Origin of the sequence: Sphaerotilus sp., assembly GCF_013299175.1 — a bacterium.
GTDB lineage: Bacteria > Pseudomonadota > Gammaproteobacteria > Burkholderiales > Burkholderiaceae_C > Sphaerotilus.
In genome coordinates, this window is the sequence record NZ_JAAFKF010000024.1 from 1 (window position 1) to 42397 (window position 42397).

Genomic DNA, 42397 nt, shown 5'->3' on the forward strand with positions numbered 1-42397 from the left:
CGCACGGGCTGGCCCAGGCGCAAGGTGAAGGTGCGCTCGGCCAGCGCCAGCACATGGCCCGGCTCGCTGCCCCGCGGCAACAGGCAGACGGCCTGCACCGCTTCGGATCCTTCGTCCAGCAGCAGGTAGACGCTGCGCGCCGCCCCACCACCGATGCGCGGCGCCCGCCCTTGCCGCGACAGCGCGTGCGCAACGGCGCCGCGGGCCACCGCCACATCCGGGTTGTCGCTGTGCAGCAGCCTCGGGGCTTCACCGCCGCGCCAATCGGCCAGCGTCTGCAACAACCGCTCCGCCAGTGCGTCGGCGCGGAACACGCCGCCGTTGAGCAACACGGCGTCCGGCAGCGGCTCGCCAGGGGCCAGATGCTGCTGCAGAAAACTGGCGAGCTGGCGCGTGATGGCCGCGTCGCTCGCATACGGCAGGCCGAATTCCACCAGCCCGCCCCGCGCCCGCCGCGCCGTCTCGTGCAGCCCGGCGCGCGGAAAGAAGCCATCGACCAGCAGCGCCCGCACCTCGTCGCGCCCCAGCACCACCGATTGCGCCTGCCCGATCAGCCGGGAACCGCCGCCCAGCAGCGTCACCGTCACCTGCTCGGGCGCGTCGGCAGCGAGCAACTGCTCCTTGGCGGCCCGGCAGCGACCGAGGAGCTGTGACAGCCGGCCGCTCGACAGTGGCGCCCCGTTCAAGCGGCGCTCGACGAGGTGCGCGAGCGCCAGATCCATGTTGTCGCCGCCTAGCATCAAGTGCTGGCCGACGGCCGTGCGGCGCAGGGTCGGCGCGTCGATGAGCGAAAAGTCGGTCGTCCCGCCGCCCACGTCGCACACCAGCACGCACCGCACGCCGCCCAGCGCCGTGGCCAGCGTCTCGCGGTGGCGGAACAGCCAGTCGTGGAACGCGGCTTGCGGCTCCTCCACCAGCGTCAGCGTGGGCAGACCGGCCAGCCGCGCCGCCTGCAGCGTGAGCGCCCGCGCCGCCTCGTCGAAGGACGCGGGCACGGTGAGCACGACGGTCTGGGCTTCGAGCGGGGCGTCGGGGTGGGCGTGGTTCCAGGCGGCGCGGACGTGGGCGAGGTAGGACGCGCTGGCCTCGACGGGCGACACCTTGCCGACGCTGTCGTCCGCGCCCCAGGGGAGGATGGGCGCGAGGCGGTCGGCGCCGGGGTGCGAGAGCCAGCTCTTGGCGCTGCTGACGAGGCGGCCGGGCACCTGCGCGCCGAGCTGGCGGGCGTGGTGGCCGACGAAGGGGTCGGCGTCGTCAGGGTGGTAGCGGACCGAGGGCAGCAGCGGGCGGGCGGACCACTCGCCGGGGCCGGTCCACTGGGGGATGTCGAACAGGGTGATCTCGCCAGCCCCTGCGCCGCCGCCCGCGCGGGCGCTGGCGACCACGGTGTGGGTGGTGCCGAGGTCGATGCCGACGAGGAACGGCCCGGCGCCCGCCATCACGCGGCCGAAGACTGGCCGCGCATGTCGAATTCGACCTTCCACCGCTCGGTGCCGCCGAGGGGGACGGCGGCGAGTTCGAGCGTGCCGGCTTCGGTGACGCCCGCGTGCAGGGTCACGGCGACGACCTCGCCCGGCGTGCGGCCCTGGGCGGGGAGCGTGGCCTGGATGTCGCCGATGTCGTGGAGTTCGTCGGGGGACCAGAGGTCGAGCAGCGTGCCGGCCACGTCCTGTCGGCGCACCGACGAGCCGAGGAAGCGGAATTGCACCGGCGCACCGACCACCAGCCCGAACGGCTGCGCGTCGAGCGCGACATCGCTGCCCTCCTCCATGCCGAAGGGCGCCACGCACAGCGCCTGCATCGGGGCGTCGAATCCGGGCACTGCCGGCATCGACGACTCGATCGCGACGTAGTACGCCTGCGCCGTTCCGCCCCGGATCCGCACGCCGCGTCCGCGCCGCACATGGCCGTAATACGCTGCGCCTCGGGCCACCGCCAGATCCAGGTCGGCGCCGTCGAGCGGGCGCGCTGCGGGAGCACCGGCTTCGGCGAGCCAGGCGTTGAGCGTGTCCAGCGTGCGCTGCGCCAGCGGCCCGGCGCGGAAGACGCCGCCGTTGAACAGCACGGCGGTCGGGTGCAGGAAGGTGGCGTCCTCGGGCTGGCGGGCGGCGAGTCCGTCCACATCGGCCAGCGCGCCGACCTGCCGGGCGAGGAAGGCGGCGAGGTGGCGGGTGATGGCGGCGTCCTGCGCATACGGCAGGCCAAGCTGCGTCAGGCCGATGCGCGGTTTCTGCACCGGGCGCGCCGACGACGGCACCTGCGGGAAGAAGCCTTCGAGGATGAGCGCGCTGACCTCGGCGCGGGTCAGCTCGGTGCGGATCGAGCCACCGATCAGCTTCGAGCCGCGGCTGGGCACGACCAGCGGCTGCGTCGGGGCGTCCAGGTCCGACAGCAGCACTTCCTTGGCCGCGCGGCAGGCGTGGGTCAGTGCCCGCATCTGCCACGGATCGAGCGTCTTGCCGTCGGCCGCCAGCTTGCGCGCCACGGTGTGCGCCAGCGCGAGGTCCATGTTGTCGCCGCCGAGCAGGATGTGGTCGCCGACGGCGATGCGGGTGAGTTCGAGGTTGCCCTCGCGCTCCAGCACGGCCATCAGCGAGAAGTCGCTCGTGCCGCCGCCGACATCCACCACCAGGATCACGTCGCCCGGCTTCACCGCCTTGCGCCATGCCCCCTGGCTGGTCTGGAGCCAGCTATAGAGTGCCGACTGCGGCTCCTCCAGCAGCGTGACGGCGCCGTACCCCGCGGCGCGCGCAGCCTCGGCGGTCAGCTCGCGGGCGGCAGGGTCGAAGGACGCGGGGATCGTCACCGTGACGGCCTGCTGGTCGAAGGGCGCGTCGGGATGGGCGTGGTCCCAGGCGTCGCGCAGGTGGGCAAGGTAGCGCCGCGAGGCGTCCAGCGGCGACACGCGGGCGATTTCGGCCGGCGCGTCGTGGGGCAGGATGGCGCCGCGGCGGTCCACGCCGGGGTGGCACAACCAGCTTTTCGCGCTGGAGACGAGGCGGATCGGCGTCGTCGCGCCGCGCTGGCGGGCCATCGTGCCGACCGAGCCGCCCTGCTCTTCGCCCCACGGCAGGCTCAGGTCGCCGGCTGCCAGCTCGTCCGGGTGCGGCAGGTAGAGGAAGGACGGCAGCAGCCCGCGGGACTCGACCATGCCCGGCGCCGTCACCTGCGGGATGGACAGGATGCCGTGCGTGGTGTGGTCGGCGTCGCCGCTGTCATGGTCGCGGTCGCTGGCGTGCAGATCGACCCAGGCGAGCGCGCAGTGGGTCGTGCCCAGGTCGATGCCCAGGCTGTAGCGGGGACCGGCGCTCACAGCTCGACCTCGGCCTGCGCGACGATGGCGGCATCGTGGTGTTCGGCGAGCTGCGGCAGGCGCACCTCGGTGACGCGCCAGCCGCGGTGGCTGAGCGTGCCGGTGAACGGGGCCTGGCCGACGACGTTGCCAGTCAGGCGCACGGCGGCGGCATCGAAGCCGGCGGGCAGCGTGAGGCGGCGGCCTTCTTCTTCAGTGCGGACAGGGGCGAGGGTGAAATGCGCTTGCAACACCTTGCGGCAGCCTTCGTGGACGAGACGGGCAGCGGCGCCGACATCCGCGTCGGCGTGGCCAGCGAGGTCTTCCTGCACGAAGTCGATCAGGCGGGCCTCGCGCTGGAGCAGGCCGAGCAGTTGCAACGCGGCGTCGGGGGTGGCTTCCTTCAGGGTGATGGTCTGAGGAGCTTGCACGGGAGCTGGAGCTGGAGCCGGTGCGGAGGCGGTCTGGTCCGGGGCGCGGTCAGCGGCCAGATAACGCTGCGCCAGCTCGCGACTGAACAGCACGCCGAATGCCATCGACAGACGCTGGAAGAACGCGGGCGGCGGGCGGGAAGAAGAACGGGGAGTGGGCATCGGGCAACTCGGGATAGACAACGGCGTCGCGGCCGATTCTATCGAGGCGGGTTCCCGGAGCGGTCTTCAACGCCCCTCAGCGACCGTTGGCGCGCCGCTCCGCACCGAGGCACGACGGCGCACACACCAGCGTCTGCCGACCCAGGATGGCCTTGCTGTGCAGCAGATCGCGCGCACGGACCTTGCCACACACCGAGCAGGTCCACAGCGTCGGATCGAACTCCGCCGAGGCGGCACCAGCGACCGCGGGCGGGTCTCGGCGCTGCAAGGCGTCTTTCCAGGCTAGATTTGGCATGTGCATCTCCCTCAGCGGCAGATTGTTAGTGATTTATTTCACTGTTTATACATTCTTGTGCCCAAATGTACCACCGGGCACCTATCGGTACCATTCCAACAACATCAGGCAACATCAAACAACATCCATCATGTCCAGCCAGCCAATGCGGCCCTGGGTGGCGTCACCGAGCCGGGCGATGCAGCGGGCCGCGTCGGTGTCGGGGATGCGGAAGGCCAGCGTGACCAGGCTGGCGTGACCGACCTCGCCCAGCACCGCGCCCAGCGTGACCAGCTCGCGCCGCACCAGCCCCTCCAGCGCATACGGCACGGTGCAGCACAGCACGCTGGAGCGCCGCAGCGGCACCTTCTGCGCACCCAGCAGCGCCTGGGCCACCGTGTCCGTGTACGCCCGCACCAGGCCCCCGGCACCCAGCTTCACACCACCGAAATAGCGCACCACCGTCGCCAGCACGCCCTCCAGATCCTGGTGGCGCAGCACCTCCAGCATCGGCCGCCCGGCGGTGCCTCCTGGCTCGCCGTCATCGACCGCCGCCGACTGCCCGCCCGCCATCAGCGCCCAGCAGACGTGACGTGCCCCGGGGTGCGCCTGCCACAGGGCCGCGACCACCGCCTGTGCAGCCGCACGGTCGGCCACCGGCTGCACGCAGCCAATGAAACGGCTCTTCTTGAGGATGCATTCACTGTGGACAGGGGCGGCGAGCGTGCTGGGCATGGGTAGCGATCGATGAAACTGCGAAACTGACTGACTCGTTAGCATCCTGCCCGGTTCAGACGGGTTCCACTGATGCCAGAATTTTCTTCTTTGCCACCCCTCACCTGCCTGACCACCCCGCACTCCGCGCACCTGCTGGCGGAACAACTCACCATCGGGCCGGCCGGGATGCGCGACTGGCACAGCATCAGCGTGCTGGTGGCCCGCAACTTCCCCCTGGTGCGCGAGGCGAGCCTGGGCCACTGGCTGTGCCACCAGTTGCCGTATTTCCGGGTGGCGCGGCTGGGTGGTCACCAGGTCGTCGGCATCTTGCATGCACAACCCCGGCAGGACACCGGCACGCTGTGGATCAACCTGCTGGCGGTCGAGGAACATCTGCGCCACCACGGCATCGCGCACCACCTGGTGGCACACGCCGAGTCCGTCTGCCGCGACTGGCAGTGCCAGCGGATCGGACTGCAGTGCGCGACCACGAACGTCGCGGCGCTGCACCTGTACGCCTGCCACGGCTACGGCCTGCTGTCCGAATCGACGACCGAGCTGGGCGTGCGCGTCGTCGGCCACGTCAAGATCCTCCCCGCCACGGATGCCCCGCACAGTTGCCCACGCCCCACCGTCCGCCTCGACGCCCGCCCGCTGCGGCGGCTCTATCGGCTGTGCTACGTGCTGGGCTACCGGCACCGTTCCCCCGTGCCGCGCTGACCGATACCGCAGGGCCGGGCGGTGGCCCGAGGGCTTTGTTGTGTAATCTTTCCCTTGACGGGCCGGATGGCGAACAAAGGCAGGGGGTCTTGGATGTCGGGTGTGCAGGGGCAAGGACAAGGGCAGGACACGGGGCGAAGGCGGCGCATCGCCGAAGTGATCGGCGCAGCACTGGAGGCGATCACCCGGTTCAAGGCCGCGGACCTCAAGGAGCTGCTCCCCGATCAGGCGTCGGCGGCCGAGCTGGTCGTGACCACCCGCCAGCGCATCGAGCTGGACATCGACACCGTGGCGCACCCCGGTCGCTTGCCCCCCGGCACCCTCGTCCTGACCGACGCTGCGGCCGTCGTGTCCGAACTGCAGCAGCGTCTGGCCACGGCCGAAGCCCTCACCGCCACCCGCATCCAGCAATGGGCCACCGAGGAGCCCGGCCGCTACCGGCGCCTGCTGCCCGCGGGCCGCGGGCTCAGTGCCGGGCTGGAGGGGCTGGAGGAGATGGTCGGCGCCGAGTGGGCCTGCACCCTCTGCGCCCAGCGTGGCCGCCTCGCGTGTACCGGCTGCGCGGGCCGGGGCGCACAGGTTTGCCCGGACTGCCAGGGCCAGCGGCGCGGCGCCTGTCGGCAATGCCGGGGACTCGGGCGTCTGGCGTGTGGTGCATGCGGCGGCCGTGGGCAGGACCAGGCCACGCAGGCGCCCTGTGCCGCCTGTAGCCAGGGGTGGCTGGGCTGCACGGCCTGCGACGGCCAGGGCGAACAGGACTGCGCCCGCTGCGCGGCCACTGGACAAGTGACGTGCCCGGACTGCGCAGGCCAGCAATGGCACGCCTGCCCCGAGTGCGCCGCCACCGGCTGGCGCCACCAGCGGGGTTGCGTCCGCGAACGTCTGGAAATCGAGGACCGGCTGGACATCCACCACCCCGACGCCGCCATCGCCGAGGCCATCGCGTCACGGCTGACCGAGGTGACCACACTGCTGGACACCTGCACGCTCGAACAGGTCCGCTACACCACTGCACCGCTCGCCGTGCAGGCGGTGCAGCGCCTGAAGCTGCCGGTGTGGCAGGCCCAGTTGCTCGTGGCGGGCCAGCCGATGCGCTTCACCGCGCTGGGCCCTGCACTGGAGATCCTCGACCACCAGCACGTCGCCGCGCTCCTGCTCGCACACGACCTCAGCACCCTGGAGAAGAACGCCGCGGGCAGCGGGCGTCACCTGGGCGACGCGCTGCAACGCTTCCTGCAATCGCCGCTGAACCGCGAGATCGCCGCCCGCACCCCGCCGGCCGAGATCGACCGCCGCCATCCCGGCATGGCCGACACGGCTTACCAGGCGCGTGCGCTGGCCGCGGCGCAGCGGGCGATCGAGCGGCTGTGGCTGCAACGCGCCTGGCGTCCGCGCTTGTTGTGCCTGGCCGGGATCGGTGGGGTGGCGGCCCTGGCGGTGGCGGTGGGCAGTCCTCGGATCGGGCTGTGGACGGGTGCGGCGCTGGCACTGGCGCTGGGCGTGGTTGCCTGGGTCGTGGCCGACTGGCAGATGCGGCGCCAACTGGCCAACGCCCTGCGGATCCCCGACGGCGACCGCCTGCTGCGCCCGCTGCGGCACGCGGCAGCGGTGCGGCGCTGGCAGGCGGTGTCGCTGGCCGCCGCCGCGGTGGTGGCGCTGACCAGTGCGGGGGCCATGACCCGGCTGCCGCATGTCCGCCAGCACACGGCCCAAGCCCAGGCCACCGCGGTCCTGGCGCCGCAACTCGATGCCTGGCTGGTCAGCGAAGGCAAGGACTTCCGCCTGCGCCGCTACCCCGATGCCGCCGCCCTGGCGCAAGCCGCCGGGCAAGCCAGCGCCGACCCGCGCGCCCGGCTGGTGCGCGCGTGGCAGGTGCTGCTGGGCACGGACGGCGTGGCCGCTGATCCACGGGCGGCCGAGCCGTTGCTGGAGGGACTGCCGGCGCAACTGGAGCGGCTGGAGCGCGGATCGGCACTGCACAGTGCGGCCGTGATCGGCCAGGCGCGGGCCACGCTGGAGCTGCACGGCCGCTCGGCCGCAGCACTCCAGACGGCCGCCACGGCGCTCGACGCGCTGCCCGCCCCGCCGATGCCCGAGGCGCTCTACACGCTCGCGCTGGTCCAGCTCACGCCGGTGTTCGCCGCGCGCGTGGGCGGGTTGCAGACGGGATTGACCACCTTGCAGCAGGCGGCAGACCTCGGCCACGCCAGCGCCTGCTACGCGCTGGGCCGGCGGTTGGCCAGCGGGACGGGGCTGCGCCGGGATCTGGCGGGCGCGCGCCGCTACCTGGGCTATGCCGAGGCCAAGGGGGTGCCGGGTGCGGCGCAAGCCTTGGCGGCGCTGCGCTGAACACGCGGAGCCGGTCTGCGTTCAGAGACGCCGCGCACTGGCCCGCGCCAGATAGAACCACTCCTGCCCGACCTGCGCCCGCGGATTGGGGAACACGATCCAGCCATCGGTCTCGGCCACCACCGGGCGCCCGCCGTCGCGGTAGCCCAGCACCTCGCCCGCACGGACCGGGTCGAAGCTCGCCCACTCGCGGCTGAAATGGTCCCCCGCGTGCGCGCAGTCGATCACGTCGAACAGGCACATCACCGTGTGCAACACAGGCGCCACCGCCCCTGCGCCCGCGGCCTCTGTGTCCGCTGCCTCCTGCGGCACCTCCGCGACCATGCCCAGCAACCGCAAGGTCCGCAGCACCGCCCGCCGCGCCACCGCGGGCGCCTGCGGGTCGTCGTGCTGTCCACATTCGAGCGTGACGCCGTAGCCACCGCAGGCCCGCATGTACTCGGTCGTCCCGACGCCGAACTGCGGATCGGGTGCGGCCTGTGCCGTGGTGACAGGATGCGCCCGGCGCCGGGCAACCCCGTGGGCATAGGTTTCAAGCCAGCCTTCGACCACCAGCCGCGGCCCGAGTGCGGCCGCCAGCGCCGTCTCGGCCTCGGCGTGGGCGAAGGGTTCGAGCGCGCCCTGGTTGTCGTGTGGCCCGACCATCACGAACGGGGCGCCGGCGGTGTGGAAGGAGTGCAGGTCCAGCAGCACCTCGTGCGCCTGCAGCAACGGACAGAGCACGCGGGCGATCCGGTCCTCGAAGTCCTGCGGAATGGCGGGCGGCACGAGCTTGCGGTTGAGGTTGCGCTCGCCTTCGCGGGCGTGGCGGGCGTAGGCCAGCGGATTGGCGATCGGCACCAGGGTGAGCTGGCCACGCAGCAAGGTCAGCCGGCCCTGGTCCAGGGCCTCGATCAAGCCCTGCAGGGCCTGTGTGCCGCAAGTCTCGTTGCCATGCACAGCCCCCAGCACGATCAGCCGCGGGCCAGGATTCAAGCCCAGGTACTGGTGGACGCGCAGATGGGTCGGGTGGGCAAAGGCAGTGGAGCGGACCATGGCTGGAGCATAGCTGCGGCACCCCTGCGCAGCAGCTCCACGTCTTCCCGGAGAAACCCCCACCTGCCCGGCATCCGGGACCGACGGCGGTTATATTGCCTGCCGGTTCAATCATCACACCAAAGCCTCCGACAGCGTTGCAGGCGAAGGCAAAGGAGTTCACCGTGCATCCACCCATTCCCCTCCCCGCGACCGACACGACCGACACGACCGACACGACCGACGCGATTGGCGTGATCGGCCTGGGCGCCATGGGCCGCGGCATGGCCAGCTCGCTGCGCCGTGCGGGCTACCGCGTCCACGTCTGCGATGTCCGGCCCGAGGCGGCGCAAGCCTTCGCCGAGGAAGGCGGCGTGGCCTGCGCGCATCCGGCCGAAGTCGCGGCGCACTGCGGGGTCATCGTCAGCGTGGTCGTCAACGCCGCGCAGACCGAGGCGGTGCTGTTCGGCGAACACGGCGCTGCGGCGGCGATGGCGCCAGGCAGTGTCTTCGTCATGTGCTCGACCGTGGACCCGAACTGGTCCGTCGCGCTGGAGTCGCGGCTGGCGGCGCTGGGCGTGGGGTACCTGGACGCGCCGATCTCCGGTGGCGCCGCCAAGGCGGCATCGGGCCAGATGACGATGATGACCGCCGGCTCGCCCGACGCCTATGCCAAGGTGGGCGGTGCGCTCGACGCGATGGCGGCCAAGGTCTACAAGCTCGGCGACCGGGCGGGCAACGGCAGCAAGGTGAAGATCATCAACCAGTTGCTCGCCGGGGTTCACATCGCGGCGGCGGCGGAGGCGATGGCGCTCGGCCTGCGCGAAGGGGTGGACGCGGCGGCGCTGTACGAGGTGATCACGCACAGCGCGGGCAACTCCTGGATGTTCGAGAACCGGATGGCGCATGTGCTCGCCGCCGACTACACGCCGCTGTCGGCGGTGGACATCTTCGTGAAGGATCTCGGCCTCGTGCTCGACACGGCGCGGGCGACCAAGTTCCCGCTGCCGCTGTCGGCGACGGCGCACCAGATGTTCATGCAGGCGTCCACGGCCGGGTTCGGGCGCGAGGACGACTCGGCCGTGATCAAGATCTTCCCCGGCATCACGCTGCCGCAAGCCGAGCCGACGCCATGACCACGTCCATGCACCGCCGCCCCCTGCTCGGTTGCATCGCCGACGACTTCACCGGCGCCACCGACCTCGCCAACAACCTCGTGCGCAGCGGCATGCGCACGGTGCAGACCATCGGCGTGCCGGCGGATGCCGACGCGCTGGTGAACGCCGACGCGATCGTGGTCGCGCTGAAATCGCGCACCATTCCCGCGGACGAGGCGGTCGTGCAGTCGCTGGCCGCACTGCGCTGGCTGCAGGCGCAGGGGGTGGCGCAGGTGTATTTCAAATACTGCTCCACCTTCGACTCGACGCCGGCGGGCAACATCGGCCCGGTGACGGACGCCCTGCTCGACGCGCTGCACGGCCCCGGCCAGGGCTTCACCATCGCCTGCCCCGCCTTCCCGGACAACCAGCGCACGGTGTTCAAGGGCCACCTGTTCGTCGGCGACGTGCTGCTGTCGGACAGCGGCATGCGCCACCACCCGCTGACGCCGATGACCGATGCCAACCTCGTGCGCGTGCTGCAGGCGCAGACGCGGCGGCGGGTCGGGCTGGTCGAGCAGGCGGTCGTGGCACGAGGTGCCGAGGCCATCGCGCAGCGGTTCCGTGACTTGCAGGCCGAGGGCGTGGGCATCGCGGTGGTGGACGCGGTGGGCAATGCCGACCTGCTGCGCATCGGGTTGGCGCTGGCCGGGATGCCGCTGGTGACGGCGGGTTCGGGCATCGCCATCGGCCTGCCGCAGAACTGGCAGACCCCGGGCGAGGCCGCGGACCAACTGCCGCCCGCCACCGGGCGCCAGGCGGTGGTGTCCGGCAGTTGCTCGGTGGCGACGAATGCGCAGGTGCAGCATTTCCGGGCGCAAGGCGGGCCGGCGTTCGCGGTGAACCCGCTCGACATCGCCGCCGGGGTCGATGTGGTCGGGCAGGCGCTGGACTGGGCCGCGCCGCTGCTGGCGCAAGGGTCAGGGCCGGTGCTGGTCCATGCCACAGCGCAAGCGGAGTCCGTCCGCGCGGTGCAGGCGCAGCTCGGGGTGGCCGAAGCTGGCGCGCTGGTGGAACACACGCTGTCGCGCATCGCGGCGGGCCTCGTGCAAGCCGGCGTGCGGCAACTGGTCGTCGCGGGCGGGGAAACATCCGGCGCGGTCGTGCAGGCGCTGGGGGTCACGCAGATGGCGATCGGGCCGCAGATCGATCCGGGGGTGCCGTGGACGGCGGTGCAGTCGCCGCTGTGTCCGGGGGAGGCGGTGCATGTGGCGCTGAAGTCGGGGAACTTCGGGAGCACGGATTTTTTCGCCAAGGCATTTGCGCGGCTTTGTGCGGTTGCAGGTTCGGAGAAGCAGCCGACCTGATGCACCGTCGGCCGTGCAACAGCCGCACAGGGTCGCGCAGAACAAGACAAGATGAAGTCGCGGCGCAATCCCTATACGTCCAAGCGGCTGTCAACTACACTTCCGATCATTCGGAGGAATTGAAATGTCGCTGACAGCTTCCTATGTACCGACGGCCGAAGCCGCCTTCATCGCCGGGTTGAACGACCGGCAGATGCACCGGGTCATGGACGAGCATCTGGTGCCGTCCGCACTGCTTGGACAGGACGGCTCGACGCGGCTGTTCGCCCGGCTGGGAGCGGCATTCGCCCGCTTCTACTACGACACCGAGGGTGTGCTGGTCGCCAGTGCGCGGCGACAGGTGCTGGAAGAACTGACGCTGCGGGTGGCGCATCTGCCCGATCCCGCCGAGGTGATGGCGTTGCACAGTCTGCCCCGTGACGTGAGCTGGCGCGTGTTCCGCACGGGGGTGGACATTGATGTCGGGCCGTTCGTCGCTCAGGCGTTCGTGCGGGCGCGGGAGGTGGACGACGCCGATGCGCTGGTATCGGTCGATCCGGAGGTCATGGGTGGGGCGCCCTGCTTCACCGGGACGCGGGTGCCGATCGACACCGTGCTGGCGTCGCTGGACCGCGGCGTCGACAAGGCGGAGTTGCGCGAGTCGTTCCGGTTCCTGACTGACACGCATCTGAGCGCGGCGCGGGTCTATGCCGCCGTGCATCCGCGTCGGGGTCGGCCGCGTCCGTTGGGTGAAATGAATCCGCAGATGAAGCCGCTGTCTTCTCGGGTCGTGAGGCCAGCGCAGACATGACTTGCAAGCTGTTGATCGACGAGTGTCTGTCGCCAGCACTCGTCGGACTTGCTGTGGCTGCGGGACATGTCGAATCGAGTTGCGTCCGCGATCTGGGGTGGTCAGGCACCAAGGATTGGAAACTGGTGCGGCTGGTGGTCGAACATGACTACACGCTGGTGACGCACAACTCGGTCGATTTCCGGGGTGGAGGCCCTGGCAAGCTGGGCGGGCATCACGCGCAGCAGCCGATCCACGCGGGGCTGGTCTGCCTGAATTCGGTCCATGTCATGGATCTGGCGCGACAGCGGGATCTGTTCGGGATTGCGCTGGAGGAACTGGCGGTGCGGACGGATCTGGTCAATCAGGCGCTGGAAGTCTTCGAGGAGGAAGATGGGGCGGTCGTGGTTGAACGCTACGAAATTCCATGAGACCGATTCGCAAAATCGTGAATTTATTCACATACAAAGCCAAAGTGCAAAACCATCCTTTGTCGCCTTGGGTCTGCGCTAATGAACAAGCTGGGCTCGGCAGCGACTCAAACCGTAGCAAGTCAGGGAAAGACACCCGAATTCCGTCTTCCCAATATTTCTTCAATCTGGCTCTAGCAGGATCAATCCATGGGATTTTTTGATTTTATTAGTGACGCAGTGAGTGGCGCCCTCGACATAGTTGGCGATGTTGCAAACGGCGCGGCTGATATTGCCGGTGACGTTGTCGGCTTCGCTGGCGACGCAGTAGGAGGCGCATTCAACATTGCTAGCGATGCCGCAGTTGGTGCCGTAGATATAGTTTCTGACGTTGCAAGCGGTGCAGCAGGCATTGCTGGAGGCGTTGCCAGTTTTACTGGCGAACTCGTGGGTGATGTCGCGAGTGGCGCAATCGATTTGATGAGTGATGCCGTAGATGCTGTTGTAGAAAATCCAGGAAAGACGCTGCTTATAGCAGCGGGAACGGTCGCTACCGGCGGATTGGCATTGGCAACGGCACCAACAATTGCCGCTGTGGCTGGCAGTGCAGGGCTGCTTGGGGCAGCCAGCACAGGAACAGCAATCAGCACTTTGTCAGGTGCAGCCCTTGCAAACGCATCCTTGGCTGCGCTAGGGGGCGGGGCAGTGGCGGCCGGTGGCGGCGGCATGGCCGTCGGAACGGTTGTTGTAACAAGTGCTGGTGCCATCGTTGGTGCCGGGGTTTCGGGCGGCATCGCCAAAGCGACAAGTTAAGCAGATAAATATTGAAGCCGAATTACCATTAGTGATCGGTCTTTTTACATCAAAAATACAGCAGTCGCTAACTCAACAACCACCAGCTAAAGCTGGTGGGATGAGGCTCAGGCCCGCCGACTGAAAGTCAGCGAATCCAGGGCCTGAGCCAAACACAGCACAAACAAAATTCAAAAATCAGTCTCACAGCTAAAGCTGACCGGCTAAAGCCGGTGGTTTAAACATTGTGATTGAAAATAAAAATCACCCGCCCTTATTCAACCCCATCCGCTCCACCACCCGCTTCTCCCCCGCAAACCCCTCCTTGAGACTGCGCCCATAGTCCTCGGCATCGAGATACGCCAGCTCCTGGTCGTATTTCGCCAGCTCCGCCACATGCGCCGGATCGTTCATCGCCACCTTGAACGCCTCGTGCAGCACCGCCACCACCCCCGCCGGCATCCCCCGCGGCCCGACCAGCCCGTAAGGCGACGTGGCGACGATCCCGTGCCCGAGTTCCTTCAGCGTCGGCACCGCCGGCCAGCGTTTCGTGCGCTGCTCGCCGAACGTCACCAGCAGCCGCAGCCGCCCCGAATCCACGAACGGCGCGAACCCGTTGGAGTTGATGCCCACCATCACCTGCCCCGACGACACCGCCAGCATCTGCTCGGACGTGCCCTTGTACGGCACATGCACATAGCTCAACCCCCGCTTGGCGCACAGCTCGTCGAACACCACATGCGGCGTCGTGCCCACCCCGTTGGTCGAGACCGTCAGCTCGCCCGGATGCGCCTTCGCCCACGCGAACACATCGTCCAGCGACTTCAGCGCACTGCCGCCGGGCACCACCACGCCGAAGGTCACGCCCGAAATCTGCAGGATCGGCGTCGTATCACGGATCGGATCCCACAGCACCTTCTGCAGATGCGGCGCCCGGAGCACGGGCTGGGGCAACTGGGCAATGGTGTAGCCGTCGGGCGCGGCCTGCTGCAGGATCGGCATCACCAGCGTGCCGCCCGCCCCGGCGCGGTTGTCCACGATCACCCGCTGCCCCAGTTGCCGCCCCGCCAGCTCGGCCAATAAGCGCATCGTCACGTCGGTGGCGCCCCCCGCCGGCCACGGCACCCACAGCGTGATCGGCCGCGCCGGAAACCGCTCGGCCGCCTGCGCCATCACCGGCGCAGCCAGCGCCCCGCACACGCCAGCCGCCAGCGTCCCGAGGGCGTGGCGGCGGTTCATCAATGCCATGACATCAGTTCCATCTTCATCGTTCCGCCCATCAGAAAGGTCGAATTGGCCGGCTCGCTGCGCTCCACGCGGACGAGGCCGACCCCAGGGCAATACCACTCCAGCGTCGTCAGCGGCATGTCCTGCCAGCCCTTGACAGGATCGGAAAACAGTTTCAGCTTCGCCTCGCCTTGCACCTTGACGCAGCCGTCGAACGCGCCTGCGGGCGTCTCGACCTTCTGGTTCAGCGCCACGACCGTGTACACCATCGGCACCGAGGGATGGCTGTGGCGGATCTCGGGCGGGAAGTCGGCGCGGCGGCGCAGCAGGTAGGTCGTGGTCGAGGCCGGCCAGCCCGTGCCGACGGCGATCGGCGCCTTGAGCACGTAGCGCGGCTTCGGATCGAGGTTCGGCGCGTCCTCCACGTCCATCTTGGTGGCGACGCGGTAGATGCCGGTCGCGTCGGCGCGCAGCCAGTAGTCGATGCCCGAGTCGCTGCGCCGCCGGAAGGCTGCGCCGGAGTCGAGCGTGCTGTCGCGGCCAACGTTGGTCAGGACCACCGTCTCGCGCTCGCTGGTGTTGTTCTCCCACTCGCTGGTGAGGCGGTAGGTCCAGCTTCGGCCCTGGTCGAGCGGGAACAGCGACGTGCCGGGCGGCTCGCTGCACGCGGTCAACAGCGACACCACCGCCAGACCGAGTGGGGCAAGAACAAAGGCGGCGCGCATCACGTTGGCCACGTCACTTCTCCGGCAACTGCGGCGCGGGCAGGTCGCGGATCTTCACGTTCTGCTCGTCCGAACCTGGCCGCAGCCAGTTCAGCCCGCGCTTGCCGGCCTTCGGCTCGGCGGTGCCCATCTGGGTCACCCCTTGGCGGGCTTTCTTGATGCCTTCGCTCAGCAGGGCGTGCAAGTCCTTCGCATAGGGAAGCTGGTAGGCCCGCGGCGCCTTGCCCGGCTTGCCGTTTTCCAGCGCCTGCACCCAGACGTAGAGCGCCCCGGCCGATTTGGTCGTCGGCTCCTCGAACACCGCCGCCAGCAGCACGAACCGCTCCGGCAGCGGATCGGTGCTCGGCCAGCCCCACATCTGATGCACCGCCTCGTCGGCCCAGAAATAGAACACGCACACGCCCGCCACCAGCAGCCCCTTGAGCCACACCGGCCAGCGTGACCACAGCAGCGCCAGCACCGCCAGCATCGCCAGCACCACACAGCCCAATACCACCGCGAGTGTCATGTCTCGTCGCTCCTGTCTTACATCCGCTGCACCAGCGTGCGCGGCAAGGTGTTGACGCTGCCCACGCTGCCATCGGGCAACAGCGTGAAGCGCACCAGCGTCGCCTCGTCGCCCTTGCGCGCGATCGTGGCCTGTCCGTAATAGGCGATCTCAGCCCGCGGATTCACCTTCAGCACCGACACCGTGACGTTCACCGGCTGCCCGTCCTTGGTGTCGTAGTAGTGCGCGTTCACCGTGTACTCGCCGGGGGCGATGCCGCGCAGCGTCACGACTTCCTGGTTGATCGGGTTGATGATCTTCTGGCCGTTGACGACGATGGTGTCGTTCGACAGGCCCCGGTCGTCGCGGTCGAGGTGCATCATCCCGGCCTCGCGGGCGCGGAACCAGACGAGGTTGCCGCCGGGGTCTTGCACCCAGGTGTCGATGTCGTTGGGGTTCATGTCCGGCCACGACACGGTGATGATGTACTCGGCCTTGGCGGGGATGTCGCCGGTCTTGAGCGCCTTCGGGTTCATCGCCAGCAGCGCGATGATGAAACAGAAGACAAACGCGATCAGCATGTTGAACAGCATGTCGTAGAACGGATCGACCTCGGCCTCCCGTCCCCCCGACCGCCCCCGACCGCTGCGCGTGGCCATGCGTCAGTCCCTGCGGCCGGCGTCGCGGCCGATGGTCAGGCCGGCCCGCTGGCAGTCGCTGACCAGCGCGTCGGCGTAGCGGTCCAGCCGCGTCAGTTGCAGCCCCAGCACGATGTTGCCCACCAAACCCACCATCGTCGTCAGCAGCGCCACGCCCAGCCCCGAGGTCAGGCTGCGCAGCAAGTCCTGCGACTGCGCGGCGTCGAAGCTCTGCATCTGGCCGATCTGGATCGCCAGGATCGAGAAGCCGATCACCTTGCCCAGCAGCCCGAGCTTGAGCTGGATGCCGTTGACCCACCACGCGGTGTGGTGCGGGCCTTGCGCCTGGTCCATCAGCAGGTCGAGCGGTGCGCCCGCATCACGCGGCGCGGCGGCCAGCGCGGACCAGTAGTCGGCCGCCCAGCCCTCGACGCCCACCAGACCTTCGTGGCGCGTGGACATGGCCTGCACCATCAGCCGCCGCTGGCGCTCCAGCTCCCGCGAGCGACCGCCGCACCACAGCGTCGAGACGACGAACACCGCGATGATCACCAGCGTCAGGCCGGTCGGGTCGGAACTCAGCAGCAGGTGCCAGACCCCGCGCGTGCCGAGCAACCACGTCGCGAAGACCAGCAGACCGCCGAGCGTGAGCCATTCGAGCAGCAGCGGCTCGTTGACCTCGCCCTGCCCGCCCGCGCTGCGCCACAGCCGCGTCAATGCCTTCATGCCGGACCTCCACCGCCACCGCCGCCCCGTTTGGTCAAGGCGCCAAACCCCCGCTGCGGGTCATAGCCCCAGCTCGCCAGCGCGAAACACAGCGCCAGCGTCCCCAGCACGATCCACGGCGACATCCCCGCGTCCTTGCCGTACATCGCGAAACGCATCCACTCGACCGCGTGCGTGAACGGGTTGAAGCGGGCGATCTGGTAGACCCAGCCGGCGCCGGACTCCTCCAGCTTCCACAGCGGGTACAGCGCCGTGGACATGAAGTACATCGGGAAGATCACGAAGTTCATCGTGCCGGCGAAGTTTTCGAGCTGCTTGATGTGGACGCTCAGCAGCAGCCCCAGCGCCCCCAGCATCAGCGACGCGCACACCGCCGCGAACAGCAGGTGCGGCGTCTGCGGCCCGATCAGCGGCAGCTCGGTGCCGATCGCCCAGGCGATCACGACGAAGGCCAGCGCCTGCGCCAGCGACAGCACGGCGGTGGCGGTGAGCTTCGAGAACAAGATCCACGGGCGCGGCAGCGGCGCCGTCAGCAGCAGGCGCATCAAGCCCATCTCGCGGTCGTAGACCATCGCCAAGCTGGACTGCATGCCGTTGAACAGCAGCACCATGCCGATCAGGCCGGGCGCGATGTACACGTCATACGGGATGTAGGTGTCATACGGCTCGGCGATCGCCAGCCCGAACACGTTGCGGAACCCGGCCGCGAACACCGCCAGCCACAGCAGCGGCCGCACCAGCGCCGACACCAGCCGCCCGGTCTGGCGCGAGAACTTGGCGATCTCGCGCCAGACGATGGCGCGCATCGCTTGCAGGGCGTGGCCGAGGTTCATGGACGGGCCGCCTTGCAGAGTTTTTCAGGGGCATCGCTGCCGAGGGTGTCGAGGTTGTTCTTGGGATGCAGCACGCCTTCGACCGGCGCCATCGCCACGACGCCCTGCCCGTCCGTCAACAGCATCGGCTGGCGCAACTGGCCGTCCCACGCCCGGAAGCCCATCGGCGTGCCCTTGGAGCCGTCGAAGTCGAGTTCGGTCAGCGCCTTGGCGAACGCCGAGGCCGGGCCTTTGGGGACTTCGGTGGCCGCGGTGACGAGGGCCTTGCCCGCCATCCACGCGGCCCAGTCGTGCGCGGTCATCGGGCGGCCGGTCGCCTTGGTGAAACGCCGCGAGACCTGCGGTGCGCCGAAGCGTTCGAACTGCGCTGACCACGCCAGCGCCGTCAATCCCGCATCGCCGACCACCGGGCGCGGCAGGCTGGTCCGGTACGGCAGCGTGCGGGCGAACTCGCCGTCGCTGTCCACCACCCACACCACGTCGTAAGCCGCATTGCCCGCCGTGCCCGTCAGCAGCTTCAGGTTCGCCAGATCGCGCTCGCGCGGATCGGCCGAGAGCTTGAACGGCTTGGCGGCGACGAGCTTCAGGCCGTAACGCTTGATCGACGCCTGGGCGGTCGCGCTGCGCTGCGCGTCGAGCGGCGTCGGGCCGGTCAGCAGCAGCACTTGCCCCCAGCGCGTCGCCGCCAAGGTCTGCGCCAAGGCGTCGGTGCGCATCCGCTCGCTGGGCAGCAGGTGCAGCAGGCGCGGGCGGCAATCCTGTTCCCGCAGCCGGTCGCTGGCATCGCCGAGGTTGAGCACCGGCAGCTTGATGGCATCCGCCGCCGCCAGCATCCAGTCGCCGGGCAAGTCGGACAGCACCACCGCCGCCCCGCCTTTCTCTGCCTTCAGCGCCGCGTCCTTCGCCGCCGCCGCGTTCGCCACCGGCACCGTCTCCAGCGTCAACGCCGCGCCGGCCGCTTCCAGCTCGAACTTCGCCTCCTTCAGCGCGACCTGCAGGCCATCCGCCGCCGGGCCACCCGGATGGCCGAGGTAGGCGCGTTCGGTGCGGCTGCGCTCCAGGCGGGGGTCGTCGGCGGGGACGAGCAGGGTCAGCTTGAATGTCGCCGCCTGCGCCACGCCGACAGCAACACCGGCCAGCAGCACGGCGAAGACCGAGCGTTGCATGCCAGACCTCATTCCACGATCACCGCGCCATACGGCACGCGGCCCACCGGCAGGCTCTTGATCGGCTTGGCGCTCGCCACGTCGATCAGCGTCACGTCGTCCGACAGCCCGTTGACCGCGAGCAACTGCGTTTCCGCCTTGTTCAGCGTCACGTTCCAGGCGCGCTTGCCGACCAGCGCCAGCGCGGTCGTCTTGCGGCTGGCGACATCGACGAACGCGACGTGGTTGGCGCGGCCCAGCGCCACGAACGCCTGCTTGCCGTCCTTGGTCATGGTGATGCCGACGGGGGTGATGTCGGTCGAACGGGCGCCCTTGACCTCGAACTTCACCGTGTCCACCACCGACCAGTCCTTGGTCGAGATGACGCTGACACTGGCCGACATCTCGTTCGTCACCCAGAGCTGGCTGCCGTCCGGCGTGAGGGCGAGGCGGCGCGGGCGCTTGCCGACCTTGACGTTCTTGAGCACCTTGCCGGTGGCGGTGTCGATGACGTGGACCATGTTCGCCACTTCGGAGGTGACCCAGACCAGCTTGCCGTCCGGCGAGACCTTGACGCCCTCGGGTTCCTTGCCGACCTCGACGGTGCGGGTGAACTTGCCGCTGGCGATGTCGAAGAAGCCCAACGCGGCGTCGTCCTCCTGCGAGATGTAGAGCGTCTTGCCGTCCGGCGACAGGTCGAACGCCTCGGGGTCTTCGCCGATGGCCAGCCGGCCGACCGACTTGCGCGTGGCCAGGTCGATCACGTCAGCGGCGTTCGATTCGCCACACGCGACCATCAGCTTCTTGCCGTCGGGTGTCACCTGGAGGTGGCGCGGGCGCTTGCAGGTCGGCACGGTGCCTGTCACCGCCTGCGTCTTCAGGTCGATCACGGTCAGCGTGTGGTCCTTTTCGCTGGACACGTAGGCGGTCTGGGCTTGCACCTGCGCCAGCGGCGACAACAGCGCAGCGGCCACGGCCAGCGTGGTCAGGCAGGGAAGCAGGCGGGGAACGGTCTTCATGCAGTTTTCCTCGGAGCGGTGGAAGGGGGCGGTGTGTCGGTGGCACGGATGAACGCCGCTTCGAGCCGGTCGCCACCGAGCGCGGCGGTCACGTCGGCGGGCGTGCCATCGGCCAGCAGCTTGCCGCGGTGCAGGACCACCACGCGGTCAGCGGCTTCGGCTTCCTCGACGAGGTGCGTCGCCCACAGCACCGTCGTCCCCCGTGCGGCCACGTCAGCCCGGATCGCCGCGAGCAGGTCGTGGCGCGATTTCGGATCAAGCCCGACGGTCGGCTCGTCCATCAGCACCACCTTCGGCCGGTGCAGCAGCGCCCGCACCAGCTCCACCTTGCGCCGGTTGCCGCCCGACAGCTCGCGCACCGGGCGGGCCAGATCCCCCGCCAGCCCGAGTGCGCGGCAGCCTTCGACCAGCCGCTCGGCGGCGACGGCGCGTGGCAGGCCGTGCAGGTCGGCGTGGAAACGCAGGTTGCGCTCCACCGACAGGTCGAGGTCGAGCGACATCTGCTGGAACACCACGCCGATGTCGCGCAGCGCCCGCACCGCCGAATGCCGCAGCGACTGGCCCGCGACCACCACCTCGCCCTCGTCGGCGACGAACAGGCCGGTGAGCACCTGGAACAGCGTGGACTTGCCGGCGCCATTCGGGCCGAGCAGCGCAACGAACTGCCCCGCCGGCAGCGCCAGCGTCAGGCCGGCCAGCGCCGTGCGGTCGCCGTAACGCTTGGTCAGACCTTGGAGGCGCAGCATGGCAGAGGGAGAAACACAGTGAAAAAGGCAGTGGAAAACATCACGACCACGGTTGTACAGGGGCCAGGTCCAGGCGTCGCGCCCGGACTTACACCAAGACACGCCGCCGGACTGCTCCATTCAGGAGTCGATCCACGGCCGTTCAGAGGCCGTTCAGAGACCGCTCAAAGGTTGATTTCCATCCGATCGGCAGCCAGCTCGACACCGTGCCGCGCCAGATCACCCGCTGGCCGACCCGCACCAGCATCCCACTCGGGCATGGCCATCAACACCTTGCGGCGCGCGCCCACGCGGTCGAGCTGCGCCAACATGCCGATGGCCGCAGCGCCCGGATCGGTCCCCGCAGGCCAGCCATCGACGCGGTCATCGCCCAGCAACAGGCAGTCGGCCTGCTGCATCCACGCCACCGCCTCGAAGCCGGCCGCCGCCAGACTGCGGGCGCAGAAAAACCGCTGCCCCGTCACCAGATCGCGCACCGCCAGCGCGATGGTCTCGCCCACCTCGGCCGATGCGGGCTGCGCAGCGTGGCGCGGCAGCGGGCCGTCGGTGGCCACCGCGGTGAACTCCAGCGTGGGCTGGCCCTCGATGTGGAACACCGCCTCGCGCGACTCGCCCGCCACCGGGATCACGTGCCATTGCACCCCGCAGTAATGCTCCAGCAACGGCAGCACGGGCAAGGCGTGCGTCAGCTCCTCGAAGACCGCCGGCGTCGCATACAGATGGATGGGCGCCCCGTCGCGCAGGCTGAGCAGGCCGGTGACGTGGTCCACCTGCGCGTCCGTCAGCACGACCGTCCGCACCGCCGCATCCGGCAGTCCCGGATGCCGCAGCAACCGGGCGTCGGTGGACAACTGCATGGCCACCGACGGTGACACGTTCACCAGCACCCAGCGCAGGCCATCGCCCGACAGGGCCACCGCCCCCGGCGCGCGGGTCGAGTGCGGTCCGGCACGGGCACACTGCGTCAGCGGCACGGACTCTTCACCGCCCTTGAGTACAACCAATTTCATGAAGCCCCCCCTCTGTGAACACACGGCTGCATACATTTGCTTTGTCCGGTTTTTGCAAGAGCCATGCCGAAGGCTCCGCAAGGCCACCACGGCGATGCACTGCTCCAACGGGAGACAGTGCGACACCACATTGCTTCATAACTGACACAGGGGCAACCCGCATGCTTCGGAACTGGACAAGCGATTGGCCAAGAACGCGACACACCATGCGCGCGGTGTGCGCGGCGTGGTCCGGACTGGCACTGCTGGCGACGGGGGCGGCGGTGGCCGCCTGCCCAGGTCCGGCCATGGAGGTGGTGCCACTCGCGCCCGGCGTCTGGCTGGTGCCCGGCGCCCAGGGCGACACCTCGCCCGCCAACCGGGGCGCCATCTCCAACCTGCTGGCCGTGCGTGACGGGCCGCGGCTGTGGCTGGTCGGGAGCGGGCCGTCCGTCGCCTATGCGCGGTCGCTGGATTGCCGGCTGCGGCACACCACTGGCCAGCGCGTCACCGACGTGGTCGCGCCGTGGCCGCGGCCGGAGCTGGTGCTGGGACAGGCCGGACTGCCGCACGCCCGGCGCTGGGCGCACGAGGAGGTGGCCGACGCCATGCAGGCACGCTGCCCGCGCTGCGCCGACCGCCTGCGCCTGCGGCTGGACACGGCCGCCGCAGACCTCGGTGCCGCGCCGATCGCCCTGCCCACCCACCGCCTGCACGGTGACCACGGCACATTGGGTCCGCTGCGCTGGCAGCGCCTGTCCCGCTCGGGCGAGACGGCGGTGACGCGCTGGTCGCTGCCACGGGCGGGGCTGCATACCGCCCACGGCCTGCTGTGGGCCGAGGGCGCGCCGGACCTGCGGGACGCGGAGTCGGCGCATCTGGAGCGCGCGTGGCAACAGCTCGCGGTGTCGGTCGGCACGGGAGAACGCTGGGTGCCGGAGCAAGGCGGTCTGCTGCCAGCCGACGCGCCGACCAAGCACCTGCGCTACCTGCACGCGCTGCGGACCGCGATCGACGCTGCGCAGTCCCAGGGCACGCCGGAATCCGACCCCGCGCCCGCCCTGCCCGGCGTGTCGGCCGTGGTCAACCAGAGTGCGCGCCACCCGCTCAACTGGCAGCACGCGTGGCGGGAAGCCGAAGCGCGCTGGATGGCACCGAACCCGCCCTGAGCGGCTCAGCGCGGGGTTTTCCAGCGCAGCTTGCGGTAGATCGTGTTGCGGCTGATGCCGAGCTGCTTGGCGGCCACCGAGATGTTGCCGCCCGCGGCGTCCACGGCCCGCTGGATGGACTGCAGCTCAATGTCTTCCAGCGAGCGCCCGGCCTGCACCGGGTCGGCGAACACCGCCGCCGGCGTGGCCATCTCGGCCGGCGCAGCGCGTGCAGCGACCGGCTCAGGTTCCGGCGTCGCCAACACCACCGCGGCGGGGCGCTGCACGGCGGCATGGCGCGCGTCCTCGATGAAGTCGTCCGAGAGGTGGTCGCGGGTGATGGCGGCGTCGCCTGCGGCCATCACGCTGGCGGTGCGCAGCACGTTGAAGAGCTGGCGCACATTGCCCGGCCACTGGTAGCCCTGGAACAGGCGCAGCACATCCGGACTGAGGCGCAGGCGGCGGGCCGGGTTCTCGCGCTCCAGGATGCGATCGACCAGCGCCATGAGGTCGCTGCGCTCGCGCAGCGGCGGCAGGCGCACGGCCAGACCGTTCAGCCGGTAGTAGAGATCCTCGCGGAAGGACTTCTGCTCGATCATCTCGCGCAGGTTGCGGTGCGTGGCGCACACCAGCATCACGTCCACCGACACCGCCTTGGCGCTGCCCAGCGGCGTGACCTGGCGCTCCTGCAGCACGCGCAGCAGGTGCGCCTGCAGGGTCAGCGGCATGTCGCCGATCTCGTCCAGGAACAGCGTGCCACCATTGGCCTGCACGATCTTGCCCACCGCGCCCTTGCGCCGCGCCCCGGTGAAGGCGCCTTCCTCGTAGCCGAACAGCTCGGCCTCGATCAGCGTCTCGGGGATCGACGCGCAGTTCACCGCCACGAAGGGCTGGCGGGCGCGCTCGGAGTCCTGGTGGATGGCGCGGGCGAGCAGCTCCTTGCCGGTGCCGGTCTCGCCGAGGATGAGGATGGGGATGTCGCGGTTGACGACGCGGCGGATCTTGTCCACGAGGGTGCCGACCTGCGCATCGCCCGTGGTCAGGCTCGCCAGACCGGCACGCTCGGCGGGCGCCGCCGCAGCACTGCGGGCGGTGGTTTCACGGACTGGCGTGGCGGACGCGACCCCGCCCGGCATCTCGCCCACCGGGGTGGCGTCGCTGACCTGTGTGCCCATGTGGGCAGCGCCGGTGCCCGCACCAGCACCCATGCCGGCTTCCATGCCGTGCCACACGGGCCAGTTGAAGCGGGCATAGACGTGGAACTGCCGCCCGTTGGACAGCTCGACCGGCAGCGGCTGCGCCAGCGGCGAGCGGAAGCGGTCCACCAGCGCCGACACGCTGGTGCCGAACAGCGAGGGCAGCGAATGCATCCGCAGGGCCGCCCCGCTCAGGCCCAGTTGCTCCAGTGCGCCGCGGTTGGCGCCGACGAGCTTGCCGTCCTGGCTCACGGCGAGGATGCCCTCCATCAGCGTGCCGATGAACTCGACGCGGCTGTGGAAGTGCAGCCGCATCACGTTGCGGTAGTCGTCGGTGAGCCAGTGGTTCTCGATCATCCGCGCCGACATCTTCACCAGGCCCATCGTGTGCTGGTGGTAGGTGCGCTGGTCGCCGGAGACATCGAGCACGCCGAGGATGTTGCCGCGCGGGTCGAGGATCGGGGCGGCCGAGCACGTCAGGAAGTGGTTGGCGTGCATGTAGTGCTCGTCGGCGTGGACGAGCGTGGGCGACTCCTCGATCAGCGCGGTGCCGACGGCGTTGGTGCCCTTGGCCTGCTCGGACCAGTTCACGCCGGGCTGCAGCGCGACCTTGGAGGCGCGGTTCAGGAAGTCGTGGTCGCCGATGGAGTGGATGATCGTGCCGGTGGCGTCGCACAGCACCACCATCGAGTCGCTGTTGACGATCTGCTCGTGCAGCATCTCCATGACGGGCGCGGCGTGGGCGTACAGGCGCTGGTTGCGCTCGCGCGCCACGACCAGATCCGTGCGGCCCAGCGGCGAGAAGTCCAGCCGCTCGATGCGCGACAGGCCGAGGGCTGCGCAGCGTTCGTGCGAGTTGTCGATCTTCGAGACATGGCTGTGGTCCAGCGGCAGCGCCGAGGCGATCGGTCGGCGCACATCGCCCTGTGCAGCACGTACACGCAACCCCGCCGACGCCGGTGTATAGGATCCTGCCATGGTCTTGTCTCCTGTCATTTCTGCCCATCCACGCAGACGGCGCGCGGACGGCGCATTGTGACCCGCCCACCACTGTCCTCTATTCGCACACCCGATTCGTTGACTTGTCACGGTCCGCGAAAAATCCGTGTCCAGCCGCGCAATTTAGAAGCATCCAAGGCGTACCACCTCCGGACAGACCCTTGTTTCAGCGCGGCATCGGCCGCGTTGGCCGTGCTTGGCACAGTGATTGCAGAAACGGTGCCAGCCCCTTTTCAATCTGACCGATTCGACATCTTCTGGAGACAATGAATGGCACGAGGCAACCTCTTCCGCGCAGCAATCCTGGCCGCGTTCTGTGCTGTGGCTGGCAGTTCGGCCATGGCCCACGGCGATGTGACACCGCAGGCCGTGGACACGACCAGCCTGCCGCAACTGGGGGCCGACTGGCGCGCTGAAAACCCGTACCGCAAGAACGACAAGGCGGTCGCCATCGGCTCGTCGGCCTTCAACCAGAACTGCGCCCGCTGCCACGGTCTGGAAGCCATCTCCGGCGGCATCGCCCCGGACCTGCGCAAGCTCGACAATGACTGCGTCAGCGTCAAGGACGACAAGAAGCGCAACGCCTGCGTCAAGGAAATGGACGAGTACTACCTCAACAGCGTCCGCCACGGCAAGGTCCGCAACGGCGCGGTCTACATGCCCCCCTTCGAAGGCATGATCAGCCAGGAAGCCATGTGGGCGCTGAAAGCCTACCTGGAAACGCGCCGCGAGAAGCCGCTGCCCTGATCCACATCCGATCCACGCCCACGCACCTGGAGACCGACCCCCATGCCCATTTCCCACGACCACCCGGCCGACCGCCGCGCCTTCCTCGGCAAGACCTCGGCGCTGGCCCTCGGCACGCTGGGCACGCTCGGCAGCCTGCTGGGTGTCGGCAGTGCCAGCGCGCAGGACAAGTCCGCGCTCACCAAGGTGCGCGAGCGCGGCCGGCTGAGCGTCGGTCTCTACAACGACCTGCCGCCCTTCCACGTCAAGGGCCAGGGCATCGAGATCGAGCTGGCCAAGGCGCTGGCGGGTGCGCTGGGCGTCGAGGTGACGCTGCTGCCGTTCCCGGCCGACGACAACATGAACGACGACCTGCGCAACATGGTCTGGAAGGGCCACTACCTTGGCTACGGCCCGGCGGATGTGCTGCTGCATGTGCCGGTCGAGCGTCCGCTGATGCAGGACAACCCGCGCGTCAGCATCTTCGGTCCCTACTGGCGCGAGCGGGTCGTGGTCGCCCGCGACCTGTCGAAGTTGCCGACGCTCGACTCGCTGGAGCCGCTGCGTGCGGTGCGCTCGGCGGTGCCGGGGCTGTCGCTGGCGGGCTGGCTGATGATCGGCGCGGATTCGGGTGCGCTGAGCGAGAAGCTGATCACCAAGATCCCCGATGGTGTCGCCGCCGCACAGATGCTGCAGCGCGGTGAAGTGGCCGCGGCGGCCGGCATGCGCTCGGAGATCGAGTCGGTGCTGCGCGGCGACCCGCGCTTCGCGATCGCGCCGATCCCGATGCCGCGGGCGCCCAAGGATGGCTGGGCCGTCGGCATGGCCGTGAAGAAGGACGCCACCGACCTCGCCGAGGCGCTGCAGGCGGGCCTGAACGGGCTGGTCGAGAAGGGAGAACTGAAGGCGATGTTCGCGCGGGCCAATCTCGACTGGCAGCGGGTCTGACCGCCAGCAGGCGAGACGGCGAGACGGCGATGAAAATGCGACTTTTGACGCAATAAATTGCAACCAATCAGTACCACCGATTAGACTTGCCGCACAACGTGCGGGCAACCGGTGGGGACTGGAACGATGCAAAGCAAGCGGTACAAGCGGGGGTACACAGGGTTCGGGGCAGTGCTCGCCTTGCTGGCGTCCCTCGGCGCTCTGGCCGCCCCGGTCAGCGGCAGCAGCGACAAGGTGCAACCCCGCCCGCCCATGGCGCAGGCACAGGCTGTTGCTCCCGAGAATCCCGCCGATTTCTGTGACAGCGTTCACATGAAAACCGGCAGACTGGTCTCGTTCAACCTGTTGCGGCTGGGCACGACCAGCAGCCAGAGCGCCGCCCCCGGCAGCGCCACGGCAGGTGCAGTGTCGTATGCCGACATCGAGTCCTACCTCACCTACAGCGATGCAGTGGGGTCGGCTTCAGGCCACACTGGCAGCCTGCGCTGGTCGCTCTGGGCCGTGCCACAGAACCATGTCGCGGGCTGGCCGAAGATGAACGGCCACCGAATGGGCGGCTTCGTTCCCTCGCTGATCGACGGTCAGGGCAAGGCGCAGGACTACCTGTACAACCTCACCGAGATCACGTTCCGGCAGCGCATCACCACGGTCAACCCGCCCGCGGGGCGCTATTGCCTGGTGGTCGTGGTGGACATGTACAACACCAACAGCGAATGCCGCTCGGCCGACGGCTACTGCCCGGAAATCATCTACACGATGAAGCCCGCCTACACCTTTCGCTGACCCGCCGCTGCCATGAACGCCTCTGAACATGCCCGTGTGCGCCGCCTGATGGCCGCTGTCGCTGTCTGCCTGCTCGGTACCACTGCCTGTGGTGGCGGGAGCGGCACACCGTCTCCCGAACCGGCACCGGCACCGGCACCGGCACCAACACCTGCACCTGCACCTGCACCTGCACCTGCACCTGCACTGAACTGCATGAGCGGCTGGTTCTATGCCAACCTAGACACCGACCTGCGCACCCCGGTGCGCTTCTGGCTGTCGGACACCGCTGCCAATGCAGCGGTCGATGTCGAGATGCAGGCACAGATCCAGGCACACAACAGCTACTACTTCCTCGACGGCCGCCACATGACCGGGCGCCTGCGCCTGAGCCTGTGGGCCATTCCACCCAACGGACAGGTGAGCAAGAACGGCGTCGTCGGTCACCTGATCGCACGTGCGCCAGCGGCCATGGTCGGCGGCCAGGGCACCGGAGCGGACCAGTTGTGGCACACCTCGGTGGCCTTCGTGAAGCTCACGACCACTGGCACCTCCCCACCAGCTGGCGCCTACTGCATCGCCTTGCTCGCCGAAGAGGAAACCGCCACCGGCACGCCGCCCTGTGCGACCCAGGACCGCTTCTGTCCCACCAGTTGGTACACCTTCGAGAACGCCACCACCTTCAAATGACGGGGCTGGATAATCCCGCCCCATGGAAACCTTTGACGTCGTCATCGTCGGGGCCGGCGCCGCCGGCCTTTTTTGCGCCGGTCGTGCCGGACAGCGGGGCCAGCGCGTGCTGCTGCTCGACCACAGCCCGAAGGTCGCCGAGAAGATCCGCATCTCCGGCGGCGGGCGCGCCAACTTCACCAACCGCGAGGCCACGCCCGCGAACTTCCTCTCCGACAACCCGCGCTTCAGCCGCTCGGCACTGGCGCGCTACACCCCCGGCGACTTCGTGGCCCTCGTGCAGCGCCACGGCATCGCCTTCCACGAGAAGCACAAGGGCCAGCTCTTCTGCGACCGCAGTGCCGAAGACCTGATCACGGCGCTGCTGCGCGAGTGCGACGCCGGTGGGGTGACGCGGCGCCAGCCGTGCGGCGTTCAGGCCATCCGGCAGCGCAGCGGCGGAGATGGCGAGGCCGGCGGATTCGAACTCGACACCGATGCCGGACCCGTGCAGGCGCCCCGGCTGGTGATCGCCACCGGCGGACTGCCCGTGCCCAAGATCGGCGCGACCGATTTCGGGCTGCGCATCGCCAGACAGTTCGGCCACACCATCATCGAGCCGCGCCCGGCGCTGGTGCCGCTGACCTTCGACCCCGTGCAATGGGCGCCGTTTGCGGCACTGTCGGGTGTGGCGCTGCCGGTCGGCATCTCGGTCGGCAGCGGCAAGACCCGCACCACCTTCCTCGAAGACCTGCTGTTCACCCACCGTGGCCTGAGCGGGCCGGCGGTGCTGCAGATCTCCAGCTTCTGGCGTCTTGGCCAGCCGCTGCAGATCGACCTGGCGCCGGGCATCGACCTCGGCGCCCGGCTGCTGGCCGCCAAGCAGTCGTCACGGCGGCAGCTCGGCAACGAGTTCGCCGCCCTGCTGCCAACCCGGCTGGCCGACGCCTGGCTGCACGGTGCGGGACTCGACGCCCAGCGCCCGATGCCCGACTGCAAGGACAAGGATCTGCAGACCGTCGCCCAGCGCGCCCGCGCCTGGGAGGTCTCGCCCACCGGGGACGAAGGCTGGAAGAAGGCCGAAGTCATGGCCGGCGGCGTCGATACCCGCGAACTCAGCTCGCAGACGCTGGAGAGCAAGCGCGTGCCCGGCTTGCACTTCATCGGCGAAGTGGTCGATGTGACCGGGTGGCTGGGCGGCTACAACTTCCAGTGGGCCTGGGCCAGTGCCGCCGCCTGCGCGGACGCTTTGGCTGCCGCATGAACACAAGACATTCCGCACGCCAGCAAACTCACCTATAATCCAAGGCTTTGCTGGCAAAGAAGCCTGTTCGAGTCGGCGGCATCAGGGTTTCCGGAACCCCGCGTCGGCCACCGAGGGCATAACCGAAGGATCTTTCAGTTCATGACGACCATCCGAGTCAAGGAAAACGAGCCGTTCGACGTGGCACTGCGTCGCTTCAAGCGCACCATCGAAAAGTTGGGCTTGCTGCCTGACCTGCGCGCTCGCGAGTTCTACGAAAAGCCCACGGCCGAGCGCAAGCGCAAGAAGGCTGCCGCCGTCAAGCGCCATTACAAGCGCGTGCGCTCGATGCAGCTCCCCAAGCGGCTGTACTGAGCCAGGTCTGACCTGCACAAAACCCGCACGGGACGCCGTAGCGGGTTTTTTCTTTTTCCACGCTTCCATGCCCCCCACGCCAGGAACCCCCATGCACCTCAAGGACCAGATCACCGACGACATGAAGACCGCCATGCGCGCCAAGGACACGGCCCGCCTCGGCACGATCCGCCTGCTGCTGTCGGCCTGCAAGCAAAAGGAAGTCGATGAGCGCGTGACCCTCACCGATGCCGATGTGGTCGCGCTCGTGGACAAGCTGATCAAGCAGCGCAAGGACTCGATCACGCAGTTCACCGCCGCCGCCCGCATGGACCTCGTCGCGCAGGAAAGCGCCGAAGTCGTGGTGCTGGAAGGCTACCTGCCGCAACGGCTGGGGGCGGCCGAGATCGACGCCGCGGTGCAGGCCATCGTCGCCGAGCTGGGCGCGAGCGGGCCGGGCGCCATGGGCAAGGTCATGGGCGTGGTCAAGCAGCGCCTGGCCGGCAACGCCGACATGGGGCTGGTCTCGGTCGCCGTGAAGCGCGCATTGAATCCCTGATCCCTACCCCCTTTGAACTTTTGAACTTCTGGACTTCTGGAGCCTCCGCCATGAGCACTTCCCTGCCGATCCAGCGCATTGCCACCGATGTCTGCGTCACCCCGCAACTCACGCCCAACGCGATGGCCGACGTGGCCGCGGCGGGCTTTCGCAGCGTGATCAACAACCGCCCCGACTTCGAGCACGGCCCGGACCAGCCGACCAGCGCCGCCATCGAAGCCGCTGCACGGGCCGCCGGGCTGCAATACGCCCACCTGCCCGTCGCCGGCGGCTACCAGAGCCCCGAAGAGATCGCCCGCTTTGCCGAGCTGATCGCCGCGATGCCGCGCCCGCTGCTGTGCTTCTGCCGCAGCGGTGCCCGCTCGACCAAGCTGTACGTGGCCGCCACCCAGGCCGGTTGAGACGGGGGCGCGGCGGTGGCCGGGCCGCATGGTCCGGTTCTAGTCGTAATACCCGATGCGGCAGATCCGGGTTGTCGAGTGTGATACGGGCATCCCAACGGAGACCTTTGACCGTGATGCCTTCCCGCACCCCTCGACAGGGCGACACCCCGGAGTCGCCCAGCGCATGATGAACAACCTGCTCGCCCTTGCCCGCGGCATGGACTGGATCAGCGACCGCTTCGGCGTCGTCGCGAAATGGGCCGTCCTCGCCTCCTGCCTGATCAGCGCCGGCAACGCCGTGATCCGCTATTTCTTCAACATCAGCTCCAACGGCTGGCTCGAAATCCAGTGGTACCTGTTCGCCGCCTGCGTGATGCTGGGCGCGGCGCAGGTGCTGCGGGTCAACGAGCACGTCCGCGTGGACCTGCTCTACGGCCGCCTGACCAGCCGTGGTCAGGTCTGGGTGGATCTGTGCGGGCTGGTGTGTTTCCTGCTGCCCGTGATCGGGGTGCTGGCCTGGATGACCTGGGATCTGTTCCTCGGCAAGTTCGTTTCGGGCGAGATGTCCAACAACGCCGGCGGCCTGGTGCGCTGGCCGGCGGTGCTGATGCTGCCGGTCGGCTTCGCGCTGGTCTGGCTGCAGGCGCTGGCCGAAATCGTCAAGCGCGTGGCCTGGCTGCGCGGCGAATTCGAGATGGACACCCACTACGAAAGACCCCTGCAATGAGCATGGAGCACTTCCCGCCCCTGATGTTCCTGGGGCTGATCCTCATCATGCTGATCGGGTTTCCGGTCGCCTTCTCGCTCGCCACGCTGGGTCTGGGCTGCGGCCTGTACGCGATCCACATGGGCTGGTTCCCCCAGGCCTTCCTGTCGAACGTGCCGTTGAACATCTTCGGCATCCTCTCGAACGACCTGCTGCTGGCGATCCCCTTCTTCACGCTGATGGGCGCGCTGCTGGAGAAATGCGGCCTGGCCGAGGACATGCTCGACTCGATGGGGCAGCTCTTCGGCCCGGTCAAGGGCGGACTGGGCTACTCGGTCATCATCGTCGGCTTCATCCTGGGCGCCATCACCGGCACCGTGGCCGGTCAGGTGATCGCCATGGCGATGATCTCGCTGCCCGTGATGATGCGCTACGGCTACAACATGCGCTACGCGACCGGCGTGCTGGCGGCGTCTGGCACCATCACCCAGTTGGTGCCACCCTCGCTGGTGCTGGTGGTGATGGCCGACCAGCTCGGCAAGCCGGTGGGTGACATGTACAAGGGCGCCTGGGGTCCGTCGATCCTGCAGATCCTCATCTTCATCGCCTACACCTTCCTGGTAGCGAAGTTCAAGCCGGAATGGGTGCCCGGCGTGCCCAAGGAGGCCCGCACCCTCCAGGGCTGGGCGCTGTGGGCCAAGTGCCTGCGCGGCATCATTCCTTCGGCCGTCCTGATCTTTGCCGTGCTGGGCAGCATGGGCGGTCTGCCGGGGCTGGACACCGCCATCTGCACGCCGACCGAGGCTGGCGCGATGGGTGCGGTCGGGGGGTTGATCCTGGCCGCCATGCACCGCCGCCTGAGCTGGTCGCTGCTGGGAGAGGCCGTGCTGGGCACCATGCGCCTGACCGCCATGGTCGTGTTCATCCTCATCGGCTCGCGGATGTTCTCGCTGGTCTTCCTGGGCGTGGACGGCGGCGTGTGGATCGAGCACCTGCTGACAGGCTTGCCGGGTGGCCAGGTCGGCTTCCTGCTCGTGGTCAACGTGTTCATCTTCTTCCTGGCCTTCTTCCTCGACTTCTTCGAGATCGCCTTCATCATCCTGCCGATGCTGGGGCCGGTGGCCGACAAGCTGGGGATCGACATGGTCTGGTTCGGCGTGCTGCTGTGCGTGAACATGCAGACCTCGTTCATGCACCCGCCCTTCGGTTTCGCGCTGTTCTACCTGCGCGGCATCTCGGACACGCTGTTCAAGAACGGTGCCATCCCGCGCAAGGTCGAATCCCGCGACATCTACATGGGCTCGATCCCCTGGGTGATCATGCAGCTCGTGCTGGTGGTCGTCGTGATCTTCTTCCCGGCGACAGTGACCTCCTTCCTCGACAAGCCGGTCGTGGTGGACGAGAGCAAGGCCACCGAGCTGCTGCAGGACGTGGACCGCGGTACCAAGGCGGACAACAACGACGACGCGATCAAGGCCATGCAGGAGTCCAGCAAGGGCGACAAGAAATAGCCGCCAGCAGCGCCCCCGTCCTGGCCCTGCTGCAGGGGCGCGCATTCGTTGATAAGCTCACGGAATGCGCGCCTCTGTTTCTTTCCGCTTGCGACCACCCGCCATGCTGGCCGTCACGGTCGCCAGCCTCGGCCTGCTGACCGGTTGCAGCACGACACCCCCGCCACTGCCGCCCCCGGCATCGGCTGCAGCCACCGCCCCGGTCTGGCACGCCCCGCTGCCGCACGCCGGTGATCCCGGCCAGCTCGTGTCCTGGTGGGCGCAGTTCGATGACCCGCTGCTGCCCGTGCTGATCGACGAGGCGCAGACCGCCCACCCCGTGCTCGTGCAGGCGCTGGCCCGCATCCAGCAGGCACGGTCCGGCCTGCGGGTCGCGGCCTCTGCCGGCTGGCCCACCATCGGCGCCAACGTGCAAGCCCAGCGCAGCTCCGGCGTCGCCACCGGTTTCAGCCCCGCCAGCCAGACCAGCGCGGTCGTCGATGCAGGCTGGGAGATCGATCTCTTCGGCGGTGTGCGCCACAGCGTCGAGGCCGCCCGCTCGCGGGCCGAACAGGCCGAACTCGGCTGGCACGCGGCGCGGGTGTCGCTGGCGGCCGAGGTGGCGCAGACCTACACCGGCTTGCGGGCCTGCGAGGCTGCCGTGGCGCTGTTCACCCGCGAAGCCGACTCGCTCGGCCGCAGCAGCGCGCTGGTGCAGAAAAAGGCCGACGTCGGCTTCGAGGCACCGGCCAACGCCCGGCTCGCGCTCGCCTCCGCTGCACAGGCCCGCGACCGCGTCACCGTGCAGCAGACCGAATGCGCGCTACTGGTGCAGGCGCTGGTGGTGCTGACCGGCGCCGAGGAACCCGCCTTGCGCGAACGGCTCGCCACGCGCACCGCCCGGCTGCCGCAACCCGCTGCGTTCGCGCTGACCACGCTGCCCGCCGCGGTGCTGGCGCAGCGGCCGGACCTCGCCGCGGCCGAACGCGAGCTGCAGGCCAGCGCCGCCGACGTGGGCGTGGCCGAGGCGGCACGCTGGCCCCAGTTGACGGTCGGCGGCAACCTGGGCATCGGCCTGGTGCGCAGCGGCGGTGGCACCTCGGACGCCGTGACCTGGGGCTTCGGGCCGAACCTGTCGCTGCCGATCTTCAACCGCGGCCGCTTGCAGGCGCAGGCCGACGCCGCCCGCGCCCGCTACGACGAGGCCCGTGCCGGCTACGCGCTGAAGCTGCGGCAGGCGGTGCGCGAAGTCGAGGAAGCCTTGCTGCGCCTGGACGCCAGCCACCGCCGCGAGGCCGACGCCCGCACCGCCGCCGAAGGCTTGCGCAGCTTCCTCGTCAGCACCGAAGAACGCGCCCGCCTCGGCGCCGCCAGCGTCCTCGACACCGAAGACGCCCGCCGCCTGACGCTCTCCGCCGAATCGGCACTGCTGGCCCTGCAGCGCGAGCAAGTCAGCGCTTGGATCAGCCTGTACCGCGCCATTGGCGGCGGCTGGACCCGCGACCACCACACCCCTTCGTGACACCCGCCATGACCCAACGCTTCCCTTCCCACGTCACGCTGACGCTCGCGCTTGTCCTCGTCGCATCCCTCTTCGCCCTGCCGGCGCAGGCCGCCGACGCACCCGCCTCCGCTGCGCCGAAAGCGGCGCTGACCGTTGCCGTCACCACGCCCCAGTCCGGCACGCTGCCCCAGTCGCTCACGGCCAACGGCAGCATCAGCGCCTGGCAGGACATCGTCATCGGCGCGGAAACCCAGGGGCTGCGGCTGGTCGAGGTCAACGTCCAGATGGGCGACCGGGTGAAGAAAGGCCAGATCCTGGCACGCTTGCAGAGCGAAACCCTGGCCGCAGAACTTGCCGCCACCAAGGCCAGCCTCGCCGAAGCGGAAGCGACGCTCGCCGAAGCGCAGGCCAATGCCGACCGTGCCCGCGCCCTGCAACCCAGCGGCGCTCTGAGCACGCAGCAGATCCAGCAGTACACCACCGGCGAAGCCACCGCCCGCGCCCGGCTCCAGTCCGCCAAGGCCCGCCTCGCCGCCGACACCCTGCGCCTGAACCAGACCCACATCAAGGCGCCCGATGACGGCATCATCAGCGTCAGGCTGGCCACCATGGGCGCCATCGCGCAACCGGGACAGGAGCTGTTCCGGCTGATCCGGCAAGGGCGGCTGGAGTGGCGCGCCGAAGTGCCCGCCGCCGACATGCACCGCATGCAGCCGGGGATGGCGGTCAAGGTCGTGCCCGCCGGGGGCAGCGCGATCGACGCCAAGGTGCGGATGCTCGCGCCGACCGTCGATCCGGCCACGCGCAACGGCCTCGTCTACGTCGATCTGCCCGCCGGCAATGCGGCGCGGCCGGGCATGTTCGCGCGCGGCGAGTTCGTGATCGGCCAGTCCAGCGCGCTGACGCTGCCGCAGACCGCCGTGCTGCTGCGCGACGGCTACAGCGTCGTCTTCCAGCTCGGCAAGGACAGCCGCGTGCAGCAGACCAAGGTGCAGACTGGCCGGCGCCTGGGCGAGCGGGTCGAGGTGACGGGCGGGCTGGACGCCCATGCGCAGGTGGTCGCGCAGGGCGCTGGCTTCCTGGCCGACGGGGATCTCGTCAAGGTGGTGAAGCCATGAACGTCTCCTCCTGGTCGATCCGCAACCCGATTCCCGCGATCCTGCTGTTCATCCTGCTCACGCTCGCCGGCCTGATGGGCTTCCGGGCGATGACGATCCAGAACTTCCCCGACATCGACCTGCCGACGGTGATGGTCACGGCCACCCTGCCCGGCGCCGCGCCCGCGCAGCTCGAAACCGAGGTCGCCCGCAAGCTCGAAAACGCCTTGGCCACGCTGAAGAGCGTCAAGCACATCTACACGCTGGTGAGCGACGGCGCCGTCACCGTCACGGTCGAGTTCAGGCTGGAGAAGCCCACGCAGGAAGCGGTGGACGACGTGCGCGACGCGGTGGCGCGGGTGCGCTCGGACCTGCCCGGCGACGTGCGCGACCCGGTGATCCAGAAGATGGACCTGGCCGGCGCACCCATCCTGACCTACACCGTCGCCTCCAGCCGGATGGACGACGAGGCGCTGAGCTGGTTCGTGGACAACACGATCACCAAGCAGATGCTGTCGGTGCGCGGCGTCGGCGCCGTGTCGCGGGTGGGCGGGGTGAGCCGCGAAGTGCGGGTGGAACTCGACCCGGCGCAGTTGCTCGCGCTCAACGCCACGGCCTCGGACGTGTCGCGCCAGTTGCGCCAGATCCAGCAGGACGCCCCCGGCGGACGCAGCGACGTGGGCGGCGCCGAGCAGGCCGTCCGCACGCTCGCCACCGTGCAGAGCGCCGAAGAGCTGGGGCGGCTGGAGATCGCGCTGTCGGATGGCCGCCATGTCCGGCTCGACCAGATCGCCCGCGTCCTGGACACGGTGGCCGAGCCGCGGGCGGTGGCGCTGCTGGACGGCAAGCCGGTGGTCGGTTTCGAGATCACGCGCTCCAAGGGCGCGGGCGAGGTGGCCATCGCGGCGGACGTGCGGGCGCGGGTCGCGGCGCTGCGCAAGACCCACCCCGACATCACCTTCACCGAGGCGTTCAACTTCGTCGATCCGGTGCAGGAGGGCTACGACGGCTCGATGCTGCTGCTCTACGAGGGCGCGGTCCTGGCGGTGATCGTGGTGTGGCTGTTCCTGCGCGACTGGCGGGCGACGCTGGTGTCGGCGATCGCGCTGCCGCTGTCGGTGATCCCGACGTTCGCGGTGATGCACCTGCTGGGCTTCACGGTCAACGTGGTGACGCTGCTGAGCCTGTCGCTGGTGGTGGGCATCCTGGTGGACGACGCCATCGTCGAGATCGAGAACATCATGCGCCACCTCGCGATGGGCAAGACCCCGTTCGAGGCCGCCATGGAAGCCGCCGACGAGATCGGCATGGCGGTGATCGCGACGACCTTCACGCTGATCGCCGTGTTCCTGCCGACCGCGTTCATGAGCGGCATCCCGGGGAAATTCTTCGTCCAGTTTGGCTGGACGGCGGCGATCGCGGTGTTCTTCTCGCTGGTCGTGGCGCGGATGCTGACGCCGATGATGGCCGCCTACCTGCTGCGCCCGCCGAAGCACGCCGAGAAGCCGCCCGGCTGGATGGCGTGGTACCTGCGGTTGGCCGGCTGGTGCTTGAGACACCGCATCGTCACGACGCTGGCGACGGTGGCGTTTTTTGTCGGCTCGTTCGCCCTGGTGCCCTACCTGCCGACCGGCTTCATCCCGCCGGATGACCTGTCGCAGACGCAGGTGACGATCACGCTGCCGCCCGGCTCGACGCTGAAGGAAACCACCGCGCTGGCCGAGCAGGCGCGCCAGTTGGTCACGCGCAACCCGCATGTGAAGCTGGTCTACACGGCCATCGGTGGGGGCGCAGCCGGCTCCGATCCGTTCGCGCCACAGGGCGCGGCCAGCGTCGGCAAGGCCGTGCTGACCATCAACATGACACACCGCAAGCAGCGCGCCGGCATCAGCAAGCAGGCCATCGAAGGCGAGTTGCGCAAGCTGGTCGAGGCGCTGCCCGGGGCGCGGGTGAAGGTCGGATTCGGCGGCTCGGCCGAGAAGTACATCCTCGTGCTGGCCAGCGAAAACGGCGCCGTCCTGGCCGAACACGCCAAGGTGGTCGAGCGCGAGCTGCGCGGCCTCCCCGGCATCGGCAACGTCGTCTCCACCTCCAGCCTCGTGCGGCCGGAGCTGATCGTGCGGCCGGATGCAGCGCGGGCGGCCGATCTGGGCGTGACGACCGCCGCCGTCGCCGACACGCTGCGGGTGGCGACGCGGGGCGACTACGACCAGGGGCTGGCCAAGCTGAACCTGTCACAGCGGCAAGTGCCGATCGTCGTGCGCTTGCCGGCCGAGGCACGGGCGGACCTGGAACTGCTGAGCCGCCTGCCGGTGCCGGGGGCGCGCGGGCCGGTGCCGCTGTCGAGTGTCGCGACGCTGGAGATGGCGAGCGGCCCGGCGCAGATCGACCGCTACGACCGCCAGCGCAACATCAACTTCGAAATCGAGCTGAACGGCGTGCCGCTGGGCGAGGTCGAGCGGCTGGCGCAGGCGCTACCGAGCCTGAAGCACCTGCCGCCCGGCGTGATGCAGACCGCGGTGGGCGACGCCGAGGCGATGGGCGAGCTGTTCCAGAGCTTCTCGCTGGCGATGCTGACCGGCGTGCTGTGCATCTACATCGTGCTGGTGCTGCTGTTCAAGGACTTCATCCAGCCGGTGACGATCCTGGCGGCGCTGGTCCTGTCGATTCCGGGCGCGTTCCTGGCGCTGTTCGCCACGCACACGGCGCTGTCGATGCCGTCGATGATCGGGCTGATCATGCTGATGGGCATCGCGACGAAGAACTCGATCCTGCTGGTGGACTACGTCGTGCTGGCGCGGCGCGACCACGGCCTGAACCGCTGGGACGCCGTGCTCGACGCCTGCCGCAAGCGGGCGCGGCCGATCGTGATGACGACCATCGCGATGGGCGCGGGGATGATGCCGATCGCGCTGGGGCTGGGGGTCGATCCGAGTTTCCGGGCGCCGATGGCGATCGTGGTGATCGGGGGGCTGATCACGTCCACGTTCCTGAGCCTGCTGGTGATTCCCGTGGTGTTCACCTATGTGGACGACGGAATGGGACTGGTGGGGCGGGTGTTGCGGCGCCGGCCCTTGTAGCCCGGTAATTGGGCGTGATGCGCCGACAAGATCAGGTTGAACTGGATGTTCGGCGGCCGTTCAGAATCGGCAGTTTCATCTCGACAAAGTGTATCAGGGGCAAACAAGTCATCAGTACAAGACACGAGATAGTCGCGGAAATCACCAGGTTGTAGTGCAGGCTGAAGGCATTCATGATTGACAAAAAGAGCCCGGTCACTGCAGCGTGCAATCCCAGAATGACAATGGTGCCACGAGATACTTGAATGATCGACTCGGGTTCCATAATTCTGGACAGCACTGTCGCCAGGCAGATTACTGCCAAAATCCCAGAAATGCCACCCGCATAGAAAAGAATAGGCGAATTTCCGTAGACCATGCCATTGATGTCCACTCTTCCGTTTGTCATCGCAACCGCCACCGTCACCGACAGAAACCCAAGCATTGCCATGAAGGCAAGTGGTCCACTTCGGGCGTTGAAGACCTTTGCAACGCCATGCAACGACTTTGCGCGGGAACAATAATATCCGATGGCATAGAAGGGCAAGGCCATGATGGAACTGTCAACAGACCACAGCAGATCTGCTCCAGTTCGTGATTGGAAATACTGCCCAACCGCCAAGAACAGCACTGATGCAGCGACAAGCGCGCCGCTCTTAAGGCTGCACAGCATGGAAAATATGATGCTGGTTTCAAAAACTCCAACCAAGAACCACAGTGGTATGTTGATCATGGTCGAAAGGTCGGTGTGGTAGCCCACACCGAGCAGCATTCCGAAAAATGGCCTGACAAATGCTTCCTGGAAAAAATTACTGTGATCGTATATCTCCGGGTGCCGCATGAATCCCACAAAGAACCACCATACCCAAGTGATCAGGTAGAAGATTGCATAGGGTATGAGCAAGCGCGAAACACCAAACCTGGCAGTTTCCAGGACTGATTTCGGCTTCAGCAAGAACCCGGACAAGAAGAAGAAAAGAGGCATGTGGAATGCATATATCACATTCGTGACTGCCACGTTTCCGCCTGGCAGATGCCCAAAGACCACAAGCCAAATCCCTATTGCCCTCGCCCAATCTATCCAACCCTTTCTTTCTGACACTATTCAACCCTCAATCAGCTTGGTTAATCAATATACACATACACAGGACTTACACGAAGAGCATTTCTGGTAAATTACTTGGCGGCAATTACCCAAGACTCATGCCGCGCGTGCAAACAAAGACCAATCATGCACGCAGAATCCATGGATAGGTGTAATCGAATGTTCTGCAGGCTCGACTTCCATTGCAATGATCGCCAGACCCGCAATATAGTCACCGGCCACGTCAACGCGGTAGTACATGTCATCGCCGCTATCGTATGCGAGCGGTTCAATCCGAGAAACTGTTGCCAGTGGTGCGCCGATTTTCGCTTCGCCATACGCTCCCGTGTACCCGGTCCAAACATAAATGCAAGCCAGAAGGCCGGTGCCTGTGAAGTCTAGCCGGACAGTATCTGGGCCAAAGTAGATGCTTGAACCACCGTCTTCTCGGAATCCATCGATGCGAAGAACTCCGGTGTTCTGCTTGATCTCCCGCACAAGATTGAATCCAGCGTAGTAGCGAACGACTTTTGCCTCGGCAAAGTCAGCAGCGTATTCTTGAAAGAGGCTGCCAATTTTGAAGCCTGCGGCGGTTTTGCCAGCCTCAATTGGTGCGTCGAGATTGATGTGCATCTGAGTCCTAGCGAATGAAAGGGCCAAGACCTGTGGTGCAAGGCGCAAGGATATTCGGCTTGACATCGAAAACTTCGTCGTGCGAGCCAACTTGGTTGTTCCGCCCACTGCGGACCCGCACGGTGGGTGGTGTGGGGGCTGGGAGTTAGATACTCCCGGCTACCCGATTAGCCCGCACCTTTGTCGCGGAACAGTTGCAAGAGCCGTTCTTGTTCCGGGTCGACTCGCGGGCGATGCTGAACATGTGCATGGTAGCTTTGATGATCGGGACCATAGTCGAAGTAGATGCCCGTTCGAGGTTCGCTAAGCGCCTTGGCTTGAGACTCGCCAATGGAAAGGCGAATGGTCAAAAGCTCTGTTGCGACTCTCTGGCCAACTTGCCTTGCAAAGACAGAGAGCGAGTAGTGTCCTTCAAGAAACGAGAAGTTCGCGCCGTCTTCTGGCAGCAAGAAGTGATGGTCAAATGTGACTCCTTCTTGAGGTACGAATAGGCCGCTCCCTCGCTTGAGATTGCCTTTGTCGCCGTAGACCCAGATATTGAAGTTCTGTTTAGTCTCGTTGCGATGCAATGAGAGGTAGAGGCTTTCCAGCACGTGTCCTCGTTTGGCGGTGCTGTAGAGAAGGGTGCGCAAGTACACCTTATTCTTGCCACGGTCGAACATTGGACCATCCGGGCCGAAGAACACCGTAGTTGGCTGTGTCATGGCTAGGCGACCCTTGCGAAAGAATGTCAGCCAGGCGGTGACGCCAGACACGACAAGCGCGAGGCACGATATTGCAAGAGTGAGCCAAGTCGGCATGGGCGGCTTTTGTGCGGGCTAACGTTTGAGGTGAGCGGCACGCAGCGGCATGGCACGCGTGGCCCAGAATGAAATGAAGGCCACGCGTGCCATGCCGTTGCGTGTCCGCTCGACCGAAGGGTTAGGCATCGCGGGCGCCGCTTGTGCTCAGCTCTTGACGGGCGACGAGAACATGACCTTTAGCGAGACTGCGTGTTCTTGAACTGCGCAAATGATCTCTGCTGGCATTTCGTAGTTTGCCCAGTTGAGGGGCGTGTAGATGTTGATTCCTAGGCGAAGGCTCGTGTATTGTCCTGAGAGCGTATTGACGACCCATTCAATGTTCCCTCTGACATCGGCGATGTCGCATTCGACAGAGTGGTAGGTTTCTCTGATGCGCGGATTGACGCCTCCCAGGTGTTTGGGGAATCGTTCGCTAAAGAGCGCGTGGGCGCCCTCTGGCATTCCACTCACCACGATCACGTAGGAGACTGTGTCGGCGTTGTATTTGCTCATATCGAATGCCGGTCGGAAGGCAGTAGGAGGTTTGGTTTGTGCGTTGCCTAACGTTGGACATGAGGGGCCGCCGATAGGCGGTCCCTCTCGATGGATGGGTTGGGCGTGTGCGAGCTAATGAACATTTGGATTTGTTTTGTGACCGCCATACATTCGACGAAGACGATCGTTTTCGCCAGAGACCTCGCTCAGATAACGTGCAAAAACCAAAACTTTCTCATCGGCTTGTTCATACTGTCGTTGGCTAATAAATAGCCCTACATCTGCCAGTAAGTCGCAGGCTTGTTGATACTGCTGTAGTTTCTCCAATCCGTTTTTTGCAGCGGCTAAACGGCTCTGAACATAAGTAAGAGACGCCCCAAATTCGCGAATGGTTTCTTCATCACCTTTTTGTGCCAAGCTGAGGGAGCACATCAAGAAGTCTAGAGTGCCAAGGAAGTCACTTATCGATCGCAGCATATTTCGCTCATTGCTCACTAGACGCCCAACGTAATTTAGACCTCACGGCTCTGCTGTCTAACTTGGCCGCTGAGGTCTAACTCGGCACCAAGATGGCATGCAAGTCGTTGTCGGCATTGATGTTTTTCTGTAGCGTGACGCATAACTTCTCCCT

43 protein-coding genes are annotated in these 42397 nt (G+C 67.7%); 21 read left to right on the top strand and 22 right to left on the bottom strand.

The window, feature by feature from the left end:
- The 5 genes from QZW52_RS06240 to QZW52_RS06260 form a co-directional block, all read right to left on the bottom strand.
- On the bottom strand, window positions 1-1439 hold a 1439-nt coding region (locus tag QZW52_RS06240), incomplete at its 3' end, for an Hsp70 family protein (RefSeq protein ID WP_293996413.1).
- Window positions 1439-3241 carry an Hsp70 family protein gene (locus QZW52_RS06245; protein WP_434738284.1) on the bottom strand — a complete coding sequence of 601 codons (1803 nt, stop codon included), beginning with the start codon at window positions 3239-3241 and terminating at the stop codon, window positions 1439-1441. The genes QZW52_RS06245 and QZW52_RS06240, both read right to left, overlap by 1 nt.
- Before the next feature lie 68 nt (window positions 3242-3309).
- Window positions 3310-3885, bottom strand: coding sequence for a DUF2760 domain-containing protein (locus QZW52_RS06250; RefSeq protein WP_293996417.1), 576 nt, complete (start codon window positions 3883-3885; stop codon window positions 3310-3312).
- A gap of 76 nt (window positions 3886-3961) precedes the next feature.
- Window positions 3962-4180, bottom strand: a complete 219-nt coding sequence (locus tag QZW52_RS06255) for a hypothetical protein (RefSeq protein WP_293996419.1) — start codon at window positions 4178-4180, stop codon at window positions 3962-3964.
- Between the two features lie 114 nt (window positions 4181-4294).
- Complete coding sequence (locus QZW52_RS06260; protein ID WP_293996421.1) at window positions 4295-4894, bottom strand: IMPACT family protein; 600 nt, start codon at window positions 4892-4894, stop codon at window positions 4295-4297.
- Between the two features lie 90 nt (window positions 4895-4984).
- Between QZW52_RS06260 and QZW52_RS06265 the strand changes: the two genes are divergently transcribed.
- Both QZW52_RS06265 and QZW52_RS06270 read left to right on the top strand, forming a co-directional pair.
- Window positions 4985-5596, top strand: coding sequence for a GNAT family N-acetyltransferase (locus QZW52_RS06265; RefSeq protein WP_293996423.1), 612 nt, complete (start codon window positions 4985-4987; stop codon window positions 5594-5596).
- A 93-nt stretch (window positions 5597-5689) separates the two neighbouring features.
- Entirely contained in the window at window positions 5690-7945 is a 2256-nt protein-coding gene (locus QZW52_RS06270; RefSeq protein WP_293996425.1) for a hypothetical protein, read from the top strand.
- Between the two features lie 21 nt (window positions 7946-7966).
- Here the strand turns inward: QZW52_RS06270 and QZW52_RS06275 are convergent, their stop codons facing one another.
- On the bottom strand, window positions 7967-8980 hold the full coding sequence (locus QZW52_RS06275) for a M14 family metallopeptidase (RefSeq protein ID WP_293996427.1): 1014 nt from the start codon (window positions 8978-8980) through the stop codon (window positions 7967-7969).
- A 176-nt stretch (window positions 8981-9156) separates the two neighbouring features.
- On the opposite strand from QZW52_RS06275, the gene ltnD reads away from it, so the two are divergent.
- The 5 genes from ltnD (at window position 9157) to QZW52_RS06300 (ending at window position 13415) form a co-directional block, all read left to right on the top strand.
- Window positions 9157-10095, top strand: coding sequence for an L-threonate dehydrogenase (gene ltnD / locus QZW52_RS06280; protein ID WP_293996494.1), 939 nt, complete (start codon window positions 9157-9159; stop codon window positions 10093-10095).
- Between the two features lie 8 nt (window positions 10096-10103).
- Window positions 10104-11423, top strand: coding sequence for a 3-oxo-tetronate kinase (otnK, locus tag QZW52_RS06285; RefSeq protein ID WP_293996429.1), 1320 nt, complete (start codon window positions 10104-10106; stop codon window positions 11421-11423).
- Between the two features lie 124 nt (window positions 11424-11547).
- On the top strand, window positions 11548-12213 hold the full coding sequence (locus QZW52_RS06290; protein WP_293996431.1) for a DUF433 domain-containing protein: 666 nt from the start codon (window positions 11548-11550) through the stop codon (window positions 12211-12213).
- Entirely contained in the window at window positions 12210-12623 is a 414-nt protein-coding gene (locus tag QZW52_RS06295; protein ID WP_293996433.1) for a DUF5615 family PIN-like protein, read from the top strand. Before QZW52_RS06290 ends, QZW52_RS06295 begins: the two co-directional genes overlap by 4 nt.
- Window positions 12624-12812: 189 nt before the next feature.
- Window positions 12813-13415: a hypothetical protein gene (locus QZW52_RS06300; protein ID WP_293996435.1), complete on the top strand. Its 603-nt coding sequence runs from the start codon at window positions 12813-12815 to the stop codon at window positions 13413-13415.
- A 243-nt stretch (window positions 13416-13658) separates the two neighbouring features.
- On the opposite strand, the gene QZW52_RS06305 is transcribed toward QZW52_RS06300, so the two are convergent.
- The 10 genes from QZW52_RS06305 to QZW52_RS06350 all read right to left on the bottom strand — a co-directional run bounded on the left by QZW52_RS06305 (window position 13659) and on the right by QZW52_RS06350 (window position 21950).
- The gene (locus tag QZW52_RS06305; RefSeq protein WP_293996437.1) at window positions 13659-14642 is read right to left on the bottom strand and encodes a tripartite tricarboxylate transporter substrate binding protein; all 984 of its coding nucleotides are present in this window, start codon (window positions 14640-14642) and stop codon (window positions 13659-13661) included.
- Window positions 14633-15358: a TapB family protein gene (locus QZW52_RS06310; protein WP_293996439.1), complete on the bottom strand. Its 726-nt coding sequence runs from the start codon at window positions 15356-15358 to the stop codon at window positions 14633-14635. The genes QZW52_RS06305 and QZW52_RS06310 overlap by 10 nt, the downstream gene beginning before the upstream one ends.
- 1 nt (window position 15359) lies before the next feature.
- Window positions 15360-15854, bottom strand: coding sequence for a hypothetical protein (locus QZW52_RS06315; RefSeq protein ID WP_293996441.1), 495 nt, complete (start codon window positions 15852-15854; stop codon window positions 15360-15362).
- 17 nt (window positions 15855-15871) lie between these two features.
- Window positions 15872-16492, bottom strand: a complete 621-nt coding sequence (locus QZW52_RS06320; RefSeq protein ID WP_293996443.1) for a hypothetical protein — start codon at window positions 16490-16492, stop codon at window positions 15872-15874.
- Between the two features lie 3 nt (window positions 16493-16495).
- On the bottom strand, window positions 16496-17197 hold the full coding sequence (locus QZW52_RS06325) for a MotA/TolQ/ExbB proton channel family protein (protein WP_293996445.1): 702 nt from the start codon (window positions 17195-17197) through the stop codon (window positions 16496-16498).
- A complete protein-coding gene (locus QZW52_RS06330) occupies window positions 17194-18030 on the bottom strand; it encodes an ABC transporter permease (protein WP_293996447.1) in 837 nt (278 codons plus the stop codon). Before QZW52_RS06330 ends, QZW52_RS06325 begins: the two co-directional genes overlap by 4 nt.
- Window positions 18027-19196, bottom strand: coding sequence for a type 1 periplasmic-binding domain-containing protein (locus QZW52_RS06335; protein WP_293996449.1), 1170 nt, complete (start codon window positions 19194-19196; stop codon window positions 18027-18029). Before QZW52_RS06335 ends, QZW52_RS06330 begins: the two co-directional genes overlap by 4 nt.
- Before the next feature lie 8 nt (window positions 19197-19204).
- The gene (locus QZW52_RS06340) at window positions 19205-20194 is read right to left on the bottom strand and encodes a PQQ-dependent catabolism-associated beta-propeller protein (protein ID WP_293996451.1); all 990 of its coding nucleotides are present in this window, start codon (window positions 20192-20194) and stop codon (window positions 19205-19207) included.
- Window positions 20191-20940, bottom strand: coding sequence for an ABC transporter ATP-binding protein (locus tag QZW52_RS06345; protein WP_293996453.1), 750 nt, complete (start codon window positions 20938-20940; stop codon window positions 20191-20193). The genes QZW52_RS06340 and QZW52_RS06345 overlap by 4 nt, the downstream gene beginning before the upstream one ends.
- A 164-nt stretch (window positions 20941-21104) precedes the next feature.
- Window positions 21105-21950 (bottom strand): MBL fold metallo-hydrolase, encoded by an 846-nt coding sequence (locus QZW52_RS06350; protein WP_293996455.1) that lies wholly within the window; start codon window positions 21948-21950, stop codon window positions 21105-21107.
- A 206-nt stretch (window positions 21951-22156) separates the two neighbouring features.
- Between QZW52_RS06350 and QZW52_RS06355 the strand changes: the two genes are divergently transcribed.
- Window positions 22157-23098, top strand: coding sequence for a hypothetical protein (locus tag QZW52_RS06355; RefSeq protein WP_293996457.1), 942 nt, complete (start codon window positions 22157-22159; stop codon window positions 23096-23098).
- Between the two features lie 5 nt (window positions 23099-23103).
- Here QZW52_RS06355 and QZW52_RS06360 read toward each other — a convergent pair whose 3' ends face one another.
- The gene (locus tag QZW52_RS06360; protein WP_293996459.1) at window positions 23104-25251 is read right to left on the bottom strand and encodes a sigma-54-dependent Fis family transcriptional regulator; all 2148 of its coding nucleotides are present in this window, start codon (window positions 25249-25251) and stop codon (window positions 23104-23106) included.
- A gap of 291 nt (window positions 25252-25542) precedes the next feature.
- On the opposite strand from QZW52_RS06360, the gene pedF reads away from it, so the two are divergent.
- The 13 genes from pedF (at window position 25543) to QZW52_RS06425 (ending at window position 38793) form a co-directional block, all read left to right on the top strand.
- The gene (pedF, locus tag QZW52_RS06365; RefSeq protein ID WP_293996461.1) at window positions 25543-26019 is read left to right on the top strand and encodes a cytochrome c-550 PedF; all 477 of its coding nucleotides are present in this window, start codon (window positions 25543-25545) and stop codon (window positions 26017-26019) included.
- A 42-nt stretch (window positions 26020-26061) separates the two neighbouring features.
- The gene (locus QZW52_RS06370; protein WP_293996463.1) at window positions 26062-26946 is read left to right on the top strand and encodes a transporter substrate-binding domain-containing protein; all 885 of its coding nucleotides are present in this window, start codon (window positions 26062-26064) and stop codon (window positions 26944-26946) included.
- A 126-nt stretch (window positions 26947-27072) separates the two neighbouring features.
- Window positions 27073-27729, top strand: a complete 657-nt coding sequence (locus QZW52_RS06375) for a hypothetical protein (RefSeq protein ID WP_293996465.1) — start codon at window positions 27073-27075, stop codon at window positions 27727-27729.
- A 195-nt stretch (window positions 27730-27924) separates the two neighbouring features.
- Window positions 27925-28398 carry a hypothetical protein gene (locus QZW52_RS06380; protein WP_293996467.1) on the top strand — a complete coding sequence of 158 codons (474 nt, stop codon included), beginning with the start codon at window positions 27925-27927 and terminating at the stop codon, window positions 28396-28398.
- A 22-nt stretch (window positions 28399-28420) separates the two neighbouring features.
- The gene (locus QZW52_RS06385; protein ID WP_293996469.1) at window positions 28421-29641 is read left to right on the top strand and encodes a BaiN/RdsA family NAD(P)/FAD-dependent oxidoreductase; all 1221 of its coding nucleotides are present in this window, start codon (window positions 28421-28423) and stop codon (window positions 29639-29641) included.
- A 141-nt stretch (window positions 29642-29782) separates the two neighbouring features.
- Entirely contained in the window at window positions 29783-29995 is a 213-nt protein-coding gene (gene rpsU / locus QZW52_RS06390) for a 30S ribosomal protein S21 (RefSeq protein WP_179635735.1), read from the top strand.
- Between the two features lie 91 nt (window positions 29996-30086).
- Window positions 30087-30533, top strand: a complete 447-nt coding sequence (locus tag QZW52_RS06395; RefSeq protein ID WP_293996472.1) for a GatB/YqeY domain-containing protein — start codon at window positions 30087-30089, stop codon at window positions 30531-30533.
- A gap of 50 nt (window positions 30534-30583) precedes the next feature.
- Window positions 30584-30934: a protein tyrosine phosphatase family protein gene (locus tag QZW52_RS06400; RefSeq protein ID WP_293996474.1), complete on the top strand. Its 351-nt coding sequence runs from the start codon at window positions 30584-30586 to the stop codon at window positions 30932-30934.
- Between the two features lie 169 nt (window positions 30935-31103).
- Window positions 31104-31643, top strand: a complete 540-nt coding sequence (locus tag QZW52_RS06405; protein WP_293996496.1) for a TRAP transporter small permease subunit — start codon at window positions 31104-31106, stop codon at window positions 31641-31643.
- A complete protein-coding gene (locus QZW52_RS06410; RefSeq protein ID WP_293996476.1) occupies window positions 31640-33133 on the top strand; it encodes a TRAP transporter large permease in 1494 nt (497 codons plus the stop codon). Before QZW52_RS06405 ends, QZW52_RS06410 begins: the two co-directional genes overlap by 4 nt.
- 103 nt (window positions 33134-33236) lie before the next feature.
- Window positions 33237-34634: an efflux transporter outer membrane subunit gene (locus QZW52_RS06415; RefSeq protein ID WP_293996478.1), complete on the top strand. Its 1398-nt coding sequence runs from the start codon at window positions 33237-33239 to the stop codon at window positions 34632-34634.
- 8 nt (window positions 34635-34642) lie between these two features.
- Window positions 34643-35734 carry an efflux RND transporter periplasmic adaptor subunit gene (locus tag QZW52_RS06420; RefSeq protein WP_293996480.1) on the top strand — a complete coding sequence of 364 codons (1092 nt, stop codon included), beginning with the start codon at window positions 34643-34645 and terminating at the stop codon, window positions 35732-35734.
- Complete coding sequence (locus tag QZW52_RS06425) at window positions 35731-38793, top strand: efflux RND transporter permease subunit (RefSeq protein WP_293996482.1); 3063 nt, start codon at window positions 35731-35733, stop codon at window positions 38791-38793. Before QZW52_RS06420 ends, QZW52_RS06425 begins: the two co-directional genes overlap by 4 nt.
- A 31-nt stretch (window positions 38794-38824) precedes the next feature.
- Here QZW52_RS06425 and QZW52_RS06430 read toward each other — a convergent pair whose 3' ends face one another.
- From QZW52_RS06430 to QZW52_RS06450, 5 genes are all read right to left on the bottom strand, one after another.
- Entirely contained in the window at window positions 38825-39874 is a 1050-nt protein-coding gene (locus QZW52_RS06430) for an acyltransferase family protein (protein ID WP_293996484.1), read from the bottom strand.
- Between the two features lie 99 nt (window positions 39875-39973).
- Entirely contained in the window at window positions 39974-40489 is a 516-nt protein-coding gene (locus QZW52_RS06435; RefSeq protein WP_293996486.1) for a hypothetical protein, read from the bottom strand.
- Window positions 40490-40656: 167 nt separating this feature from the next.
- Window positions 40657-41289, bottom strand: a complete 633-nt coding sequence (locus QZW52_RS06440) for a hypothetical protein (protein ID WP_293996488.1) — start codon at window positions 41287-41289, stop codon at window positions 40657-40659.
- A gap of 147 nt (window positions 41290-41436) precedes the next feature.
- Entirely contained in the window at window positions 41437-41784 is a 348-nt protein-coding gene (locus QZW52_RS06445) for a hypothetical protein (protein ID WP_293996490.1), read from the bottom strand.
- A 114-nt stretch (window positions 41785-41898) separates the two neighbouring features.
- Entirely contained in the window at window positions 41899-42243 is a 345-nt protein-coding gene (locus tag QZW52_RS06450; protein ID WP_293996492.1) for a hypothetical protein, read from the bottom strand.
- Window positions 42244-42397 lie beyond the last annotated feature (154 nt).

Bases quoted from the DNA above. Each gene is read 5' to 3' on its own strand.
- QZW52_RS06290 (WP_293996431.1), top strand. From the start codon at position 11,548: ATGTCGCTGACAGCTTCCTATGTACCGACGGCCGAAGCCGCCTTCATC.
- QZW52_RS06275 (WP_293996427.1), bottom strand. From the start codon at position 8,980: ATGGTCCGCTCCACTGCCTTTGCCCACCCGACCCATCTGCGCGTCCAC.
- QZW52_RS06325 (WP_293996445.1), bottom strand. From the start codon at position 17,197: ATGAAGGCATTGACGCGGCTGTGGCGCAGCGCGGGCGGGCAGGGCGAG.
- QZW52_RS06420 (WP_293996480.1), top strand. From the start codon at position 34,643: ATGACCCAACGCTTCCCTTCCCACGTCACGCTGACGCTCGCGCTTGTC.
- QZW52_RS06340 (WP_293996451.1), bottom strand. From the start codon at position 20,194: ATGAAGACCGTTCCCCGCCTGCTTCCCTGCCTGACCACGCTGGCCGTG.
- QZW52_RS06405 (WP_293996496.1), top strand. From the start codon at position 31,104: ATGAACAACCTGCTCGCCCTTGCCCGCGGCATGGACTGGATCAGCGAC.
- QZW52_RS06345 (WP_293996453.1), bottom strand. From the start codon at position 20,940: ATGCTGCGCCTCCAAGGTCTGACCAAGCGTTACGGCGACCGCACGGCG.
- QZW52_RS06400 (WP_293996474.1), top strand. From the start codon at position 30,584: ATGAGCACTTCCCTGCCGATCCAGCGCATTGCCACCGATGTCTGCGTC.
- QZW52_RS06410 (WP_293996476.1), top strand. From the start codon at position 31,640: ATGAGCATGGAGCACTTCCCGCCCCTGATGTTCCTGGGGCTGATCCTC.
- QZW52_RS06330 (WP_293996447.1), bottom strand. From the start codon at position 18,030: ATGAACCTCGGCCACGCCCTGCAAGCGATGCGCGCCATCGTCTGGCGC.
- QZW52_RS06255 (WP_293996419.1), bottom strand. From the start codon at position 4,180: ATGCCAAATCTAGCCTGGAAAGACGCCTTGCAGCGCCGAGACCCGCCC.
- QZW52_RS06375 (WP_293996465.1), top strand. From the start codon at position 27,073: ATGCAAAGCAAGCGGTACAAGCGGGGGTACACAGGGTTCGGGGCAGTG.
- QZW52_RS06305 (WP_293996437.1), bottom strand. From the start codon at position 14,642: ATGGCATTGATGAACCGCCGCCACGCCCTCGGGACGCTGGCGGCTGGC.
- otnK (WP_293996429.1), top strand. From the start codon at position 10,104: ATGCACCGCCGCCCCCTGCTCGGTTGCATCGCCGACGACTTCACCGGC.
- QZW52_RS06355 (WP_293996457.1), top strand. From the start codon at position 22,157: ATGCGCGCGGTGTGCGCGGCGTGGTCCGGACTGGCACTGCTGGCGACG.
- QZW52_RS06350 (WP_293996455.1), bottom strand. From the start codon at position 21,950: ATGAAATTGGTTGTACTCAAGGGCGGTGAAGAGTCCGTGCCGCTGACG.
- QZW52_RS06380 (WP_293996467.1), top strand. From the start codon at position 27,925: ATGAGCGGCTGGTTCTATGCCAACCTAGACACCGACCTGCGCACCCCG.
- QZW52_RS06395 (WP_293996472.1), top strand. From the start codon at position 30,087: ATGCACCTCAAGGACCAGATCACCGACGACATGAAGACCGCCATGCGC.
- QZW52_RS06320 (WP_293996443.1), bottom strand. From the start codon at position 16,492: ATGGCCACGCGCAGCGGTCGGGGGCGGTCGGGGGGACGGGAGGCCGAG.
- QZW52_RS06300 (WP_293996435.1), top strand. From the start codon at position 12,813: ATGGGATTTTTTGATTTTATTAGTGACGCAGTGAGTGGCGCCCTCGAC.
- QZW52_RS06360 (WP_293996459.1), bottom strand. From the start codon at position 25,251: ATGGCAGGATCCTATACACCGGCGTCGGCGGGGTTGCGTGTACGTGCT.
- QZW52_RS06385 (WP_293996469.1), top strand. From the start codon at position 28,421: ATGGAAACCTTTGACGTCGTCATCGTCGGGGCCGGCGCCGCCGGCCTT.
- QZW52_RS06250 (WP_293996417.1), bottom strand. From the start codon at position 3,885: ATGCCCACTCCCCGTTCTTCTTCCCGCCCGCCGCCCGCGTTCTTCCAG.
- QZW52_RS06415 (WP_293996478.1), top strand. From the start codon at position 33,237: ATGCTGGCCGTCACGGTCGCCAGCCTCGGCCTGCTGACCGGTTGCAGC.
- QZW52_RS06435 (WP_293996486.1), bottom strand. From the start codon at position 40,489: ATGCACATCAATCTCGACGCACCAATTGAGGCTGGCAAAACCGCCGCA.
- QZW52_RS06295 (WP_293996433.1), top strand. From the start codon at position 12,210: ATGACTTGCAAGCTGTTGATCGACGAGTGTCTGTCGCCAGCACTCGTC.
- QZW52_RS06315 (WP_293996441.1), bottom strand. From the start codon at position 15,854: ATGACACTCGCGGTGGTATTGGGCTGTGTGGTGCTGGCGATGCTGGCG.
- pedF (WP_293996461.1), top strand. From the start codon at position 25,543: ATGGCACGAGGCAACCTCTTCCGCGCAGCAATCCTGGCCGCGTTCTGT.
- QZW52_RS06370 (WP_293996463.1), top strand. From the start codon at position 26,062: ATGCCCATTTCCCACGACCACCCGGCCGACCGCCGCGCCTTCCTCGGC.
- QZW52_RS06335 (WP_293996449.1), bottom strand. From the start codon at position 19,196: ATGCAACGCTCGGTCTTCGCCGTGCTGCTGGCCGGTGTTGCTGTCGGC.
- QZW52_RS06425 (WP_293996482.1), top strand. From the start codon at position 35,731: ATGAACGTCTCCTCCTGGTCGATCCGCAACCCGATTCCCGCGATCCTG.
- QZW52_RS06260 (WP_293996421.1), bottom strand. From the start codon at position 4,894: ATGCCCAGCACGCTCGCCGCCCCTGTCCACAGTGAATGCATCCTCAAG.
- QZW52_RS06440 (WP_293996488.1), bottom strand. From the start codon at position 41,289: ATGCCGACTTGGCTCACTCTTGCAATATCGTGCCTCGCGCTTGTCGTG.
- QZW52_RS06270 (WP_293996425.1), top strand. From the start codon at position 5,690: ATGTCGGGTGTGCAGGGGCAAGGACAAGGGCAGGACACGGGGCGAAGG.
- QZW52_RS06445 (WP_293996490.1), bottom strand. From the start codon at position 41,784: ATGAGCAAATACAACGCCGACACAGTCTCCTACGTGATCGTGGTGAGT.
- QZW52_RS06450 (WP_293996492.1), bottom strand. From the start codon at position 42,243: ATGCTGCGATCGATAAGTGACTTCCTTGGCACTCTAGACTTCTTGATG.
- rpsU (WP_179635735.1), top strand. From the start codon at position 29,783: ATGACGACCATCCGAGTCAAGGAAAACGAGCCGTTCGACGTGGCACTG.